Genomic DNA, 55,782 nt, shown 5'->3' with positions numbered 1-55,782 from the left:
GGGCCGTCCCAGACGTCCTCGTCCAGCCGCCTCGCGCGGATGCTCTCCGCACGCGAGGCGAGCTCCGCGTCGGGCGGGTACGAGACACCCTCGAGCACGAGCCCGTGCGCGGGCACGACGCCGCCCGCGGCGTCCCGGCGACGCGAGGCCAGGACCTCGGCGAGCCAGCCGACGGGCCGGCGCCCCTCCCCCACCGCGAGGCTGGCACCGACCAGCGCGCGCACCATGTTGTGGCAGAACGCGTCGGCCCGGACGTGCGCGACCACGAGGCCCGCGTCCGGACCGTCCGTCGGACGCTCCCAGCGCAGCTCCTGCAGCTCGCGGATCGTCGTCGCGCCCGGCCGGGGCTTGCAGAAGGCGGCGAAGTCACGCACGCCGAGCAGCGGCCGCGCGGCGGCGTCCATCGACGCGACGTCCAGCGGTCGCCGGGTCCACAGCACCCAGCCGCGACGCAGCGGGTCGCGCAGCTCCGGCCGGTCCGCGACCCGGTACGTGTAGCTGCGGTGCAGCGCCGAGAACCGCGCGTCGAAGCCCGCCGGCGCTGGCACCGCGCCGCGGACGACGACGTCGTGCGGGAGGATGCCACCGAGCCGGGTGACGAGCGCGTCCCCCGGCTGCCGGTCCGACCGCCCCGGGAGCCCCGCCCACTGGCGCGGGGTCAGGTCGACGTGCGCGACCTGACCGCGCGCGTGCACCCCGGCGTCCGTGCGGCCGGCCACCTGCACGCGCGGCGGGGCCTCGCCGTTCGCCTCCGCGCGCAGGACGGTCGCGAGCCCCTCCTCCAGCGCGCCCTGGACGGTCCGCAGGCCGGGCTGGCGCGCCCACCCGGCGAACCCGGCGCCGTCGTACGCGAGGTCGAGGCGCACCCGGAGGTCGCGGTCGTCGGGGGCAGCAGGGGCCGGCAGCTCGCTCACCCGCCCATTGTCCGTGAGCCCGGCCGCCTGTCAGAATCTCGGCGGGCTCGAGGCTCGCCAGGTTCTGACAAGTCCCGTCGAGAGGCCTACCGTGCTCGCATGCCCGAGCCCCGCACGCCCGAACCCCGGCCCGGCCCGGCCGACGAGGGCACCATCACCCTGTCGGTCGACTGCGGAGGCAGCGGCATCAAGGCCGCCGTCCTCGACGCGGCCGGCACCGCCCACGCCGAGCCCGTCCGGGTGCCCACGCCGTACCCGCTCCCGCCCTCGCGCCTCGTGGACACGATCGCCGAGATCGCCGCCACGCTGCCTCCCGCGCAGCGCGTGACCGTCGGCCTGCCGGGGATGATCCGGCGCGGCGTCGTCGTGCACACGCCGCACTACATCCGCCCCCGCGGCCCCCGGACGCCGGTCTCGGCCGAGCTCGCCGACGCGTGGCGCAGCATGGACGTGCAGGCCGCCGTCGGCGAGCGCCTGGGACTGCCGGCGCTCGTGCTCAACGACGCCGAGGTGCACGGCGCGGGGGTGATCGCCGCGTCCGGCCTCGAGCTCGTCCTCACGCTCGGCACCGGACTCGGCTCCGCCCTGTTCCTGGGCGGCACGCTGTCGCCGCACCTCGAGTGGTCCCACGCGCCGGTCCGCCCCCGCACGACCTATGACGAGTACGTCGGCGAGCCCGAGCGGCGGCGGCTCGGCAACGCCCTGTGGTCGCGCCGCGTCCTGCGGGTCGTCGAGGGCCTGCGCCCGGTCTTCTGGTGGGACCGCCTCTACCTCGGCGGCGGCAACGCGCGACAGATCACGCGCGGCGCGCTCGACCGGCTCGGCGACGACGTCGTCGTGGTCCCCAACTCGGCCGCGCTCGTCGGCGGCGCCCGGGCGTGGTCCCTCCCCCGCTGAACCGGGCCGGCGCGGCTCAGGCCGGCAGCAGCTCGGCCCGGCGCCGGACCACCAGGCCCTGGATGCCCAGCACCACGCCCAGGTAGAGCAGCAGCGACGCGGACCCGAGACCCGACAGGTCGTGCGCCACGCGGTCGATCGCGACGTCGATGCCGAGGTGCGCGGCGATCGCGACGAGCCACAGCAGCACGGTCAGCGGCGTCCCCTGACGCACGAACGTGCCGTCCGCGTCCCGCCACACCCGCACCTGGTAGCCGCGCACCGCGGCCAGCGCTCCCCCGACGACGACGCCGAGCGCGAGCAGCGCGACCACACCCGCCGGGACGCCCGACGCCGGCGCCGCGTCGCGGACGAACGACGTCGCCTCGTAGAGCCCCACGGCCGTCAGGACGAGCGGCATCCGCAGCGACGACCTCGCGGGCCGCTTCTGGACCTGCCGCGACAAGATGCACACGAGGGCCAGGAGGCCGAGGACGACGTGGACGACGATGCTCAGGTCGGAGGAGCTGATCATGGCTCCAGCCTCGGCCGGCGCAGCCGTCCGCGGCAGGGCCGACCGTCACCGAGGCCCGATGACATCCGTCATCTCAGCCCCGCCGACGCTTGAGCGGCCCGCGCCGACCCGCCATGCTGGGGCGATGACCAGCACCATCGCCGTCGTCGGTGGCGGGATCGTGGGCGTGGCGCTCGCGCGCGCTCTCGCGCTGCGCGGCGACGCCGTGACCGTCCTCGAGAAGGAGGACCGCCTCGCCCGCCACCAGACCGGCCACAACTCCGGTGTCGTCCACGCGGGGCTCTACTACGCGCCGGGGTCCCTCAAGGCGACGCTCTGCACAGCCGGTCGCGCCGCCCTGCGCGACTACTGCGCCGAGAAGGCCCTGCCGTACCGCGAGCTCGGCAAGCTGGTCGTCGCCGTCGACGCGTCGGAGCTGCCGGCGCTCGCGGAGATCGAGCGTCGGGCGCGTGCCAACGGCGTCCCCGACCTGCGCCGCCTCGACGACCACGGCGCCCTGAGCGAGCTCGAGCCGCACGTGGCCGGCGTCGCCGCCGTGCACTCGCCCCGCACCGCCGTCGTGGACTACGCCGCGGTGACCGAGGCCATGGCCCAGGACGTTCGTGCCGCCGGCGGCACCGTGCTGCTGGGGCACGAGGTCACGTCGCTCGCCGTCACCGGGCCCGGCGGGCGACGCGCGAGCCTCGTCGCGGGCGAGCTCGCGGGGACGTTCGACCGCGTCGTCGTCTGCGCGGGGCTCCAGTCGGACGTCGTAGCCCGGCTCGTGGGCGCCGACCCGTCCCCCCGGATCCTCCCGTTCCGGGGCGAGTACTGGACCCTGGCCCCGGAGCGGGCGTCGCTCGTCCGCGGGCTGGTCTACCCGGTCCCCGACCCCCGCTTCCCGTTCCTCGGCGTCCACTTCACCCGGGGCGTGTACGACGCCGTGCACGTCGGTCCCAACGCCGTCCCCGCGCTGCGCCGCGAGGGCTACGGGTGGTCGCAGGTCTCGCTGCGCGACACGTGGGGCTCGCTCTCCTGGCCCGGTGCCTGGCCGCTCGCACGCCGCCACTGGCGCATGGGCGTCGACGAGGTCGGCGGCTCGCTGCTCAAGCCCCTCTACTACCGGCGCGCCCGCCGATTCGTTCCCGAGCTGCGACCCTCCGACCTCGCCGAGCGCGCCGCGTCCGGCGTCCGGGCGCAAGCGTGGGCCCGCGACGGCTCGCTCGTCGACGACTTCGCCGTGGACCAGGTCGGCCCGGTCACCCTGCTCCGCAACGCGCCGTCGCCGGCGGCGACGTCGTCGCTCGCGATCGCCGACCACCTGATCCGCGAGCACCTCACCTGACGGCCGCCCCCGCGGCGTGGATCTCCGTGAGCGACGGCGACCAGACGACGAAGGGGCCCGCTCCGCGGCAGCGGAACGGGCCCCTTCGGGAGCGGGAGACGAGGCTCAGGCCTCGGACTTCTCCTCGGCAGCGGCGTCGGCGGCGGGCGCCTCGTCCGTGGCCGTGGCCTCGGCCTCGGCTGCCGGGGTCTCCTCGGCGGCGGGCTTCTCGTCCGCGGCGGCGGGCTTCTTCGCCGCGGGCTTCTTGGCGGCCTTCGAGGCGGCCTTCTCGGCCTCCTTGACGACGGCCTGCTTCGGGCTCACGGGCTCGAGCACGAGCTCGATGACCGCCATGGGGGCGTTGTCGCCCTTGCGGTTGCCGACCTTCGTGATGCGCGTGTAGCCACCCTGGCGCTCGGCCATGGTCGGCGCGATCTCCGTGAAGAGCGTGTGCACGACGCCCTTGTCACGGACGACGGTCAGGACGCGGCGACGCGCGGCGAGGTCGCCACGCTTCGCGAAGGTGATGAGGCGCTCGGCCAGGGGGCGCAGGCGCTTCGCCTTCGTCTCCGTCGTGGTGATGCGACCGTGCTCGAAGAGGCTCGTCGCGAGGTTCGCGAGGATGAGGCGCTCGTGAGCCGGGCCACCGCCGAGCCGCGGGCCCTTGGTGGGGGTAGGCATGGGTTGTGCTCCTTCGTGGGCTGAGGCCTGGCGGGCCAGTCCTCAGTGCGGGATGGTGACCCGCGGCGCCGGGACGCCGCGGGCCAGACTCATCGACTGCTCCGTAGGCAGGTCAGAACGTCTGCTCGTCGTCCGTGTACTCGTCGTCGCCGTAGTACTGCGCGGCGGTCGGGTCGAAGTCCAGCGGCGAGTCCTTGAGCGACAGGCCGAGCTTCCCGAGCTTCTCCGTCACCTCGGTGATCGACTTGGCGCCGAAGTTCCGGATGTCGAGGAGGTCGGCCTCGCTGCGCGCCACGAGCTCACCCACGGTGTGGATGCCCTCGCGCTTGAGGCAGTTGTACGAGCGGATCGAGAGGTTGAGCTCCTCGATCGGCAGCGCCAGGTCGGCGGCGAGCGCCGCGTCCGTGGGCGACGGGCCGATCTCGATGCCCTCGGCCTCGACGTTCAGCTCGCGGGCGAGGCCGAACAGCTCCGTGAGCGTCCGGCCGGCCGAGGCGAGCGCGTCGCGCGGCGAGATGGCCGGCTTCGTCTCGACGTCGACGACGAGCTTGTCGAAGTCGGTGCGCTGCTCGACACGGGTCGCCTCGACCTTGTACGTGACCTTGAGGACGGGCGAGTAGATCGAGTCGACCGGGATGCGGCCGATCTCCGAGTCGTACGCCTTGTTCTGGGCTGCGGACACGTAGCCACGGCCGCGCTCGACCGTGAGCTCGATCTCGAGCTTCGCGGAGTCGTTCAGCGTCGCGATGTGGAGCTCGGGGTTGTGCACCTCGATGCCCGCCGGCGGGACGATGTCGGCCGCCGTGACCGGGCCGCCACCCTGCTTGCGCAGGTACATGACGACCGGCTCGTCGTTGTCCGACGAGACGACCAGACCCTTGACGTTGAGGATGATCTCGGTGACGTCCTCCTTGACCCCGGGGATCGTCGAGAACTCGTGCAGGACGCCCTCGATGCGGATCGAGGTGACGGCTGCGCCGGGGATGGAGGAGAGCAGCGTGCGCCGCAGCGAGTTGCCGAGCGTGTAGCCGAAGCCGGGCTCGAGCGGCTCGATGGAGAAGCGGGAACGGTGCTCCGAGATGACCTCTTCGGTCAGGGTGGGGCGCTGTGCGATGAGCACTGGTGGGTTCCTTTCGGTGTGCGTCCGCCATATGACGCATCACGGTGAGGGTGCAGGTGCGCGACCGGCGCGGAGTGGAGCCCGACGGCTCCGGCTCCGCCGTGTCCGGACGCACGGTGCCGCGGGGCGCGTGAGCGCCCCGCGGCGACGAGCGAGATCAGACGCGGCGGCGCTTCGGCGGGCGGCACCCGTTGTGCGCCTGCGGGGTCACGTCCTGGATCGAGCCGACCTCGAGGCCGGCCGCGGTCAGGGAGCGGATCGCCGTCTCGCGGCCCGAGCCCGGGCCCTTGACGAAGACGTCGACCTTCTTGACGCCGTGCTCGGCGGCCTTGCGGGCCGCGGCCTCGGCGGCCATGCCGGCCGCGTACGGGGTCGACTTGCGCGAGCCCTTGAAGCCGACGTCGCCGCCGGAGGCCCACGCGATCACGGCGCCCGACGGGTCCGTGATCGAGACGATCGTGTTGTTGAAGGTGCTCTTGATGTGCGCCTGGCCGAGCGGGACGTTCTTCTTGTCCTTGCGGCGCGGCTTGCGGCCGGCGGCAGCGCGGGTCTTGGGAGGCATGTCCTGAGGTTCTCCTGGAGTGAGGTGTTCGGACCGGCGGACCGTCGACGTTCGTCAGCCGACGTACGACGTCGGCGCGACGGACGGGTCCGGCACGGACTGCTGGTTAGCGGGCCTTCTTCTTACCGGCCACGGTGCGCTTCGGACCCTTGCGGGTACGCGCGTTGGTCTTGGTGCGCTGACCGCGGACGGGAAGGCCACGACGGTGGCGCAGCCCCTGGTAGGTGCCGATCTCCACCTTGCGGCGGATGTCGGCCGCCACCTCACGGCGGAGGTCACCCTCGAGCTTGTAGCTGCCCTCGAGGTAGTCACGAAGCGCGACGAGCTCGGCGTCGCCGAGGTCCTTCACGCGGAGATCCGGGCTGATGCCGGTCGCAGCCAGCGTCTGCTGGGCGCGGGTACGGCCGACGCCGTAGATGTAGGTGAGCGCAACCTCGAGGCGCTTGTCGCGCGGGAGGTCGACGCCGACGAGACGTGCCATGTGCCTGACGGCTCCTTGTACTTCGGTCGGAGGTCTTCCGCACCGCCCTCCCGCTGCCGTCACTGCTGCGGGCCCCGGCCTCCGACCGGGGGTTCCCCTGCCCGGCGGACCGGGCAAGTTCGTGGTGGTGCGTCGTGAGCGGGTCGCTCACCGGTGGGTCGAGCACGCCTCGTCACCGAGGCGCGGCGCTCAGCCCTGACGCTGCTTGTGACGCGGGTTCTCGCAGATGACCATGACGTTTCCGTGCCGGCGGATCACCTTGCACTTGTCGCAGATCTTCTTGACGCTCGGGTTGACCTTCATCGTGTTCCTCCGCCGCCGTCCGCATCGCGACCTGGGCGCGCCCAGGCCTGCCACGACGGCGTCTCGATCGGACGGGTTACTTGTAGCGGTAGACGATTCGACCGCGGGACAGGTCGTACGGGCTCAGCTCCACCACGACCCGGTCCTCGGGGAGGATCCGGATGTAGTGCTGTCGCATCTTGCCCGAGATGTGCGCGAGCACCTTGTGACCGTTGGCCAGCTCGACGCGGAACATCGCGTTCGGCAAGGCCTCGACCACACTGCCCTCGATCTCGATGACGCCGTCCTTCTTCGCCATGTCCTCCGCTAACTCTCGTGTGACTTGACCCACGCAGGCCGTGGCACGGCGCGCGCGCCGGACGTCGACCCAGTGGACTGTGCATGGAGCATCCCGCCGGACCGCGGACGGCGGCACCGGCCGGACGTCCGAGGTCGTGGCACGACGCCTGCCGACCCATCAAGGCCGACCGGACGCGTCGTCTCCACACCCAGCCAACCATCTTACGGCATCGAGTGGCACGAGGGAAACGCAGGCGAGGCCGCCGGCCTCACCCTGACCTCAGGTGCCCGCGCTCAGGAGAGCGGAGCCACCCGGACGCCGAACGGGGCCAGCGCCGCGGCGCCGCCGTCGGGCGCCGTGAGCACCCAGAGGCCGTCCTCCAGGACGGCCACCGTGTGCTCGCAGTGCGCCGCGCGCGAGCCGTCGTCCGTCACGACGGTCCACTCGTCCTCGCACAGCTGGGTGGACGCGTCCCCGCGCGTCAGCATCGGCTCGATCGCCACGCACAGGCCCGGACGCACCCGCGGGCCACGGCCCCGGGTGCGGTAGTTGGGGACGTCGGGATCCTCGTGCATCCGGGTGCCGATCCCGTGCCCGACGTACTCCTCGACGATGCCGTAGGGGCCCTCCGGGCCGCCCTCCGCGACGTCCTCCACGGCGGCGCCGACGACGTCCAGCCGGGAGGCCCCCGCCAGCGCCGCGATGCCGGCCCACATCGCACGCTCGGTCGTCTCGACGAGCGCCGTGTCCGCCGGATCGGCAACCACGCCGACCGCCCCCGGCAGCACCACGGAGAACGCGGCGTCGCCGTGCCAGCCGTCGACGACCGCCCCCGCGTCCACCGAGACGACGTCCCCGGGACGCAGCACGCGGTCGCCGGGGATGCCGTGGATGACCTCGTCGTTCACGGAGACGCAGATCGTCGCCGGGTAGCCCTCGTAGCCGAGGAACGACGACGTGGCCCCCGCGGCGCGGAGCGCCTCCGCGGCCACCGCGTCCAGCTCGGCCGTCGTCACCCCGGCGACGACGGCCGCCCGGACGGCCGCGTGCACGTCGGCGACCACCAGGCCCGCGCTGCGCATGAGCCGCACCTGGTCGGCGGTCTTGTACTCGATGTGGTCGCGTCCGAACATGTTCGCTCGCCCCGTCGCTCCCCCGTCCCGGCGCACGCCGAGAGGGATCCTCGGGTCAGGAGACCCGGCCGTCCAGGGCTGCGACGAGCCGCTGCGTGACCTCGTCGATCTGCCCGATGCCGTCGACCCGGACGAGCAGCCCACGCTGCGCGTAGGCGTCCGTGAGGGGCGCGGTCTGCTCCGCGTAGATGTCGAGGCGCCGCGCGATCGCGTCCTCGGTGTCGTCCTCGCGGCCCTCGATCTCGGCCCGCTTGCGGAGCCGCGCGAGGAGCTCGTCACGCTCTGCCACCAGCTCGATCACGCCGTCGAGCGCGACGCCGGCGTCCGCCAGGATCTTGTCGAGCTCGACGACCTGTGCCGCGTTGCGCGGGTACCCGTCAAGGATGAAGCCCGCTGCCGCGTCGGCCTGAGCCAGCCGGTCGCGGACCATGCCGTTCGTCACCGAGTCCGGGACGAGCTCGCCCTTCGCGGTGTACGACTGCGCGAGCACGCCGAGCTCGGTGCCGCCCTTGATGTTGGCGCGGAAGATGTCGCCCGTCGAGATCGCCGGGACGCCGAGGTGCTCCGCCAGGCGCGCGGCCTGAGTGCCCTTGCCCGCGCCCTGCGGACCCATGATGACGAGACGTGTGCTCAACGGAGGAACCCTTCATAGTGCCGCTGCTGCAGCTGGCTGTCGATCTGCTTGACGGTCTCGAGGCCCACGCCCACGACGATCAGGATCGAGCTGCCGCCGAACGGGATGTTCGTCGACACGTTCAGCATGATGAACGCGATCGTCGGGATCAACGCCACGATCGCCAGGTACAGCGACCCGGCCGAGGTGATGCGCGTGATGACGTAGTCGAGGTACTCGGCGGTCGGTCGGCCGGCACGGATACCGGGGATGAAGCCGCCGTACGTCTTCATGTTGTCCGCGACCTCGTCCGGGTTGAACGTGATCGCCGTGTAGAAGAAGCAGAAGAACAGGATCAGCACCGTGTAGAGCACGATGTGCAGCGGAGCGTCCTGGCTCGCGAGGTTCCGTGACACCCACTGCACCCAGCCGGCCGACTGGTCCGCGAACTGGGCGATCAGCCCGGGGATCGCGAGCAGCGACGACGCGAAGATGATCGGGATCACGCCGGCCATGTTGATCTTGATCGGGATGTAGGTGGACGAGCCCCCGTACATGCGCCGACCGACCATGCGCTTGGCGTACTGGACCGGGATCCGTCGCTGCGACTGCTCGACGAAGACCACGAGCCCGATCACCACGACGCAGAGCGCGATCACGACGATGAACTTGCCGACCCCGCCGTTGCCGCCGGCGATCGACCACAGCGCGCTGGGGAAGCTCGCGGCGATCGACGTGAAGATCAGGAGCGACATGCCGTTGCCGACGCCGCGCTCCGTGATGAGCTCACCGAGCCACATGATCAGGCCGGTACCGGCCGTCATCGTGATCACCATGATCGCGAGGTTGACCACCGAGTCGTTCGGGATGACCGACTCCGAGCAGCCCTGGAACAGGACGCCCGTGCGCGCGGTCGTGATGATCGTCGTCGACTGGAGGATCGCGAGAGCGATGGTGAGGTAGCGGGTGTACTGCGTGAGCTTCGCGGTCCCCGACTGGCCCTCCTTGTGCAGGGCCTCGAAGCGAGGGATCACCACCCGCAGGAGCTGGATGATGATGCTCGCCGTGATGTACGGCATGATCCCGAGCGCGAACACCGACAGCTTGAGCAGGGCTCCGCCGCTGAACAGGTTGACCAGGCCGAGCAGGTCGTTGTTGCTCGCGGTCTCGTCGATGCACTGCTGGACGTTCGGGTAGCTCACCCCCGGGGTCGGGATGAACGAGCCCAGCCGGAAGATCGCCATGATCGCGATCGTGAACAGCAGCTTGCGCCGCAGATCGGGCGTCCGGAAAGCCCGGCCGAATGCGCTGAGCACCTATCCTCCTGGTCCGCCGTGGGCGGGTTCATCAGCGACCGACGAGGTCGTCGGCCGTCAGGCGGCACGCTGTGGCGTGCGTCGCACCGTCGGCACCTTAGCCGCTCTGCCCCAGGATCCCGCAATCCGTCTCGGAAGCCCAGGGGCCGGTGCGCACGACCGGCGGAACGCCGGTCGTGAGAGACACCAGGGCCGACGGCGCATGTGCACCGCCGGCCCTGGCCGTCACTTCTCAGTCCTCGGAGACCGAACCGCCGGCGGCGAGGATCTTGTCCTTCGCCGAGCCCGACAGCGCGTCCACCGCGACGTCGAGCTTCACCGAGAGCTCGCCGGTGCCGAGCACCTTGACGAGCTGGCCCTTGCGGACCGCGCCCTTCGCGACGAGGTCCTCGACGGTGACGGAGCCACCCTCGGGGTACAGCGACGCGAGCTTGTCCAGGTTCACGACCTGGTACTCGACACGGAACGGGTTCTTGAACCCACGCAGCTTCGGCAGACGCATGTGGAGCGGCATCTGGCCACCCTCGAAGCGCGCCGGAACCTGGTAGCGGGCCTTGGTGCCCTTGGTACCACGACCAGCCGTCTTACCCTTCGACGCCTCACCGCGACCCACACGGGTCTTCGCGGTCTTGGCGCCGGGGGCCGGACGCAGGTGGTGCACCTTCAGGGTGCCGCCGGCGCCGACCTCGGGCTCGGCCTTCGCCGCAGCCTTGGTCGCCTTGGCAGCGGGCTTCTTCGGGGCCTCGGCCTCGGCAGCGGTCTCCGCCTTCTTGGCGGCCGGCTTGCGAGCCGGCGCCTTCTTCGCGGGAGCCGCCTCGGCAGCAGCCTCGGTCGCCTTCTTCGCCGGGGCCTTGCGGGCCGGCTTCTTGGGCTCCTCGGCCGCCTGGGGCGTCACGTCGTCGTTCTTGTTCTCGGCCATGATCACTCGACCTCCTCGACGGCGACGAGGTGCGCCACCGTCTTGACCATGCCGCGGATCTCCGGGCGGTCCTCCTTCACGGCGGTGTCGCCGATCCGCTTGAGGCCCAGGGTCCGCAGCGTGTCACGCTGGTTCTGCTTGCCGCCGATGGCGGACTTGGTCTGGGTCACCTTGAGACGAGCCATCACGCACCCACCTTCGCAGCTGCGTCGGCGCGGCCGGCGGCCTGCGAGCGCAGGAGCGCGGCCGGAGCCACGTCCTCGAGCGGCAGGCCACGACGCGCGGCGACGGCGGCGGGCTCCTCGAGCCCACGCAGCGCCGCGACGGTCGCGTGCACGATGTTGATCGAGTTCGACGAGCCGAGCGACTTGCTCAGGACGTCGTGGATCCCCGCGCACTCCAGCACGGCGCGCACCGGACCACCGGCGATGACACCGGTACCCGGCGCGGCCGGACGCAGGAAGACGACGCCGGCGGCGGCCTCACCCTGGACGGGGTGCGGGATCGTGCCCTGGATGCGAGGGACGCGGAAGAAGCTCTTCTTCGCCTCCTCGACGCCCTTGGCGATCGCCGCGGGCACCTCCTTGGCCTTCCCGTAGCCGACGCCCACGGTGCCGTCGCCGTCGCCCACCACGACGAGCGCGGTGAAGCTGAAGCGGCGGCCGCCCTTGACGACCTTCGAGACGCGGTTGATCGTCACGACGCGCTCGACGAAGGCGTTCTTCTCGGCGTCCTGGCGACGGTTGTCCCGGCGGTCGCCGCCACCGCGGCGGCCACCCCGGTCGTTCGAGCGCTCACCGGCGCCCTCGTTCGCGGCGCCCGGAGCGCCGGTGTTGCGCTGCCCTGCAGCCATCAGAAAATCCTCTGCTTCCGTGCGTACGTGGTCACAGCGACAGACCACCCTCGCGGGCGCCGTCCGCCACCGCAGCGACCCGGCCGTGGTACTTGTTGCCGCCGCGGTCGAACACGACGGCGTCGACGCCGGCGGCCTTCGCGCGCTCGGCGACGAGCTCGCCGACCTTGCGCGCCTTGGCGCTCTTGTCGCCGTCCGAGGCACGCAGGTCAGCCTCGAGCGACGAGGCCGACGCGAGCGTCCGCCCCACGGTGTCGTCGACGACCTGGGCCGTGATGTGACGCGACGAGCGCGTCACCACGAGGCGCGGACGGGCCGGCGTACCGGAGATCTTCTTGCGCAGGCGCAGGTGACGGCGCGTACGGGAGATCTGCTTGCCCTTGCCCTTGACAATGACAGCCATGATCACTTACCAGCCTTTCCGACCTTGCGGCGGACGACCTCGCCGGCGTAGCGCACGCCCTTGCCCTTGTACGGCTCGGGCTTGCGGATCTTGCGGATGTTCGCTGCGACCTCGCCGACCTGCTGCTTGTCGATGCCGCTCACCGAGAACTTGGTGGGGCTCTCGACCGCGAACGTGATGCCCGTGGGGGCCTTGACGACCACGGGGTGCGAGAAGCCGAGCGCGAACTCGAGGTCCGAGCCCTTCGCCGTCACGCGGTAACCGGTGCCGACGATCTCGAGCTTCTTCTCGTAACCGTCGGTCACGCCGGTGACGAGGTTGGCGAGCAGGGTGCGGGTCAGGCCGTGCAGGGCACGCGAGGCGCGCTCGTCGTCCGGACGGGTGACCACGAGGGTGCCGTCCGACTGCTCGACCTTGATGGGGGCGGGGATCGTGTGCTCGAGAGAGCCCTTGGGGCCCTTCACGGTCACGAGCGCGCCGCTGACGGTGACGTCCACGCCGGCCGGGACCGGAACGGGGATCTTGCCGATACGAGACATTGGCGTATCTCCTTTCCGTTACCAGACGAAGGCGAGGACTTCCCCGCCCACGCCCTTCGACTGGGCCTGACGGTCCGTCAGGAGGCCGGAGGACGTGGACAGGATCGCCACGCCGAGGCCGCCGAGGACCTTGGGCAGGTTGGTGGACTTTGCGTACACGCGCAGGCCGGGCTTCGAGACGCGGCGCACGCCCGACAGGGCGCGCTCCCGGCTCTGGCCGTACTTGAGCGTGATGGTCAGGTTCTTGCCCACGGGAGCGTCCTCGACGCTCCAGCCGGTGATGTAGCCCTCGGCCTGAAGGATCTCAGCGATGTGAGACTTCAGCTTCGAGAACGGCATGGTCACCGTGTCGTGGTGTGCCGAGTTCGCGTTTCGCAGACGCGTGAGCATGTCTGCGATCGGGTCGGTCATGGTCATTGGGCTTCAGCCCTTCCTCGTCGGGGTATCCGTCACAGGTGCGGGACGTGCGTCTCGCGGGTCCCGTGCGGACCTACGACGTAGTCGTTACCAGCTGCTCTTGGTGACGCCGGGGAGCTCTCCACGGTGCGCCATCTCGCGAAGGCACACGCGGCAGAGACCGAACTTGCGGTACACCGAGTGCGGACGACCGCACCGCTGGCACCGGGTGTAGGCACGGACCGCGAACTTGGGCTTCGCGGCCGCCTTGTTGATCAGGGCCTTCTTCGCCATGTCAGTTCTCCTTGAACGGGAAGCCGAGACGGCGCAGCAGGGAACGACCCTCGGCATCCGTCGTCGCGGTCGTCACGATCGTGATGTCCATGCCGCGGACGCGGTCGATCTTGTCCTGGTCGATCTCGTGGAACATGGACTGCTCCGTGAGGCCGAACGTGTAGTTCCCGTGTCCGTCGAACTGCTTGTCGGACAGGCCGCGGAAGTCACGGATGCGCGGCAGCGCGAGCGACAGCAGCCGGTCGAGGAACTCCCACATCCGGTCGCCACGCAGCGTGGTGTGCGCGCCGATCGGCATGCCCTCGCGCAGCTTGAACTGCGCGATGGACTTGCGAGCGCGGGTGACCTGCGGCTTCTGACCCGTGATCAGGGCCAGGTCGCGGATCGCGCCCTCGATGAGCTTGGAGTCCTTCGCGGCGTCGCCGACGCCCATGTTCACGACGACCTTGGTCACGCGTGCGACCTGGTTGACGTTCTCGTGGCCGAACTCCTCGCGCAGACCGGCGACGATCTCGCTGCGGTAGCGGTCCTTGAGGCGCGGGACGGTCGTCACCGGGGCCTCGGTGGTCTCAGTCGTCATCAGATGTCCTTACCGGAGCGCTTGGCGACGCGCACGCGAACCGTGCGCTTGCGGCCGTCACGCTCGACCTCTTCGGTGCGGTACCCGACGCGGGTGCCCTTCTTCGTCTCCGGGTCGACGACCATCACGTTCGACACGTGGATCGGCGCCTCGACGGTCTCCAGGCCACCCGTGCGCGTGCCGCGGTCGTTCTGGCCGACCTTGGTGTGCTTGGTGACGCGCTGGACACCCTCGACGATGACGCGGTCGGAGTCCTTGAGGACCTCCAGGACGCGGCCCGTCTTGCCCTTGTCGCGACCGGAGATCACGAGGACCTGGTCGCCCTTCTTGATCTTCGCCATGGTCAGAGCACCTCCGGCGCCAGCGAGATGATCTTCATGAACCGCTTGTCACGGAGCTCACGGCCGACAGGGCCGAAGATGCGCGTACCGCGGGGCTCGCCGTCGTTCTTGAGGATCACGGCGGCGTTCTCGTCGAACTTGATGTAGGAACCGTCGGGACGACGGCGCTCCTTGACGGTGCGGACGACGACGGCCTTGACCACGTCGCCCTTCTTGACGTTGCCGCCCGGGATCGCGTCCTTGACGGTGGCGACGATCGTGTCGCCGATTCCGGCGTAGCGACGGCCGGAACCGCCGAGAACACGGATGCAGAGGATCTCCTTGGCACCCGTGTTGTCGGCGACCCGAAGTCGCGACTCCTGCTGGATCATGTCAGTGAACTCCTGTTGTCGAGCCGGTTCTCGCCTCGCGGCGAGCCTTGCCGAACGGATGGTTGTCTGTGGTGCCGGCGGGCCGGCCGTGCTCGCGCACGGCCGGCCACCGCCGGCGGCGTCCCGCCGCCAGGCGGGTCAGCGACTACTTGGCCTTCTCGAGGATCTCGACCACGCGCCACCGCTTGGTGGCGGACAGCGGCCGGGTCTCCATGATCAGGACGAGGTCACCGACGCCGGCAGAGTTCTGCTCGTCGTGCGCCTTGACCTTGCTCGTGCGGCGCATGACCTTGCCGTACAGGGGGTGCTTGACCCGGTCCTCGACGGCGATCACGACGGTCTTGTCCATCTTGTCGCTGACGACGTAGCCGCGGCGCGTCTTGCGGTTCGCGCGCTGCTCGTCGGCTGCCTGGGCGGCAGCCTCGTCGTTCTGTGTCTTCTCGCTCATCTCAGCCTCACTCACTCGCTCGCGCTCGGGGCCGTACGGATGCCCAGCTCGCGCTCACGCAGGATCGTGTAGATCCGCGCGATGTCGCGGCGAACCGCCTTCAGCCGACCCGTCGAGTCGAGCTGCCCGGTCGCCGACTGGAAGCGGAGGTTGAACAGCTCTTCCTTGGCCTTCTTCAGCTCGGCGACGAGCTTCTCGTCGTCGAACGTGTCGAGCTCGCTCGTCGCGAGCTCCTTGGTACCGATAGCCATCAGCTAGCACCACCCTCGCGCACCACGAAACGGCACTTCATCGGGAGCTTGTGGATCGCGCGGCGCATGGCCTCGCGGGCCAGCTCCTCGTCGACACCGGCGAGCTCGAACACGATGCGTCCGGGCTTGACGTTGGCGACCCACCACTCGGGGGAACCCTTACCGGAGCCCATGCGGGTCTCCGCCGGCTTCTTGGTCAGGGGACGGTCCGGGTAGATGTTGATCCAGACCTTGCCGCCACGCTTGATGTGGCGGGTCATGGCGATACGAGCAGCCTCGATCTGCCGGTTGGTGACGTAGGCCGGCTCGAGAGCCTGGATGCCGAAGTCGCCGAACGAGATCGTCGTGCCACCCTTGGCCGCGCCGGAGCGCTTCGGGTGGTGCTGCTTACGGTGCTTGAGCCTGCGAGGGATCAGCATCGCTCACGCCTCCGTTCCGGACTCAGGGGCCGGCTCCGACGCCTCGGCAGGAGCCGACGACGGGGTCGGAGCCTCGGCCGAGGCCGGGGTGCCGGCCGCGGGACGGTCGTTACGACGGCCGCCGCGCGGACGGTCGCCACGCTCGCCGCGGCCGCCACGGGCCGGACGGCCGGCGGAGGACGCCTGCTGCGCGGCGAACTCCTTCTCGGTCATGTCGCCCTTGTAGATCCACACCTTCACGCCGATGCGGCCGAAGGTGGTGCGGGCCTCGAAGAAGCCGTAGTCGATGTTCGCGCGGAGCGTGTGCAGCGGCACACGACCCTCGCGGTAGAACTCCGACCGGCTCATCTCGGCGCCGCCGAGACGACCCGAGCACTGCACGCGGATGCCCTTCGCGCCGGCGCGCTGCGCGGACTGCATGCCCTTGCGCATCGCACGACGGAAGGACACGCGGCTCGCGAGCTGCTCGGCGATGCCCTGCGCGACGAGCTGGGCGTCGATCTCGGGGTTCTTGACCTCGAGGATGTTGAGCTGGACCTGCTTGCCGGTGAGCTTCTCGAGCTCCCCGCGCAGGCGGTCTGCCTCGGCGCCACGGCGTCCGATGACGATGCCCGGACGCGCCGTGTGGATGTCGACGCGCACGCGGTCACGCGTCCGCTCGATCTCGACCTTGGCGATGCCCGCGCGCTCGAGACCCGTGCTCATGAGCTTCCGGATCTTGACGTCCTCCTGGACGTAGTCGCGGTACCGCTGGCCAGGCTTCGTGCTGTCGGCGAACCAGCGCGACCGGTGGTCGGTGGTGATGCCGAGTCGGTACCCCAGCGGGTGAACCTTCTGTCCCACTATCGGGCCCTTCCCTTCTCGTCGTCACGCGGAGCCACGACCACGGTGATGTGGCTGGTCCGCTTGAGGATCTGGCTCGCACGCCCCTGCGCCCGCGGACGGAACCGCTTGAGCGTCGGCCCCTCGTCGACGAACGCGGCGGTCACGACGAGCTGCTGCTCGTCGAACGCCTGGCTCGCGCGGTCGGCCTTCACCCGGGCGTTCGCGATCGCGGACTCCACGACCTTGCGGATCGGCTCGCTCGCGGCCTGCGGCGCGAACTTGAGCACCGCCACGGCCTCGGAGGCCTGCTTGCCACGGATGAGGTCCACGACGCGCCGGGCCTTCTGGGGCGTGACACGGACGAACCGCGCCTGCGCCTTGGCTTCCATTGCTGTCCTACCTTCTTGTCTCTCGACGACCGTCAGGTCCGTCGCTGCGCTGTCGCTGCGTCGTCGGGCTGGGCCCGGCGCGCTGCGCTCAGCGGCGACGACCCTTCTTGTCGTCCTTCACGTGGCCGCGGAACGTCCGCGTGGGCGCGAACTCGCCGAGCTTGTGGCCGACCATCGCCTCGGTGACGAACACCGGGGTGTGCTTGCGACCGTCGTGCACGGCAAAGGTGTGGCCGAGGAAGTCGGGCGTGATGACCGACCGACGGGACCAGGTCTTGATGACGTTCTTGGTCCCCTTCTCGTTCTGCACGTCCACCTTCTTCTGGAGGTGGTCGTCGACGAAGGGGCCCTTCTTCAGGCTACGAGGCATCTGTCAGGCTCCTATCAGCGCTTCTTGCCGGTGCGGCGACGGCGGACGATCAGCTTGTCGCTCGGCTTGTTCGGGCGGCGGGTGCGGCCCTCCGGCTGGCCCCAGGGGCTCACCGGGTGACGTCCACCGGACGTCTTGCCCTCGCCACCACCGTGCGGGTGGTCGACCGGGTTCATGGCGACACCACGGACGGTCGGGCGCTTGCCCTTCCACCTCATGCGGCCTGCCTTGCCCCAGTTGATGTTCGACTGCTCGGCGTTGCCGACCTCGCCGACCGTGGCGCGGCAGCGCAGGTCGACGTTGCGGATCTCGCCGGACGGCATACGCAGCTGGGCGTAAGGGCCGTCCTTCGCGACGAGCTGCACGCTGGCGCCGGCCGAACGGGCGATCTTCGCACCGCCGCCGGGCCGCAGCTCGATGGCGTGGATGACCGTACCGGTCGGGATGTTGCGCAGCGGCAGGTTGTTGCCGGGCTTGATGTCCGCGCCGGCACCGTTCTCGATGCGGTCGCCCTGACGCAGCTTGTTCGGCGCGATGATGTAGCGCTTCTCGCCGTCCGCGTAGTGCAGCAGCGCGATGCGCGCGGTGCGGTTGGGGTCGTACTCGATGTGCGCGACCGTGGCCGGCACGCCGTCCTTGTCATGGCGACGGAAGTCGATGACGCGGTACTGGCGCTTGTGGCCACCGCCCTTGTGGCGCGTCGTGATACGACCCGAGCTGTTGCGGCCGCCGCTCTTGGAGAGCGGACGGACGAGCGACTTCTCGGGCGTCGAACGCGTGATCTCGGCGAAGTCGGCGACGCTCGAGCCGCGACGGCCCGGGGTTGTCGGCTTGTACTTACGGATTCCCATCGGGGTCTGTCCTCACTTGCCTCTCGTCCGGCTCAGCCGAAGATGTCGATCGTGCCCTCGCGGAGGGTGACGATCGCGCGCTTCGTGTCCTTGCGCTTGCCGATGCCGGACCGCGTGCGACGGGTCTTGCCCTTGCGGTTGATGGTGTTGACCGACGCGACCTTGACCGAGAAGACCTTCTCGACAGCGATCTTGATCTCGGTCTTGTTGGCTCGCGGGTCCACGAGGAACGTGTACTTGCCCTCGTCCAGGAGCCCGTAGCTCTTCTCGGAGACGACCGGCGCGATCAGGATGTCGCGCGGGTCCTTCTGCACGGTGGTCACTTCTCGGTCTCCTCAGCGTTGTCCGCGGCCTCGGAACCCGACGCGACGGCCTTCACCGAGCGGCCCGCGGGCGGGCCGGCGAGGAACGCCTCGAGCGCACCCTGGGTGAACACCACGTCGTCCGAGATCAGGACGTCGTACGTGTTGAGCTGGTCGGCCGGGAGCAGGTGGACCTGCTCCGCGTTCCGCAGCGACTTGACCGCGAGCTCGTCCCCGCGCTCGTGCACGACGAGCACGTGACGGCGAGACGACACGGTCGTCAGCACTGCGACCGCGGCACGCGTGGACGGAGCGTCCTCGATGCCGAAGCCGGTCACGACGTGGACGCGCCCGGCGCGGGCACGGTCCGAGAGCGCACCGCGCAGCGCGGCCGCCTTCATCTTCTTGGGCGTGCGCTGGCTGTAGTCGCGCGGGGTCGGGCCGTGGACGACGCCACCCCCGGCGAACTGCGGCGCGCGGGTCGAGCCCTGACGGGCGCGGCCGGTGCCCTTCTGCTTGTACGGCTTCCTGCCGCCACCCGAGACCTCGCCACGAGACTTCGTGTCGTGGGTGCCCTGGCGCGCCGCAGCGAGCTGCGCGACGACGACCTGGTGGATCAGCGGGATGTTGGTCTGGACGTCGAACACCTCGGCAGGAAGCTCGGCGGAGCCGGCCTTCTTGCCCTGCGGGTCCAGGACGTCGACGGTGAGCGTGGCCATGACGATCAGGCCTCCTTCACGGCGCTCTTGGCCGCGGTGCGGACGAGGACGACGCCGCCCTTGGGGCCGGGCACGGCACCCTTGACGAGCAGCAGGCCCTTGTCGGCGTCGACCGCGTGGACGGTCAGGTTCTGGGTGGTCTGACGGTCGTGGCCCATGCGACCAGCCATGCGCAGGCCCTTGAAGACGCGCGACGGGGTCGAGGCCCCACCGATCGACCCGGGCTTGCGGTGGTTACGGTGCGAACCGTGCGAGGCGCTGACACCGGCGAAGCCGTGACGCTTCATGACGCCGGCGGTGCCCTTGCCCTTCGTGGTGCCCACGACGTCGACCAGCTGGCCGGCCTCGAACACCTCGGCGGTCAGCTCCTGGCCGAGCTCGTACTCGGCGGAGTCGGTCGTGCGGATCTCCGCGACGTGACGGCGCGGCGTGACGCCGGCCTTCTCGAAGTGGCCCTTGAGGGGCTGCGTCACCTTGCGCGGGTCGATCTGGCCGAACGCGAGCTGGACGGCGGTGTAGCCGTCGGCGTCCTGCGTCCGGACCTGGGTCACGACGTTCGAACCGACCTGGACGACGGTCACGGGCACGAGGCGTCCGTTCTCGTCCCAGGTCTGGGTCATGCCGAGCTTGGTGCCGAGGACGGCCTTGACGGCGCGCTCGTTCTGCTGGGTAGTCATTGTCGTCTCCTCCCCAGCCTCAGAGCTTGATCTCGATGTTCACGTCGGCCGGCAGGTCGAGTCGCATCAGCGAGTCGACGGCCTTGGGCGTGGGATCGATGATGTCGATGAGCCGCTTGTGCGTGCGCATCTCGAAGTGCTCGCGGCTGTCCTTGTACTTGTGAGGCGACCGGATCACGACGAACACGTTCTTCTCGGTCGGCAGCGGCACCGGACCCACGACCGTCGCACCAGCGCGGGTCACCGTGTCGACGATCTTGCGCGCCGAACTGTCGATGACCTCGTGGTCGTAGGACTTGAGCCGGATGCGGATCTTCTGTCCCGCCATGGCGTCGTCTGACTCTCTCTCTCGAACCGCTATGTCTGTCCGACCCCCGCGCTCGGGCGTGTCGCTTAGTGCGACGCGCCACAGCGCGTACCACCCGGGTACCGGGGCCGTGGTGTTCGGGTGTCCCGCTCCCCCGGGCTCAGGCCCAGGGCTGCGGTGACGACCCTCAACGTGCGCTCGCCTGTTCGAAACGGTGTTCCGCGGGGCTCGATCTGCATCGTCCAGCAGAGTCGACGCCCGGCCGGCCCCGAAGGACCTGGCACCGCGGTTCAACACAGTGTTCGATACATGAAGGAGCGCACCTGTAACAGGCAACCTGAACAGTTTGCCACACGAACGGGCCTCGACGCCAATCGGCGTCGGCGGGCGCCCGGTGAAACCCTCCAGGATCGGCGCACGAGGGCCCCGGCACCTCGACGGTGCCGGGGCCCTCGTGGAACCGCCGGGACGCGGGCGACGCCCGCGTCCCGGCTGGATCAGGTCAGCTCAGATCACTTGAGGATCTTGGTGACACGACCCGAACCGACGGTGCGGCCACCCTCGCGGATCGCGAAGCCGAGGCCCTCCTCCATGGCGATCGGCTGGATCAGCTCGACCGTCATCTCGGTGTTGTCGCCGGGCATGACCATCTCGGTGCCCTCGGGCAGCGTGATGACGCCGGTGACGTCCGTGGTCCGGAAGTAGAACTGCGGACGGTAGTTCGAGTAGAACGGGTTGTGACGCCCACCCTCGTTCTTGTCCAGGATGTAGACCTGCGCCTCGAAGTTGGTGTGCGGCGTGATCGAGCCCGGCTTGACGACGACCTGGCCGCGCTCGACGTCCTCACGCTTGATGCCACGGAGGAGGAGACCGGTGTTGTCGCCGGCCTGCGCCTCTTCCATCGACTTGTGGAAGGTCTCGATGCCGGTGACCGTGGTCTTCTGCGCGGGGCGGATGCCGACGATCTCGACCTCGGAGTTCAGCGCGAGGCGACCGCGGTCGACCTTGCCGGTGACGACGGTGCCACGACCGGTGATCGTGAAGACGTCCTCGATCGGCATGAGGAACGGCTTGTCGAGGTCACGGACGGGGTCGGGGACGTTCTCGTCCACGGCCTCCATGAGCTCGAGGACCTTCTTGGTCCACTCGGGGTCGCCCTCGAGCGCCTTCAGGCCGGAGACGCGCACGACCGGCGCGTCGTCGCCGTCGAAGCCCTGCGAGGAGAGGAGCTCACGGACCTCCATCTCGACGAGCTCGAGGATCTCCTCGTCGTCGACCATGTCGGACTTGTTGAGCGCCACGAGCAGGTAGGGAACGCCGACCTGGCGGGCGAGCAGGACGTGCTCACGCGTCTGGGCCATCGGACCGTCGGTCGCGGCGACCACCAGGATCGCGCCGTCCATCTGGGCGGCACCGGTGATCATGTTCTTGATGTAGTCGGCGTGACCCGGGGCGTCGACGTGCGCGTAGTGGCGCTTCGGCGTCTCGTACTCGATGTGCGCGATGTTGATCGTGATACCGCGCTGCTTCTCCTCGGGCGCCGCGTCGATCTCGTCGAAGTTGCGCTGCACGTTCGCCGGCAGGTCCGGGTACGTGTCCGCGAGCGTCTTCGAGATGGCCGCCGTCAGCGTGGTCTTGCCGTGGTCGACGTGACCGATCGTGCCGATGTTGACGTGCGGCTTGGTCCGCTCGAACTTGGCCTTAGCCACTGGGGTCCTCCTGGGACTCGGGGTAGGTGCGCCGAAGCGCGTCGCTACAGGTTGATGTGGTGATTCTAGATGGTCGACCTGTGGGGACTCACTCGCCCCGGGTCTTCTTGATGATCTCGTCCGCGACGTTCCGGGGAACCTCGGCGTAGCTGTCGAACTGCATCGAGTACACCGCGCGGCCCTGCGTCTTGGAACGCAGGTCCCCGATGTAGCCGAACATCTCCGAGAGCGGCACCTGGGCACGGACGACCTTGACGCCGGTGGCGTCCTCCATCGACTGGATCATGCCTCGACGGGAGTTGATGTCGCCGATGACGTCGCCCATGTACTCCTCGGGCGTACGCACCTCGACGGCCATGACGGGCTCGAGCAGGACCGGGTCGGCCCGCCGCACGCCCTCCTTGAGCACCATCGAGCCCGCGATCTTGAACGCCATCTCGGAGGAGTCCACCTCGTGGTAGGCCCCGTCGAGCAGCGTCGCCTTGACCCCGACCAGCGGGAAGCCGGCGAGCACGCCCTGCTCCATGGCGGACTGGATGCCGGCGTCGACGGACGGGATGTACTCGCGCGGGATACGACCGCCGGTCACCGCGTTCTTGAACTCGTAGAGCTCGCCCTCCGCCGTGTCCAGAGGCTCGAAGGTCACCTGGACCTTCGCGAACTGGCCGGAGCCGCCGGTCTGCTTCTTGTGCGTGTAGTCGACCTTCTCCGTCTTGCGGCGGATGGTCTCGCGGTACGCGACCTGCGGCTTGCCGACGTTGGCCTCGACCTTGAACTCGCGACGCATGCGGTCGACGAGGATGTCGAGGTGGAGCTCGCCCATGCCGCCGATGACGGTCTGGCCGGTCTCCTGGTCGAGCTTGACCCGGAAGGTCGGGTCTTCCTCGGCGAGCTTCTGGATGGCCGTGGAGAGCTTCTCCTGGTCGGCCTTCGTCTTCGGCTCGATCGCCACGTCGATGACGGGCTCCGGGAAGGTCATGGACTCGAGGACGACGGGGTGCTGGATGTCGCAGAGCGTGTCACCCGTGGTGACGTCCTTGAGGCCGATGAACGCGTAGATGTGACCGGCCGTGGCGTCCTCGACCGGGTTCTCCTTGTTGGAGTGCATCTGGAAGAGCTTCCCGATGCGCTCCTTCTTGTCCTTCGTCGAGTTGAGCACCTGCGCGCCCTGGGCGACGTGGCCCGAGTACACGCGGACGTACGTCAGCTTGCCGAAGAACGGGTGCGTCGCGACCTTGAACGCGAGCGCGGAGAAGGGCTCGTTCGCGTCGGGGTGACGCTCGATGACCTCCTCCGGGTTGCGCACCGAGTGGCCCTCGACCGACGGGACGTCGAGCGGGGTCGGCAGGTAGTCGATCACGGCGTCGAGCATGGGCTGCACGCCCTTGTTCTTGAACGCCGAGCCGCACAGCACGGGGAACGCGTCGCCCGAGATCGTGAGCTTGCGGATGCCGGCCTTGATCTCGGCCACCGAGAGCTCCTCGCCACCGAGGAACTTCTCGAGCAGCTCGTCGTCGGTCTCGGCGACGGCCTCGATGAGTGCCGCGCGGTACTCCTCGACCTTGTCGACGAGGTCCGCGGGGATCTCCTCGACCTCGTAGTGCTCGCCGAGCTTCGTCTCGCCGCGCCACACCAGAGCCTTCTGCTCGATGAGGTCCACGACGCCGATGAAGTCGTTCTCCGAGCCGATCGGGAGCTGGATCACGAGCGGCTTCGCCTTGAGGCGGTTGATGATCGTGTCGACGGTGAAGTAGAAGTCCGCGCCGAGCTTGTCCATCTTGTTGACGAAGCAGATGCGCGGGACGTTGTACTTGTCCGCCTGGCGCCAGACCGTCTCGGACTGGGGCTCCACGCCCTCCTTGCCGTCGAACACCGCGACGGCGCCGTCGAGCACGCGCAGCGACCGCTCGACCTCGACCGTGAAGTCGACGTGGCCGGGCGTGTCGATGATGTTGATCTGGTTGTTCTTCCAGTAGCAGGTCGTCGCGGCCGACGTGATCGTGATGCCGCGCTCCTGCTCCTGCTCCATCCAGTCCATCGTCGACGCGCCGTCGTGCGTCTCGCCGATCTTGTAGTTGACGCCCGTGTAGAACAGGATGCGCTCGGTCGTCGTCGTCTTGCCGGCATCGATGTGCGCCATGATGCCGATGTTGCGGACCTTGTTCAGGTCGGTCAGCACGTCAAGTGCCACGGTGTCTTACCCCTTGGATCGTGGGTGGTTGCGGGGGCGCGGCTGCCGGCATGGTGCGGAGCCTCCCCCGGCCCCGGCGTTGCCGGGGCCGTGGGGCGGACTACCAGCGGTAGTGCGCGAAGGCCTTGTTCGAGTCGGCCATCTTGTGCATGTCCTCGCGGCGCTTGACCGCAGCACCGAGACCGTTGGAGGCGTCGAGGATCTCGTTCGTCAGGCGCTCCGTCATCGTCTTCTCGCGACGGGCGCGCGAGTAGTCGGTGAGCCAGCGCAGCGCGAGCGTCGTGGCGCGCACGGGGCGGACCTCGATCGGCACCTGGTAGGTCGCGCCGCCGACGCGGCGGGACTTGACCTCGAGGGCCGGGCGGACGTTGTCGAGCGCGCGCTTGAGCACGACGACGGGGTCCTGGTCGGTCTTCGCACGGACACCCTCGAGGGCGCCGTAGACGATGGCCTCGGCGGTCGACTTCTTGCCGTCGCGCAGGACCTTGTTGACGAGCTGGGTGACGATGGGCGACCCGTAGACGGGGTCGACGACGAGCGGCCGCTTGGGGGCCGGACCCTTACGAGGCATCAGGCCTTCTCCTTCTTCGCGCCGTAGCGGCTACGCGCCTGCTTGCGGTTCTTGACGCCCTGCGTGTCGAGCGCGCCGCGCACGATCTTGTAGCGGACACCCGGGAGGTCCTTCACTCGGCCGCCGCGGACGAGCACGATGGAGTGTTCCTGCAGGTTGTGGCCGACGCCGGGGATGTACGCCGTGACCTCGATGCCCGAGGACAGCTTGACGCGCGCGACCTTGCGGAGCGCGGAGTTCGGCTTCTTGGGGGTGGTGGTGTACACGCGCGTGCACACGCCGCGGCGCTGGGGCGAACCCTTGAGCGCGGGTGTCTTGGACTTCGACACCTTCGATGTCCGCCCCTTGCGGACGAGCTGCTGGATCGTAGGCACTACGTCTCCGTGTCTTCTCGAGCTGCTCGAGGCGACTGCCTCGACAGTGGTCTGTGTCTGGGGCGCCGGCAGCAAGAGGCGCCAGCAGCACCCGAGGGTGCTGCTACAGCCACTTTCCACCGGCCCGATGGTCCGTCCGCGACGACCTGGGAGGGCCGGCGGAGCGGTTCGCCCGCGCACTCACATCAGGCCCAGATCCGAACGGACACGAGGGGCCACCGACGAGGTCGGCGGACGGTTCGGGACAGACTCGAGGTCGTCACGAACACCCTGGTGCATCAGAGCAGGCCCGACGGCGCGGGCAACAGTCGACAAGTCTACGTGGCGCCGCAAGTCCCGTCAAAGAGCGGGAGACCCTACCCGAGGGCGCCCCTCCGGCGCACCCGCGTCCGGAGCCCGGAAGCCCGGGACGCCCGAGGGGCCCACCGCAGCGCGGCAGGCCCCTCGGGGTCTCGGACGGGACGACGTCAGCGGAAGTCGCCGAAGTCGATGTCGTCGAGCGGGATCGCCTCGCCCGTGCCCATGCCGAGCGGCGAGAAGTCGATCTCGTCGTAGCCGAACGTCGGGAAGAGCTCGGCCCGCGCCTGCTCGGTCGGCTCCACGTCGACCTCGCGGTAGCGCGGGAGACCCGTGCCGGCGGGGATGAGCTTACCGAGGATGACGTTCTCCTTGAGGCCCAGCAGCGGGTCGCGGCGGCCGCTCATCGAGGCCTCCGTGAGCACGCGCGTGGTCTCCTGGAACGACGCCGCGGACAGCCACGAGTCCGTCGCGAGCGACGCCTTCGTGATGCCCATGAGCTCCGGACGACCCGAGGCCGGCTGACCGCCCTCGGCGACCGCCCGGCGGTTCGCGTCCTCGAACCGGCCGCGCTCGGCGAGCTCGCCCGGAAGGAGCTGCGAGTCGCCCGAGTCGAGCACCGTCACGCGGCGCAGCATCTGCCGGACGATGACCTCGATGTGCTTGTCGTGGATGTCCACGCCCTGGGAGCGGTAGACCTCCTGCACCTCGTCGACCAGGTGCTTCTGCGTCGCACGCGGGCCGAGGATGCGCAGCACCTTCTTCGGGTCGACGGCGCCCTGGACGAGCTGGGTGCCGACCTCGACGTGGTCGCCGTCGTTCACCAGCAGGCGCGAGCGCTTGCTGACGGCGTAGGCGATCTCCTCCGAGCCGTCGTCGGGCGTGAGCACGATCCGGCGGGTGCGCTCGGTGTCGTCGATCGCGACGCGACCCGAGAACTCCGCGATCGGGCTCTCGCCCTTCGGGGTCCGGGCCTCGAAGAGCTCGGTGACACGCGGCAGACCCTGGGTGATGTCCTCCGCGGAGGCGACACCACCGGTGTGGAACGTACGCATCGTCAGCTGCGTGCCGGGCTCACCGATCGACTGGGCCGCGATGATGCCGACGGCCTCGCCGATGTCGACGAGCTTGCCGGTCGCGAGCGACCGGCCGTAGCACTTGGCGCAGGTGCCGACGCGGGACTCGCAGGTCAGGACCGAACGGACCTTGACCTCCGTGACGCCGGCCTCGACGAGGCGCTCGATGAGCACGTCGCCCACGTCCTCGCCCGCGTGGCCGACGACGTTGCCGTCGGCGTCCTCGACGTCCGAGGCGAGGCTGCGCGCGTACACGCTGGTCTCCACCTTGGAGTGGCGGACCAGGGTGTCGCCGAGCTTCTCGGCGACGGGCAACGGCAGGCCGCGCTCGGTGCCGCAGTCCTCCTCGCGGATGATGACGTCCTGCGACACGTCGACGAGACGACGGGTCAGGTAGCCGGAGTCCGCGGTACGCAGCGCGGTGTCCGCGAGGCCCTTGCGGGCACCGTGGGTCGCGATGAAGTACTCGAGGACGGACAGGCCCTCGCGGTAGTTGGACTTGATCGGGCGCGGGATGATCTCGCCCTTCGGGTTCGCCACGAGGCCGCGCATACCGGCGATCTGACGGACCTGCATCCAGTTACCACGCGCGCCCGAGCCGACCATCGTGAAGACCGTGTTGCGCTCCGGGAAGCTCTCCCGCATCGCCGTCGCGACCTTGTCGGTGGCCTGGGTCCAGATCTCGATGAGCTCCTGGCGGCGCTCGTCGTCCGTGATCAGACCGCGGTCGTACTGCTGCTGGACCTTGAGCGCACGCTCCTCGTGCTCCGCGAGGATCGCCGGCTTGGCCGACGGCGTCGCGACGTCCGAGATGGCGATGGTGACGCCCGAACGGGTGGCCCAGCGGAAGCCGGCCTCCTTGAGCGCGTCGAGCGACGCGGCGACGTCCACCTTGGGGTAGCGCTCCGCCAGCTCGTTCACGATCGTCGACAGACGCTTCTTGTCGACGATCTCGTTCACGTACGGGTAGTCCACCGGCAGCGTGTCGTTGAAGATCGCGCGGCCGAGCGTCGTCGTGAACAGGAACGGCTCACCGAGCACGTAGCCCTCGGGCGCCGTCGCCGGGTCCAGGACCAGGTCCGGGATCCGCAGCTTGATCTCGGCGTTCAGGTCGAGCGTGCCCTGGTCGAACGCCATGATCGCCTCGGCGACCGAGCTGAACGCGCGACCCTCGCCCTCGGAGCCCTTGTGGTCGTTCGTCAGGTGGAACAGACCGATGATCATGTCCTGGGAGGGCATGGTGACCGGGCGGCCGTCCGACGGCTTCAGGATGTTGTTGCTCGACAGCATGAGGACGCGGGCCTCGGCCTGCGCCTCCGCCGACAGGGGCAGGTGGACCGCCATCTGGTCGCCGTCGAAGTCCGCGTTGAACGCGGCGCACACGAGCGGGTGCAGGTGGATGGCCTTGCCCTCGACGAGCTGCGGCTCGAACGCCTGGATGCCGAGACGGTGCAGCGTGGGTGCACGGTTCAGCAGCACCGGGTGCTCGGTGATGACCTCCTCGAGCACGTCCCACACGACCGGGCGGGCACGCTCGACCATGCGCTTCGCGGACTTGATGTTCTGCGCGTGGTTGAGGTCGACCAGCCGCTTCATGACGAACGGCTTGAACAGCTCGAGCGCCATCTGCTTCGGCAGGCCGCACTGGTGCAGCTTGAGCTGCGGGCCGACGACGATGACCGAACGGCCCGAGTAGTCGACGCGCTTGCCGAGCAGGTTCTGGCGGAACCGGCCCTGCTTGCCCTTGAGCATGTCGGAGATCGACTTCAGCGGACGGTTGCCGGGGCCCGTGACCGGGCGACCACGACGGCCGTTGTCGAAGAGCGAGTCCACGGCCTCCTGGAGCATGCGCTTCTCGTTGTTCACGATGATCTCGGGCGCGCCGAGGTCGAGGAGCCGCTTCAGGCGGTTGTTGCGGTTGATGACCCGGCGGTACAGGTCGTTGAGGTCCGACGTCGCGAACCGGCCACCGTCGAGCTGCACCATCGGGCGCAGGTCCGGGGGGATGACCGGGACGGCGTCGAGCACCATCGCCGTGGGCGAGTTGGTGGTCGTGAGGAACGCGTTGACCACCTTGAGGCGCTTGAGGGCGCGGGTCTTGCGCTGGCCCTTGCCGCTGCGGATGATCTCGCGCAGCGACTCGGCCTCGGCGTCCAGGTCGAAGCTCTCGAGGCGCTTCTGGATCGCCGCGGCGCCCATCGAGCCCTCGAAGTAGCTGCCGTAGCGGTCCTGGAGCTGACGGTAGAGCAGCTCGTCGCCCTCGAGGTCGGCGACCTTGAGGTTCTTGAACCGGTCCCAGACCTGGTCGAGGCGGTCGAGCTCCGCGTCGGAGCGCTTGCGGATCTGCGCCATCTCGCGCTCGGCCGAGTCGCGGACCTTGCGGCGCGCGTCGGCCTTGGCACCCTCGGCCTCGAGCTCGGCCAGGTCGGCCTCGAGCTTCGTGGCGCGGGTGTTGATGTCGTTGTCGCGCCGGTTCTCGATCTCCTTGCGCTCCAGGTCGATCTCGTTCTGGAGGTTGGGGAGGTCTTCCTGGCGGCCCTCGGCGTCGACCCACGTGATCATGTAGGCCGCGAAGTAGATGACCTTCTCGAGGTCCTTCGGGGCGAGGTCCAGCAGGTAGCCGAGGCGGCTCGGCACACCCTTGAAGAACCAGATGTGCGTGACGGGCGCGGCGAGCTCGATGTGGCCCATGCGCTCACGGCGGACCTTCGAGCGCGTCACCTCGACGCCGCAGCGCTCGCAGATGATGCCCTTGAAGCGCACGCGCTTGTACTTGCCGCAGTAGCACTCCCAGTCCCGGGTGGGGCCGAAGATCTTCTCGCAGAAGAGGCCGTCCTTCTCGGGCTTGAGGGTGCGGTAGTTGATGGTCTCGGGCTTCTTGACCTCGCCGTGCGACCAGGCACGGATGTCGTCGGCCGTGGCCAGGCCGATGCGCAGCTCGTCGAAGACGTTGACGTCGAGCAAGGTTTCCTACTTCCTTCGTCTCACCGTGGGGCCGGTGGCCCCGGTGGTGAACAGTGCAGGGAATGTCTGGAGCAGTGGTGGCAGCCCGGCCGGCGTCCGTGCAGGACGGCGCACGGCCGGGTCGCTTTCGTCAGATCTCTTCGACGCTGGAGGCGTTCGGGCGACGCGACAGGTCGATCCCGAGCTCCTCCGCGGCGCGGTACACCTCGTCGTCGGACTCGCGCATCTCGACCGTGGTGCCGTCCGAGGAGAGGACCTCCACGTTCAGGCACAGCGACTGCATCTCCTTGAGGAGCACCTTGAAGGACTCCGGGATGCCCGAGTCGGGGATGTTCTCGCCCTTGACGATGGCCTCGTACACCTTCACGCGGCCGGGGACGTCGTCGGACTTGATGGTGAGGAGCTCCTGCAGCGTGTACGCCGCGCCGTAGGCCTCGAGGGCCCACACCTCCATCTCGCCGAAGCGCTGGCCGCCGAACTGCGCCTTACCACCGAGCGGCTGCTGCGTGATCATCGAGTACGGACCCGTGGACCGCGCGTGGATCTTGTCGTCCACCAGGTGGTGCAGCTTGAGGATGTACATGTAGCCGACCGACACGGGAGCCGGGAACGGCTCGCCGGAGCGGCCGTCGAACAGCTGCGCCTTGCCGTCGCCACCGACGGTGCGGACGCCGTCGCGGTTCGGGAGCGTGGTGGACAGCAGGCCGGTGAGGGCCACCTCCTCCAGGCCGTCGAACACCGGGGTCGCGACGGGCGTGCCCGGCTCGGCCTTCGCGGCGATCTCCGGGACCTTCTTCTGCCAGGACAGGTCGTCGCCCTCGGCCAGCGTGATGTCCCAGCCCTGCTTGGCGACCCACCCGAGGTGGGTCTCGAGCACCTGGCCGACGTTCATGCGGCCGGGCACGCCGAGCGGGTTGAGGATCACGTCGACCGGGGTCCCGTCGGCGAGGAACGGCATGTCCTCGATCGGCAGGATCTTCGAGATGACGCCCTTGTTGCCGTGACGGCCGGCGAGCTTGTCACCGTCCGTGATCTTGCGCCGGTTGGCGATGTACACGCGGACCAGCTGGTTCACGCCGGCGGGCAGCTCGTCGCCGTCCTCGCGGTTGAACTCGCGCACGCCGATGACCGTGCCCGACTCGCCGTGGGGGACCTTGAGCGACGTGTCGCGGACCTCGCGCGCCTTCTCGCCGAAGATCGCGCGGAGCAGACGCTCCTCCGGGGTCAGCTCGGTCTCGCCCTTGGGCGTGACCTTGCCGACCAGGATGTCGCCGGCCGCGACCTCGGCACCGATGCGGATGATGCCCCGCTCGTCCAGGTCGGCCAGCGCCTCCTCGGAGACGTTCGGGATGTCCCGCGTGATCTCCTCCGGGCCGAGCTTGGTGTCGCGGGCGTCGACCTCGTGCTCCTCGATGTGGATCGAGGACAGGACGTCGTCCTGGACGAGCCGCTGGCTGAGGATGATCGCGTCCTCGTAGTTGTGGCCCTCCCACGACATGAACGCGACGAGCAGGTTCCGGCCGAGCGCGAGCTCGCCCTCGTCCGTCGCCGGGCCGTCGCCGAGGACGGAGCCGACCTCGACGCGCTGGCCCTCGTCCACGATCACGCGCTGGTTGTAGCTCGTGCCCTGGTTGGAGCGCTGGAACTTCTGCGCCCGGTACGTCGACGTCGTGCCGTCGTCGTTCACGACGGTCACCAGGTCGGCCGACACCTCGGTGACGACACCCGGCTTGGTCGCGACGATGACGTCGCCGGCGTCGACGGCCGCGCGACGCTCCATGCCGGTGCCCACGAGCGGGAGCTCGGAACGCACGAGCGGCACGGCCTGGCGCTGCATGTTGGCGCCCATGAGGGCGCGGTTCGCGTCGTCGTGCTCGAGGAACGGGATGAGCGCGGTCGCGACCGACACCATCTGGCGCGGCGAGACGTCCATGTAGTCGACGTTCGTCGCGAGGACGTCGTCGGTCTCGCCGCCCTTGATGCGGACGAGGACGCGGTCGGTGACGAAGGTGCCGTCGGGCGCGAGGGGCGTGTTCGCCTGGGCGATCACGTGCCGGTCCTCGTCGTCCGCGGTCAGGTACTCGACGTCGTCGGTGACCCGGCCGTTGATGACCCGGCGGTACGGCGTCTCGATGAAGCCGAACGGGTTGATCCGCCCGTACGACGCGAGCGAGCCGATGAGGCCGATGTTCGGGCCTTCAGGCGTCTCGATCGGGCACATGCGGCCGTAGTGCGACGGGTGGACGTCACGGACCTCCATGCCGGCGCGGTCGCGGGACAGACCGCCCGGGCCGAGGGCCGACAGACGACGCTTGTGCGTCAGGCCCGCGAGCGGGTTGTTCTGGTCCATGAACTGCGACAGCTGGCTCGTCCCGAAGAACTCCTTGATGGAGGCCACGACGGGACGGATGTTGATGAGCGTCTGCGGCGTGATCGCCTCGACGTCCTGCGTCGTCATGCGCTCGCGCACGACGCGCTCCATCCGGGACAGGCCGGTGCGGACCTGGTTCTGGATGAGCTCGCCCACGGCGCGGATGCGGCGGTTGCCGAAGTGGTCGATGTCGTCCGTCTCGACGCGGACCTCGACGGCCTCGCCACCCCGCGTGCCGGGGAGGTTCGTGACGTCGGCGTGCAGCGCGGCCAGGTACTTGATGGTCGCGACGACGTCGGCCTGGGACAGCGTGGAGTCGGCGAGGGGCACGTCGACGCCGAGCTTCTTGTTCAGCTTGTAGCGGCCGACCTTGGCGAGGTCGTAGCGCTTCGAGTTGAAGTAGAAGTTCTCGAGGAGCGCGCGGCCGGCCTCGACCGTCGGCGGCTCGCCCGGGCGGATCTTGCGGTAGAGGTCGAGCAGCGCCTCGTCCTGGGTGTGGACGTGGTCCTTCTCGAGGGTGTCGAGGATCGACGGGAACGCAGCGAACTCCTCGCGGATCTCCGACTCCGTCATCCCGAGGGCCTTGAGCAGCACCGTCACGGACTGCTTGCGCTTGCGGTCGACGCGCACGCCGACGGCGTCGCGCTTGTCGATCTCGAACTCGAGCCACGCGCCGCGCGACGGGATGACCTTGGCGCTGAAGATGTCGCGGTCGCTCGTCTTGTCCGCGACGCGCTCGAAGTACACGCCCGGCGAACGGACGAGCTGCGAGACGACGACGCGCTCGGTCCCGTTGATGATGAAGGTGCCGCGGTCGCTCATGAGCGGGAAGTCGCCCATGAAGACGGTCTGGCTCTTGATCTCACCGGTCGTGTAGTTGACGAACTCGGCGGTGACGAAGAGCGGCGCGGCGTACGTGAAGTCCTTCTCCTTGCACTCGTCGGCCGTGTACTTGGGCGGCTCGAAGCGGTGGTTGGAGAACGACAGGGACATCGTCTGGCCGAAGTCCTCGATCGGCGAGATCTCCTCGAAGATCTCCTCGAGGCCGGAGGTCTCCGGGACGTCCTGGCGGCCGGCCTCGACAGCGGCGGCGACGCGCGCCTGCCACTTCTCGTTGCCGAGGAGCCAGTCGAAGCTCTCGGTCTGAAGACCCAGGAGGTCCGGGACGCCGAGGGGCTCGAAGATCTTGGCGAAGGAGACTCGGGGGGAGGCGGTTCGGTTCGCGATGGCGTCAGCGGACGGAGCAGAAGGGGTGCGCGAGGCAGCCAAGAGGGGTCCTTCCCTGCAGATCGAAAGAACGCTGCACCGCCGGGCCGGGATCGATCACCGCCACCTCCACCGCAGCGCGACGCGCACGTACGTCGCCGGAAGGTCGAGGGGTATCTGAGATCGGGGGCACAGGACAGCGCAAAGCGCTAGCATACCCGGAAGTTGCGTCCAGGTCCAGCCCCTGTCGCCGGGCCGCTCTGCCCGTCGTCTCCCCGACGCTCTCGCGTCGTCTGCTCGGCCACGTGCCCGCCGCATCAACCGCGGCACTCCCCGCGCCCGCGTCTGCCTCCGTCGGCCCGGTCGCACGTCGCTGTCCTGCTGGCGCGCCAGGCCGTCCCGGCCCCGACATCGTGGCACACCCTCCCCCGGTTCGTGAAGTCGGCCACGCCGATCGGTGCACGACGTCGGTCCCGCCCCTCCCGCTCTCGGGACGCGACGAGGCCCCCACCCGGTCGGGTGGGGGCCTCGTGCAGCAGTTCGCGAACCGCCGTCAGACCGGCCCCGCGGACGGGGCCGAGATCACAGGAGAGTGATCACTTGACGGTGACGGTGGCGCCGGCGCCCTCGAGGGCAGCCTTGGCCTTGTCCGCGGCCTCCTTGGTGGCGTTCTCCAGGACGGGCTTCGGGGCGCCGTCCACGAGGTCCTTGGCCTCCTTGAGACCGAGGGACGTGAGGGCGCGCACCTCCTTGATGACCTGGATCTTCTTGTCGCCGGCGGCCTCGAGGATGACGTCGAACTCCGTCTTCTCCTCCTCGGCAGCGGCCTCGGCGCCCGCGGCGGGGGCCGCGACGGCAACGGCGGCCGGGGCGGCCGCGGTGACCTCGAAGGTCTCCTCGAAGACCTTCACGAAGTCGTTGAGCTCGATGAGGGTCAGACCCTTGAACTGCTCGATGAGCTCTTCGGTGCTGAGCTTCGCCATGATGGCGTTCCTTTCGTTCAGTGCTCGTCAGCGGCCCGGTGCCGGGCCCGCCAGAAGCAGGGGGGTTGTGCGTGCGCTGAGCTGATCCGTGCGAGCACGGATCAGGCGGCAGCGCCCTCCGATTCCTGCTTCTGACGCAGGGCATCGATGACGCGAGCGGCCTGGGCGGTGTTCGCGGTGAAGACGTAGGCAGCCTGGAAGAGCTTGGCCTTCATCGCGCCGGCCACCTTGGCCAGCAGGACCTCGCGGGACTCGAGGTCCGCGAGCTTGGTGACCTCGTCGCTCGTCAGGGGGCGCCCGTCGAGGACACCGCCCTTGATGACGAGCGCGGGGTTCGCCTTGGCGAAGTCACGCAGACCCTTGGCCGCCTCGACCGGGTCACCGGTCACGAAGGCGATCGCCGACGGGCCGGCGAGGTCGGTGTCGGCGATGTCGACCCCGGCCTCCTTGGCCGCGATGGCGGTCAGCGTGTTCTTCACCACGGCGTAGGTTGCGTTGCCGCTGAGCGACCGACGCAGCGTCTTGAGCTGCGCGACGGTGAGCCCGCGGTACTCGGTCAGCACGGCAGCGTTCGACTCGCGGAACGCGTCCGTGAGCTCGGCAACTGCGGCTGCCTTGTCCGGCCTCGCCATGGCAATCCTTCCGATGGTGGTGCCGCAGCGCGCCGTGCCGAGCATCCCGCGAAACGAGAAAGAGCCCCGCGCAGGGCGGGGCTCTCAGGAACGATCGGCTTCCGTGAGGACGCCGTTCACGAGGCTCGCACCTGCGCCGGTCTCCGCTCGGGAGCGGAACTTCGGTGACGCTTCCCCGTGCCCCGGCTAACCGGGTTCCGGGCAGGCGTCGACGACCTGCGGTCTTGGGTACAGATCCATGGTAGGCCACGGGGCCGGGACGGCCAAACCCGCCCCGTCCCCACCGCCGTCAGGGGACGGCGCCGACGAGCTCCGGCTGCCCCGCACCGGCGTCGTCGTCGGCGGGACCGGCAGCCCCGCCGTCCGTCGCGGCAGCCACCGCACGCACCACCGGCCGCGCCGTGAGCACCGCCAGGATCGTCGCGAGAACGCCTCCGAGCACCAGGGGCAGCCGGAGATCGACCCGCGCCAGCGCGCCGCCCGCGAGCGTGACGAGGGGCACCAGCACCCAGCAGACCGTCCGCCACGTCCCCGAGACGCGGCCCAGGAGGTCGTCCGGAACCCGGTGCTGCCGCACCGATACCGTGAGCGAGTTCCACACGGCCACGCCGAGCGACATCGTTGCGTAGGCGACGGCGCCCACCACGACGCCGGCCCGCGAACCGGGCACGACGCCGAACACGACCAGCGGTGGACCGCAGACCAGTCCGGCGCCGGCGAGCACCCACGGTCTCCCGATCCGGCGCACGGCGGGCGCGAGCAGGGCCGACGCAGCCACGCTCCCGAGCGCACCGACGGCGAGGAAGACGCCGACCAGCGCGTCCGGCACGTGGAGCGTCCGGACGACGAACACGACCAGCGCCGCCTGGGCGAGCGTCAGGCAGGTCGCCGAACCGGTCGTCACGAGCAGGAGCGTCCGGAGCGGCCGGTCGCGCCAGAGGAACCGGGCGCCGTCGTCGAGCTGGCGGAAGAAGCCCCCACGTGGCGCGCGCGGGACCGCCTCGGTGCGGGCCGCCGTCGTACGCGGGAGGAGCAGCGCCAGGACCGCCGCGGCCGCGAACGCGACGCCCGAGACGACGAACGGCGCCGCCGCCGCGACCGCCACCAGGGCCGCGGCCGCCGACGGCGCGACGAGTCCCTGCGCGACCTGAGTACCCGCCACGACCCGCGAGTTCGCCGCGTCGCGCCCCGACGGCTCGACCACGCGTGGCAGGAGCGCCTGGTTGCCCTCCTCGGCGACCGTCTCGAGCACCCCGGCGACGAAGATTAGGACGACGAGCCCCCAGACCGGCATCCGGCCCGCCGCCGCGAGGGCGGCCGCGCCGAGGACGACGCCCGCGCGGGCGACGTTCGCGACGCCGAGCAGCCGGCGACGGTCGAAGCGGTCGGCTGCGACGCCGGCGGCCACCCCGAAGAGCAGCCACGGCAGGTACGACGCCGCCGAGATCGCCGACACGGCGAAAGGGTCCTGGGTCAGGCGGACCGCCAGCAGCGGCGCCGCGGTCCAGACGAGCGCGTCCGCCAGGTACGCGGACATCATCGACCACCACAGCCGACCGAACGCTCCCCCACGTCGCACGCGCACGGGCCGAGGCTAGCGGACCTTGCCGCGGGCTCGGAAGGCCGCACTAAGCCGGTGACAGGCCCGCGACGGACGAGAAGCAGACGAGCGGGACCGGCTCGTCGACGTCGCTGAGCGCCACGGCGAGCGCGGCCTCCGGGTCGTCGGAGGCGCGCAGCTCGGCGTGGAGGCGCGGCATGACGTCCGCGGCCACGGCGTCGGGCAGCGGCGCGACCGACGCGACGACCGCGCGCGCCCCCAGGCGGAGCAGGACCGAGGTCAGGCCGAGGACCTCGCCGCCGAGCCCCGGTGACGAGCCCCCGACCTCGCAGGCCGACAGCACGACGACCGAGCGAGGCAGGTGCAGGCCGTCCAGCTCGTGCGCGAACAGCGGGCCGTCCGCGAGCTCGATGCACGCGAAGAGCGGGTTGTCCGCGTCGTGCCGCCCGTGCGCGGCGAGGTGGACGACGTCGTGGTCGGCGAGCGCGCGCCGGACGGACTCGGTCGACGCCTCCGCGCCCGTCAGCGCGGCGCCGCGGGCCCAGCCGCGCGCGACCGACTCCGCCTCCCGGTCGGCGTGCGGCACCCCGGGGCCCGCCACCGCGAGCACACGCGGCTCCCGGTCGTCGCCGTCCGACACCCGACCCCGGGCGACGTGCGAGTTCACCGCCGTCCGCAGCCCGCGGCGCGACGGGAACGACGACCACGGGAGGGCGATCAGCGGGTCGCGGGCCGCGACGTACAGGTCGGACTCGGCCCCGAGCGGACGCACGAGCAGGTCGTCGAGCCGGCGCAGGCCCGCCGCCAGCGACGCGACGGCGACATCGTGGAGCGGGTGCGGGATGAGCTCGTTCGACACGATCTGCAGGTCCGCGCGGATGCGGCGGACCCGCTCCGCCACGTGCGCGGCGTCGGCGAGGTCGAGCAGCCGCATGCCGCGCCCGTCCGCACGGACCGCGAGCACCCTCCCGTCGGCGACGATGTAGTCCGCGACCACCGCGCCGTCGCCGCGGCCCCGGAGCAGCCGGACGAGCTCACGGCTCGTCACGGCGTGTGCGACCTCCGCGTCTCCCGTGCGCTGCCACGACCGCTCCCTCAGCCGGTCCTGCAGGACGCGCGCGCGGCGGTGCAGGTCGGCCCGCTCGCGCGCGGCAGCCGGATCCGTGTCGACGGGGAGCTCGCGCGCGCGGGCGAGGAGCGCGCGTGCCGTGGCCAAGAGCTCCGCCGACTCGGGGTCGTCCGGCGGGGTGACCCGGGCCGCCCCGGCGAACGTCGCGCGCCCTCGCTCGACCGCGTCGAACACGGCCGACGCGCGGCCCGTCGCCTGGGCCGCCGCGACGTCCGTCCAGTTGAGGCTCACGCCGTGCACCGCCGCGGCCGCGACGGAGTCGACCGACCCGAGGCGGGCGCGGTGCTCGGCGAGGATCCCGAACCCCCGCTTGACCGCGCGCAGGCCCGCCGGCCGGTCCCCCGCGGCGAACGCGAGCTCGGCCGCGACGGCGCTGCGCTGCACACGGAGCGACACCGGCGCCCCTTGGAGGTTGGCTGGGACCTCCGCGAGGACGCCACGCGCCGCCTCGACGTCCCCCGCCGACACCAGCCACTGCACCGCGATCAGCCGCGCCCCGACCGACGGTTCCCGGCCCAGGACCGCGCCCGTCGCGCTCCCCTGGTCCGCGACGTCCAGCGCCTCCAGCGCCCGACGGCGGCACGCGCGCGCCGACGGGACGCCCTGCGAGCGCGCGCGGGACAGCTCGATCTCGAGCTCCAGCACGCGGGCGACGACCGCCCACGACGCGTGCCCGCCCGCCTGGAAATGACGCCGCGCCAGCGCCGCCCACCGCTTCGCGTCCGGGTATCGCCTCAGCCCGAGCAGCGTGCGCGCACGGAAGTACTCCGCCTCCGCACGGTCGAGCCGCAGGCCCGCGCGCTGGAGCTGCGGGATGGCGTCCGCGAGCGCCGCGTTCGCCTCGGTCCACAGGCCCGCCTCGACGAGGACCTCCGCCTTCCCGAGGAGGGGGATGCCGTCGTCCTGCTCCGGCGCGTGCCGGCGGGCGTCGTCCATGGCGGTGAGCGCACCCGGCAGGTCGCCGAGAAGGTGGGTGGCGGAACCGACGTTATGGAGCGACAACCCGATGAAGTAGTCGTGGCCGAGCGCCGCGGAATGTGCGTAGGCAGTCTGATAGTCCGCAAGAGCAGCTGTGACGTCCCCGAGCTCGGCCGCCGCCGAGCCACGGTTCAGCAGCGCGATCGCTCGAGCCCGGTCGTCGGCGGAAGGAAGCGCGGCCAGCGCCCGGTTGAACGCACGCCGTGCTGAGCGCGGATCTCCTGCACGCAGCAGCAGGTTCCCGCGTTGCGCCTCGACGAGCCCCATGAGGCCGCGCGCACCACTTCGCCGGGCAGCGTCCTCTGCCCTGGCGAGCGCAGCCTCGCTGGCTCCCAGATCCCCATTGACAGCGAAGAGGGAGCCGGCGATCGACACCAACGTGCCCACCAGCAACTCGCTGAGCTCCGCAAACTCGGCCGCTGTCGACTCCCGTGCGACGACGTGCGAGATCTGGTCTGCCAACGGACCCGAGATCCGGAGCGCTTCCCGGTGCCGCGCGCGGACGCTGAGTTCGCGGGCACGATCAAGGCGGCCGGCGTAGTCGGACCACTTCTGGCTCGACACACCGACCGCCTCCGCTCTACGTCAGGACGCGGGCGACACCTCCGCATACAGGTCGCCCACAGCAGCCACAGCATTCCACGCCAGGCTGACTCGCGCCGTGTCGCCGCTCGAGGGCAAGTCGAGCAGCGCCTGGGCAAGTTGTCCAGCCAGTACCGGAGCGGCAAATGAAGTGCCGCTCCAGAGAGCGAAGCCTCCACGGAAGTCGTCCGGGTCGACCGACTCGCGGAGACCGTCCGCCGTCCGAGAGCGCGGCACCTCAGGACCGTCGAAGGTCGTGGGCATCGTGCTCAGCACGCTCGCCCCAGGACGGACTGCGGTGACCCAGGGCCCGTCGTTGGCGAAGTCCGCCAGGGTTCCGTTGGGGTTGGAGGCCGTGACGGTCAGCAACGGGGTATAGGCGGCGACGAGGTCGGACTGCCGTTCCGGAACCACCGGTCCACCTGGGACCCGTCGCACGCGGGGCGCCCAGGCAGCCGGGAACACGGGCCTTCCGGAGCCGTCGTTGCCCGCCGAGACGACCACCAGGATGCCAGCCTCCCGAAGGTCCCGGAGGATGCCCCGGAGGACACCTTCATAGTCGTCCCCTTCGAGCTCCTCCGGGTAGTACCCGAGCGGCAGTACTACGACGTCGACCACGGCACATGCTTCGTCCCCGGCAACACCGCGGAGGTGGAAGTCGAGCAGTCGCTCGAGGCTCCGGGCCACGTCCCACTCTGTCGACTCGCCGGTCGGACCGGTAACCCGCACCGGCAGGATCGCGGCGTCGGGGCAGACCTGGTGGATCACACCCGCGATGAAGGTCCCGTGCCCGGAGTACTCACCGAGCACCCCTTCGGCGGTGCTGCCGGGGCGAGCGTCACCGTCGGGCTCGCGGTCGTCGTAGGTGCCGATCGGCGCCCCGTCGAGGAGCACTCCGCGCGCCACCACCCGGCGAGGCGCATCGAACCACGGGTGCTGTCCCACCCCTGTGTCGGCAATCGCGACGACTGGCCGCCGGGTTCCGTTCTCGGCAAACCAGACCGTGGCGCCATCGACGAGTTCCCGCCGCGGAGCCGCCCCGACAGACTCAGCAACCAGCCGCGCACCCGGTACTCCGAGCCCTGGCTTGTTTCGGTGCCCTAGCAGCACGTGGTCGAGGCCGATCCGCACCGCGTCGTCCGGCGCGCCGACTCCCTCGGCGACCTCGTCCAGCAGGTCCCACGCGTCCGCGCCGTCACCCGCGACATGTACCACCACGCCCTGGCGCGGGGTGGTCTCGCGAGCCTCCGCGACCGGCGCCTCGGTCAGCCGAACGTCCAGACCCCGACGCCCCGCCGCCTCCCGCACGGCGACGACGAGCGCGTCGTCGGCCGCACCGCCCGGGGCGGTCCGCACGATCAGCCGGTCCGCGACGTACCGCGTCGGTGCGACCCGCCGCGGACGCCGGATGCGCGCACGGACGGGGTCGAGGTCACGGACCTCGTGGACGACGCCGTCGTGGTCGCGCAGGGTACGCGGGGCCGGGCCGGCCTGGTCCCCGGTCGCTCCGGGGTCGGGCGGGATCTCGCTCACGGTGGTGCCTCTCGTTCGGGACGGCGCTCACCGCGCCGTCGACTGCGGTTGTGCTGCGTGCTTCGTGGTGCGAGCGCGACGCGCGTCCGCACCCGGCGGCAGGTGCCGCCCTCAGAGCTCGATGACCGGCGTGCTCACGGCAGGCCCGTCGCCGGGGCGGGCGACGAGGCTCGCCGGCCCCGGGGCGACGGCGTCGAACGAGAACCGGCCGTCCTCGTCGGTCCGCGTCGTGAGGACCGCGCCGTCCGGTCGGCGTAGCTCGATGTCGATCTCTCCCGTCGGCGCGATCCACCCGTCGATGCGCACGCCGTCGACCCCGGGCGCGACGGTGATCATGACGGTCCGGGACGTCGAGGTGAACGTGATGGTCCGCGCCTGGGTCGGAGCCGTGTCGGCGGCCCGGACCCCCGCGGACTCGCGGACGCGCTCGAGCGTCATGAGCTCGGTCTCGAGCGCGGCCAGCGTCATGGCGAACAGCGACCGCTCGACCAGGTCGGAGGGCACGGGGTCCGCCAGCAGCGCGACCCGGCCGAGCGCGGCGAGGACCGCCGCATCGGACGCGTCGAACGGCTCGTCGGGCGAGTACGGCGTGCTCATGCGTGCCTCCAGGTGTCGTCGGCGCCGCTCTCGTCGAGAAGCGTGCGCAGCTTGGCGAGGCAGCGGCCTCGCGTCGCTCCGATGCTGCCGACCGGCATGCCGATGGCCTCGGAGATGAACTTGTAGTCGGGGCGGTCCGCGAGCGAGACGAGCCGCAGCAGCTCGCGGCAGCGGGCCGGCAGGTCCAGGAACACGGTCCAGAGCGTGCGGTCGCGGTCGTTGACGGCCGCGACGGCGTCGGGCGCCGGCTCGTTCGAGGCCACCTCGCGGTGGGCGCCGCCCTCCGGGTCCGGTCCGTCGTGGAGCTCGGTGCGGTGCTGCTCGTCCCGCCGCCGACGGCGCACGGCCTCCCACGCGCCCCGCCTCGCCGTCACGAGCAGCCACTTCAGGACCGCGTGCGGCTCCGCGATGGTGTCGATGTGCCGGACGAGCGCGACCCAGGTGTCCTGCACGACGTCGTCCGCGGCCTGGGGCTCGACGCCCTGGGCCCGCACGGTGTGCCAGAGCAGGGGCGTCATCTCGCGGACGACCGCCTCGAGCGCGGCCGGCCGACCCTCGCGGTACTCGAGCACGGCGTGCGCGGCACGGTCGCCGAGCGTGACGTCGTCGGGATCCCGCACGGTCTCGTGCCTGCTGTCCGCCATCGTGCTGCCGACGCCTCCCGGTCCGGTCGGTTCTCCGCCCAGATCGACGCTGACCTGCGGATTCGACGATTCTACGAGCGCCGCGTCCTGACGGCGAGGAACGAGCGGGCGATCTTTGTCCATCCCACGACCGCCTTTCCTTCTCTCCTCGGCGCCGGCGCCGGTCCGTATGAGCCTGCTGGACGGGTGCCCCGCTCCCCTCTGCCGCGGGGCGCCCGTCCCCCACCAAGGCGAGAGCGCCTGCGCGCGCCGGTGATACGGCGCGGCGGAGTGATCTGGGTCACACCACGGCGGCAAACCGGACGTCACCATCGGCGAACGATGCGTCACCATCGGCGAACGGCGCCGGGCACACGGGAACGACGAACGGCGCGGCCCCCGCAGGGGTCGCGCCGTTCGTCGTCGGGCGAGTCAGCCGGCCTGGATCAGGCGGCGTCCTCCTCGAGGAGCTTGGTCGTCCGGCTCTGGTCGAGCGGGATGCCGGGGCCCATCGTCGTCGTGATGGTCGCCTTGGTGATGTAGCGGCCCTTCGAGGACGACGGCTTGAGGCGCAGGACCTCGTCGAGCGCGGCGCCGTAGTTCTCGACGAGCTGCTCGTCAGAGAACGACACCTTGCCGATGATGAAGTGGAGGTTCCCGTGCTTGTCGACGCGGAACTCGATCTTGCCGCCCTTGATCTCCTCGACCGCCTTGGCGACGTCCATGGTCACCGTGCCGGTCTTGGGGTTCGGCATGAGGCCGCGCGGGCCGAGCACGCGGCCGAGGCGGCCGACCTTGCCCATGAGGTCCGGCGTCGCGACGGCGGCGTCGAAGTCCGTGCGGCCCTTCGCGACCTCGTCGATGAGCTCGTCGCCACCGACGATGTCCGCACCGGCGGCGCGGGCCTGCTCGGCCTTCTCGCCGTTCGCGAACACGAGGACGCGGGCCGTCTTGCCGGTGCCGTGCGGGAGGTTCACCGTGCCACGGACCATCTGGTCCGCCTTGCGCGGGTCGACACCGAGCCGGAACGCAACCTCGACGGTCGCGTCGTACTTGGTGCTGGACGTCTCCTTGGCGAGGCGGACGGCCTCGAGGGGCGCGTACAGGCGGTCGCGGTCGATCTTCTCGGCTGCGGTGCGGTACGCCTTGCTGTGCTGAGCCATTGCTGCTTCTCCTTGCAGTCGTGGTCGGTCGGGCCCCGGTCTCCCGGCTGGCCCTCCCACTGTTGTTCTGCGTGCTCCGCGGCCCCGCTCGGCGGGGCCGCGGCGTGTCAGGGCGTCAGCCCTTGACGGTGATGCCCATCGAGCGCGCGGTGCCGGCGATGATCTTCGACGCGGCGTCGACGTCGTTGGCGTTGAGGTCCTCGAGCTTGGTCTGCGCGATCTCGCGGACCTGGTCGGCGGTGATCGTCGCGACCTTGACCGAGTGCGGGGTGCTCGAGCCCTTGTCGACGCCCGCGGCCTTCTTGATGAGCTCCGCGGCCGGCGGGGTCTTGGTGATGAACGTGAACGAGCGGTCCTCGTACACCGTGATCTCGACGGGGATCACGTTGCCACGCTGCGACTCGGTCGCCGCGTTGTAGGCCTTGCAGAACTCCATGATGTTCACGCCGTGCTGACCCAGCGCGGGGCCGATCGGCGGGGCAGGCGTCGCGGCGCCGGCCTGGATCTGGAGCTTGATGAGGCCGGAGACCTTCTTCTTGGGAGGCATGTCGCACTCCTCGCTTTCTGTTCGTGGGCCGACGCCGTGGGCGATGACCCGGTTGCAGCGCTGTCGTCGCGCCCGTCGGCCGCCGGTCGTGGACCGGCCCGACGGGCTGCGGGATCAGATCTTGGCGACCTGGTTGAACGACAGCTCGACCGGGGTCTCCCGGCCGAAGATGGAGACGAGAACCTTGAGCTTCTGGCTCTCGACGTTGATCTCGGAGATCGTGGCGGGCAGCGTGTCGAACGGGCCGTCGGTGACGGTCACGGACTCGCCGACCTCGAAGTCGACCGCGATCGGGGCCGCGGCCTGGGCGCCGCCGCCGGTGGCACGCGTGCCGGCCTCGGGCTTCGGCAGGAGCGACGGGGCCAGCATCGAGAAGACCTCGTCCGACGTCAGCGGGACCGGCTGGTGGGTGTGGCCCACGAAGCCCGTCACGCCGGGCGTGTGGCGCACCGCGCCCCACGACTCGTCGGTGAGGTCCATGCGCACGAGCACGTAGCCCGGGATGCGCACGCGCCGCACCGTCTTCTTCTGCGCGTTCTTGATCTCGGTGACCTCTTCCATGGGCACCTCGATCTGGAAGATGTAGTCCTCCATGTTGAGGCTCTGGATGCGGGTCTCGAGGTTCGTCTTCACCCGGTTCTCGTAGCCGGCGTACGAGTGGATGACGTACCAGTCCCCCAGCTGCGTCCGCAGCTCGCGCTTGAAGGCCTCGACCGGGTCCTCCTCGGCGTCCTCCGCCTCAGGAGCCACGTCGCCCTCGGGCGCGTCCTCGTCCTCCGCCTCGGGCGCGTCGGTCTCGTCGACCGTCTCGGCCTCGGCGGCCGCGTCAGCCTCGGGCGCCTCGTCCGGCGTCTCCTCGGCGGGGACCTCCGGTGCAGCGTCGGGCGTGACGTCGGACGCGGCGTCGGCGAAGGGGGAGAGCTCCTCCGCGTGGTCCTGCGACTCCTGGGACACGAGCGAACCTGCTTTCGTTGGCGTTGCCGGCGACGGCGTAAAGGGCTGGGCTTCAGTTGAGAGGTGCTGGCGTCAGTCGCCGAACACCCACAGCACGAGCTTGCCGATGCCGAAGTCCAGCAGCGTCACGAACGCCATGATCGCCGCCACGAAGACGATGACCACGGCCGTGTACGTGAAGAGCTCCGAGCGAGTCGGCGTGTGGACCTTCTTGAGCTCGGCGACGACCTGTCGCACGAACAGGGCGATCCGGCCGAAGAACCCGCGCTTGTCGGACGACGCCGAACGCTTCTTCGCAGCCGGGGCGCTGTTGGCGCTCACGGACTCCGACGGCGATTCGCTCACTTCGTTCCCAACTGTCAGGTCCAACGACGGACACGCACCTCGTGCGTCGTGCAGGGCAGACAGGACTCGAACCTGCAACCTGCGGTTTTGGAGACCGCTGCGCTACCAATTGCGCCACTGCCCTTCGTGGACTTCCCTCCACCCACCGACCCCGACGCCCTCCCCGGGGCGCACTCCGAGAAGCACCTCCGACGAGGGATTCACGGGGCACGTCCGGATCATGCGTCTCGCACCCTCGGGCACGGCTCAGCATGGCGGAAGTCAACCACCGGGGAACCACTCTACGCGACGCCGCGCGGTGGGTCGAACCCGTCCCCGGTGGCAGCATGCGCACATGTCCTCCGACACCGGGATCCGGGCGCTGCCGCTGCGCGAGCGCCCCGTCGACATCGGCTTCGCGCTCGTGTTCACCGCGTTCACGGTCACGTCGATCATCAGCGACATGCTGCCGACGCTGGGCGTGGACATCTCGCGCCCGTCGTCCAACCCGATCGTCAACAGCAACTACTGGTACGCGCACGACACCGACCCGCTGTTCATGCACCCGCCCACCTGGATGCGGATCTGCACGGGCCTGTCGGCGTTCGTGTACCTGCCGTTCTACGTGCTGCTCGTGATCGCGCTCGTCCGGGGGTGGGAGTGGATCCAGCTCCCCGCCGTGATCTACGCGACCATGATCGTCACGCTGACCGGGATCGTCATCTTCGGCGTCGAGCTCTTCGGGGAAGCCGCCTGGGTCACCCCGCGCCCGGGGAAGTTCCTGGCGTTCAACCTGCCGTACGTCCTCCTGCCCCTGCTGCTCCTGGTCCGGATGCGCAAGCCGGACCCGTTCACCCGGCGCTTCTGAGCAGCGCCTCCTCGCAGTGCGGGTGAAACTGCGACCACGGCCCAACGTTTGCCTGCCTGAAACCCTGCAGTAACGCGGCACGGCCACGCTGGGAGGCACGCACCACCGCTGCGCCAACGGCGTCGAGTCGGCTCACCGTCGAGCATCACCCCGACGGGACCGACGCGAAGAGGACCGCCATGAGCCGTGCGCGCACGCCAATCCTGATCGACCTGTCCGACCGAGCGCTCGCGAGCGCCGCCGCCCGGCGGCTCCGCACGCTCGGCTTCCCAGCGGCCGCACGGGCGGACGACGCGCCCGACGCGCCGCCGCTCCCCCGCCATCCTTCGCTCGTGGTGGCCGACCCCCACACCGCCGTCGACCTGTGGAACGACGACGTCGGGCTCGGCAGGGGCGTGGACGTCGTCGGCGCGACCGCCCTCGAGGATCCCGCGCACGTCGTCGCGCACGTGCTCCGCCGGGCCCCCGAGCTCCCGGCCGCGCCGCACCCGCGGGCCGAGGACGCTGCGAGCCCCACCGAGCTCGTCGCGGCGATCGAGCCGTTCGTCGCGGACGGTGACGGGCCCGGCCAGCTCGGCTCGCGCTGGGTGGTCCTGGTGGTGCGGGCGTTCGAGATGGCGCGCATCGCGCAGCGGTACGGCCCGGCGGTCGCCGACCGGCTCGCCGACCACCTGCTCCGGTGCGTCGACGACGACCTGCCCGGCGTCCACCCGGTCGGCTTCACGCCGTCCCGGGACCTCGTCGTGGTCCTCGACCGGCAGCGCGTCGGCCGGGTGTCGCGGCGCCTCGAAGGGCTCGGCGTCATGCTCGCGCGGCGGCGGTACGGCAGCGACGTCGCGGGCGAGCCGCAGGCGGACGCGCTGTCCCTGACGCCGCTGCTCGGGTACGCGTCGCTGCGTCGCGGGGCCCGTGCGGCGCTCGCCGGCGCACTCGCCGGCGCCGACGCGTCGGCCACACGGCTCGACCTCGAGCCGACCAAGGCCCCCGACGTCCTCACGGACGTCCAGGTCCGCGCGCTCCTCGGCGAGCCGGACCCGCCCGAGGCACCGGCCGGGCCTGCCAGCACGACCCTCGCGGCCGCCGTCGTGCACGTGGTGGGCGAGGCCACCCGACGCGTGCGCGACGACGTCGGCCGCACGCTCGCGTGGACCCGGCGCCCCGGGGTCCGGCTGGCGTGGCAGGCGGTCGGCACGTTCGCCGTCGGGACGGTCGTGCCCTACCTCGCGTACGTCGCGTTCGACCGCGCCGGCCTCGACCTCACCAACCTGACCTACCCGCTCGTGGTAGCGGCGCTCGTGGTGACGACCGTCGCCATCGTGGCCGAGAGCATGCTCGCGGTGCAGGAGGACCCGCTCGCCGGCGTCCCCGAACCCGAGACCTGGCCGCGCGTGAGCGCGGTGATCGCCGCCTATCTGCCGAACGAGTCGGCGACCATCGAGTCGACGATCGCGGCGTTCCGCCGCCTCGACTACCCCGGCGAGCTCCAGGTGGTGCTCGCGTACAACACCCCGCAGGACCTGCCCGTCGAGGACGCCCTCCGCGCCATCGCGGCCGCCGACCCGCGCGTCGAGCTGCTGCGCGTCGAGGGGTCGACGTCGAAGGCGCAGAACGTCAACGCCGCGCTGCAGGTCGTCACGGGCGAGGTCGTGGGCTTGTTCGACGCCGACCACCACCCCGGGCAGGGCGGCTTCCAGCGGGCGGTGCGCTGGATCGGCGCGGGCTACGACGTCGTGCAGGGGCACTGCGTGGTCCGCAACGGCGACGCGTCGGGCCTCGCGAGCGTCGTCGCGGTCGAGTTCGAGTCGATCTACGCGGTCTCGCACCCGGGCCGCGCCCGGCTCCACGGGTTCGGGATCTTCGGCGGCTCGAACGGGTTCTGGCGGACCGACGTGCTCCGGGCCGTCCGGATGCGTCCCCGGATGCTGACCGAGGACATCGACGCGTCGATGCGGGCGCTGGAGTCCGGGGCGAGGCTCGCGTCCGACCCGCGGCTCACGTCCTACGAGCTCGCGACGACGACGGTCCCGCAGCTCACCGCGCAGCGGCTGCGCTGGGCACAGGGCTGGCTCCAGGTGTCCGTCGCCCACCTGCGCACGCTGCTCGCGTCCCCGCGGCTCACGCTGCGGCAGAAGCTCGGCGCGACGTACCTGCTGGGCTGGCGGGAGGTCTACCCGTGGATCTCGCTGCAGGTCCTGCCGATCCTCGTGTTCGCGATCACCCACGGCGTCGGCGGCTCGAAGAGCTGGTTCATCTCGCTGTTCGTCCTCACCTCCCTCGCCACCACGCTCGTCGGGCCGCTGCAGACGCTCATGGCGTACGTGCTCGGGGAACCGTCCGTCCGGGCGCACCGGTCGTGGTTCTGGCGCTACCTGCTCTGGGCGATGGTCTACACCGAGTTCAAGAGCGCCCTGACGCGCATCGCGCACGTCAAGGAGCTCACCCGCGAGCGCGTCTGGCGAGTCACCCCGCGCGACGTGCGCGTCGTCCCGAGCGCGGCCGTCGGCCCGCTCCCCGTCCCGGCGAAGGCGGCCTGACATGACCTCCCCCGACCTGCCCGTCACCCGGCGCCTCGTCCCCGACGAGCCGCAACCCGCGCCGCGCCTGGAGGACAGCGTCCTGCGCGACCCCTCCGCAGCCCTGCCCGTCAGCGACGCCCCGCCGCGCATCGACCGGCAGCGCGCCGTCCCCGGCAACACCGGCACGCGCTTCGAGGACCTCGAGGGCTACCGCGGCCTCGCCGCCGTCGGCATCGTCGTCTTCCACGCGTACCAGTTCTGCCGCGCCGGCACGACCTCGTCGTACGCGTACCAGGACACCTGGGGCTACCACGTGCTCCTCAACCTCGACGGCCTCGTGAGCATGTTCCTCGTGCTGTCGGCGTTCCTGCTGTTCCTGCCGATCGCCCGGAAGGTCCTCGCCGGGCAGGACCCCGGCTCCTGGTCCCTGTTCGCGACCCGGCGCGCCCTGCGGATCCTGCCGCTGTACTGGGTCGCGATCCTCGTCGTGTGGGCCTACCGGAACCCGACCCTGCCCGGGAACTGGCAGGACCTCGTCGAGCACCTCACCTTCACGCAGATCTTCGACCGGAACCGGATCTTCTACACGATCGGGCCCGCGTGGTCGCTCGCCGTCGAGGTGTTCTTCTACGCCTTCCTCGTGGTCCTGCTCGCCGTGTACGGGCGCGTCCGGGCGCACGAGCGCACGCCGCGGGTCCGACGCGCGCTCGTCTGGGCTCCCGTGGTCGCCGTCGGCGTCGCCTCGCTCGCCTACCAGGGCTGGGCGCTCGTCACGCACGTCCCCTCGACGCACTACGAGGTCTGGTACAACCCGCTCGCGAAGGGGTCGATCTTCGTCGGCGGCATGATCCTGGCGCTCGCGATGATCGGGTGGAACGCCGGCCACGCCGCCCAGCCCCTGCCGCCCCGCGCGCTGTGGGCCCTGCGGCTCGGCGCGTTCGCGCTGCTCGCGTGGGGCTGCGTCATCCGGACCGACTCCGCGGAGTCGTCGCTGTGGTGGCAGCAGCTGTCGACCGTCGGGTTCGTGCTGCTGCTGGCGTCGTCGGTCCTGGCCCCGACGACGGCGCGCTGGCGACGCGCGATGTCGTCGTCCGTCCTCGTGTGGTGCGGCCTGATCTCGTACTCGGTCTACCTGTGGCACGAGCCGGTGCTCCTCTACCTCGACGCGCACGGGCGGCTCGACCACGCGCAGTCCGCCTTCCCGTTCGTCGCGCTCGTGCTCCTCCTCGTCGCCGTGCCGGTCGGCTGGCTGAGCTACTGGGCGATCGAGTACCCGGTGGGCCGTCTGCGCCTGCTACGGACGCGCGACGGTGCCAAGCGCAGCTTCTACCCGAGCGCGCGGCTGTTCGCGCCCGAGGAGGAGGGCCGGGGCTGAGAGGCCGCGGGACCGCTCCAGGTGCGAGACTGCCCGGGTGCGCGACCTCGCCGCCCTCCCCAAGGCCCACCTGCACCTGCACTTCACGGGCTCCATGCGGCCGTCGACCCTGCTCGACCTCGCCGAGCGGTACCGCGTGCGGCTGCCGCCCGCGCTGCTCGACGCCGACCCGCTGCGCGTGCCCTCGACCGAGCGCGGCTGGTTCCGCTTCCAGCGCCTCTACGACGCCGCCCGCGCGTGCGTGCGGTCCGGCGACGACATGCGGCGGATCGTCGACGAGGCGGCGCAGGACGACGCCGCAGAGGGGTCGGGGCGGCTCGAGATCCAGGTCGACCCGACGTCGTACGCGCCGTTCCTCGGGGGTATCACGCCCGCCGTCGAGCTGGTCCTCGACGCCGCGCGCGAGGCGTCGGCGCGGCACGGGCTCGAGGTCGCGGTCGTCGTCGCGGCGTCCCGGCTGAAGCACCCGCTCGACGCACGCACGCTCGCCCGCCTCGCCGCCCGGTACGCGGGCGACGGGCCGGGCGAGGTCGTCGGGTTCGGGCTGTCGAACGACGAGCGCCGCGGCGACACGCAGGAGTTCGCGCACGCGTTCCGGATCGCCGCGGACGCCGGCCTCGCGTCCGTCCCGCACGGCGGGGAGCTGCTCGGTCCGGCGCACGTGAGCCAGGTCGTGGACGCGCTGCACCCCGACCGGCTCGGCCACGGCGTGCGGTCCGCCGAGGACCCGCGGCTGCTCGCGGAGCTCGTCGAGGCGGGCGTCGCGCTCGAGGTCTGCCCCGCGTCGAACGTGTCGCTCGGGGTCTACGAGAACCTGGGTGACGTGCCGCTCCCGTCGCTCGTGCGGGCGGGCGCGACGGTGGCGCTCGGCGCCGACGACCCGCTGCTGTTCCGGTCCCGCCTGGTCGACCAGTACGAGACCGCCCGTCGGGTCCACGGCTTCGACGACGAAGCGCTGGCCGAGCTCGCCCGCGCGTCGATCCGCGCGAGCCGCGCGTCGGACGCCACCCGGCGGCGACTGCTGGCGGGGGTGGGCGCGTGGCTCGCCGCAGACCCCGCACCACGAGAGGAGCGCCCGTGAGCGCCTACCAGCAGCGTCTCAGCGTCGACCCGGCGTCGCCGACGCCTGCCTTCGAGCAGCTCAGGCTCCAGGTCCTGGCCGACGTCGAGGAGGGACGCCTCGGTCCGGGCGACAAGCTCCCCCCGATCCGCACGCTCGCCGCCGACCTCGGTCTCGCGGCGGGCACCGTCGCACGCGCCTACCGCGAGCTCGAGTCGGACGGCGTCGTCGTGACCCGCCGGCGCGCCGGCACCGTCGTCGCGGACACGGCGCTGGCGTCGAGCACGCGGGTGCGCCGGGCGGCGGAGGACTTCGTCGCGGTCGCGCGCGGCGCGGGGCTCGACGACGACGCCGCGCTCGACGCGGTGCGCGGCGCACTGCTCGGGCCCGGCACACCGCCCGTGGACGCGCAGGGCGACTGACGCGAACGTTCAGTAACGATTTGGACGCCACATCGCCCCGGGCCGCGCAAACGGCGACGGGTCGGGCACCCCAGCCGCAACAATGGGTGCTCCGGCGCGCTGACGGCGTGCGTCGGCGCTCAGGAGGGGGGCATGGTGCCAGTCACGTCGCACACTCGGTCCGGTCGCGCGTCCGGACGCTCATCTCGACGCACCCGGCTGCTGGCGCTCGGCGCCGCGGGGCTCGCGGTCGCCTTGACGGCGACTGCGTGCGGCACGGGCAGCCCCACGCCGCAGGCGCCCGTCGTCGTGTCCGCCGCCCCGACGACGTCCGACCCCGACGGCACGACGACCGGCTCGCCCACGGGCACGCCGACGAGCTCCCCGACGTCGAGCGGTACCGCCACCCCGGACGCGTCCGCGACGACCGGGAGCACCCCGAGCCCGACGCACGCGGCCGCGTCGCCGACGCCCACGCCGTCGGGCACCCCGACGTCGAAGGCCGCGGACGACGCCAAGGACGGCACGACCGGCAACGCGACGGACTCGGGCGACGACAAGCCCAAGAACGACAAGCCGAAGAGCACCGAGCACACGGAGCTGCGCTCCGGCGACCACGGAGCCCGGGTCAAGGAGCTCCAGCAGCGGCTCGTCTCGCTCGGGTACTGGCTGCCGTCCGTCGACGGCGCGTTCGGGCCCTCCACCCTGCAGGCCGTGTGGGCCGTGCAGAAGGCGGCCGGTCTGCAGCGCGACGGCCTCGTCGGCAAGAACACCCAGAAGGCGATCGACCGAGGCGTCCGTCCGACCGCACGCTCGCACCACGGTCACGTCATCGAGGTCGACCTCGGCAAGCAGCTCGTGCTGATCGTCGACGACGGCCACGTGAGCACGATCCTCAACGCGTCGTCGGGCAGCGGGAAGCCGTTCACGAGCAAGAACGGCCACCAGTACATCGCGCACACGCCGACCGGCACGTACCGGATGGGCCGCCAGTACGACGGCATGTACACGTCGAACCTCGGCCTCGGCACCATGTGGCGGCCGAAGTTCTTCAACGGCGGCATCGCGCTGCACGGGCTCGGCTTCGACGTCCCCCCGTACCCGGCGTCGCACGGCTGCGTGCGCATCTCGAACCCGGCGATGGACTGGGTCTGGTCGACGGGCAAGGCGCCGCAGGGCACCACCGTCACCGTCTACGCCTGAGCACCCCGCCCGAGCGCTGGCTCAGAGGCTGACGCCCACCAGCACGGGCTCCGGCTCGAGCTCGATCCCGAACCGCTGCAGGACGCCGTCCCGCACGGTCCGCGCGAGCGCCACGAGGTCGGCCGCGGTCGCGCCGCCCCGGTTCGTGAGGGCCAGCGTGTGCCGCGTCGACAGGCGCGCGGGGCTCGCGTCGCCCGCGACGCCGAAGCCCTTGCCGAAGCCCGCGTGCTCGATGAGCCACGCGGCCGAGGTCTTGACGAGGGTCGGGTCGACGGCCCCGAGGCTCGGGCCGGTGCTCACCGCGGGAAGCGGGCTGCGCACCTCGAACCGGGGCGCGCCCTCAGGGAGCTCGTCCACCACCGAGGCAGGGACGATCGGATTCGTGAAGAACGACCCCGCGCTCCAGCGGTCGTGGTCCGGGCGGCCGACGATGCGGCCGTCCTGCACCGCGGGGTCGAGCAGCATGCCCTTGCCGCCCCGCAGCTCGAGGACGGCGGCGCGCACGTCGGCTCCCGGGGCCCGGTCCCCCACCGCGACGCCGAGCCGGCGCGCCAGCTCGGCGTAGGCGACGGGCGCGGACAGCGTGCCGAGCCGGAGCTGCATCGACACGTCCAGGACGACGTACCGCGGGGACGGGTACCAGGGCGCGCGCGGGTCCTCCTCGGGGACGCCGAGCCCGCCCGGTCCGGCGTAGCCGGCGAGCCCGAGGTGCATCGAGCGCTTGAGCCTGGAGGTGCGGTAGCCGAAGCCCAGCTCGCCGTTCGCGAACGTCCGGACGCGCGACTCGCCGCGGTCCCAGACGCGGACCGTCGAGATCACGCCCGCGACCTCCTGCCCGTAGGCCCCGACGTTCTGCACGGGCGCGGCGCCGAGGGTCCCGGGGATGCCCGACAGCGCCTCCACGCCCACCCAGCCGGCGTCGATCGCCTGCACGACGACGTCGTCCCAGGAGTGCCCGGCCGGGCCGCTCATGCTGGCGCCGCCGCACGTGTCCTCCGACTCGACGCGCAGGCCGGAGCGCACGTCGCGCACGACGACCCCGCTGAACCCCTCGTCCGCGACGAGGAGGTTCGAGCCGCCCCCGAGCACGAGCAGGGGCTCGCCCGCGTCGTCGGCGGCGCGGACGACGTCGATAAGCTCACGCTCGGACGACACCTCGACGTACGTGTCGACGTCCCCCCCGACGCGGAGCGTCGTCAGGTCGGCGAGCGTCGGCTGGGTCTCGGGCGAGGTGAGGGCGGGTGCCTCTGCGGGCGGGACGGCGGCGGGCGAGTCGGGCACCCGACCAGCCTACGGTGCCGGATTCGGCTCCGTGCCCTGCCCGACGGCGCCGGGCAGGGGGCGCACCGCGTTCATGACCACGAGCCCGAGCGCGATGGGGATGCCGACGAACAGCAGCGCGTGCCGGTAGCCGACGTGGTGCGCGATGAACCCGATCAGCGGCGGGCCGACGAAGAACGCCGAGTAGCCGATCGTCGTCACGACGCTCACGCGGGCCGCGGCGCGGCGCGGGTCGTCGGACGCCGCCGAGATGCCGACGGGGAAGCCCAGCGCCGCCCCCACGCCCCACAGCGCCACGCCGACGAGCGCGCCGACCAGGTGCGGCAGGAGCGCGAACGCGAGCACGCCGAGCAGGGCCGACGCGGCGAGCAGCCGGAGCACCGCGACCCGACCGAACCGGTCCAGCAGGCCCGTGCCGAGCAGACGCATCGCCGTCATCGCGACGAGGAAGACACCGAGCGCGACGGCGCCGATCGAGTCGCTCGTGCCGAAGCCGTCGACGGTCGCGAGCGAGACCCAGTCGTTCGCCGCCCCCTCCGTGAGCGCGGCGCCGAGCACGACGAGACCGATCATGAGCGTGCGCGGCTCGGTCCATGCCTGCAGCGCGCGGCGTCGGCGGGCGCCGGCGTCGGCCGTCCCGGGCTCCCCCGCCGGGAACGAGTCCGCCGGGTCGCCGGTCGTGTCCGCGCGCCGGAGCACGGGCTCGTGCTCGTGGACGGGGTCGGGCAGGAACAGCCTGACCGCGACGAGGACGCCGACGAGAGCGACGACGACGGCGATCGTCAGGTGCAGGGGCACGGGCACGTGCAGCGCGGCGAACACGGCGCCGAAACCCGCACCCGCCACCGTGCCGAAGGAGAAGCCCGCGTGGAACCGCGGCATGATCGCCTTGCCGAGCCGCTGCTCGACGTGCGCGCCCTGCAGGTTCATGGACGCGTCCCAGACGCCGATGCCGACGCCCGAGACGAACAGGCCGACGCGGGCGATGCCCACGCTCTCCTGCGCGACGGCCAGCGCGACCACGAGCAGACCCGCGGCGGCCACCCCCGCGAAGGTCTCGACGGCGCGGCGCGACCCCAGCCGGTCCACGACGAGGCCCGCGAGCGGCAGCGCGCAGATCGACCCGATCGCGGAGAACAGCAGCAGCAGCCCCATCTGGTTGGGCTCGAGGTCGAGGCGGTCGCGCACGGTCGGCAGGCGCGAGGCCCAGCTCGCGAACGCGAAGCCGTTCAGCGTGAACACCAGGAACACCGCCCAGGACGCGCGAGCGATCCGTGCGTCGGTGGGCGCGCCGTCGGCGGCGCTCGTCGGGTCGGGGCGGGGCTGGCTCACGAGAGAACCTCCTCGGGCAGACGTGCGGGTGGCACGAGATCGGGCAGGACGGGGTGGTCCGCGGCGTCCGTGGGCCCGCCGGTCCGCGCCTCGGCCAGGCTAGCGGGGGTCGGGCGGGCGGGCGCCCCACGACGGAGCGGCGCGACCTGGGCTGCCAGGCAGACGCTCAGGACCATCGCGAACGTGATGAGGACGAGTGCGTGTCGCGCGCCGATGCCCTCTGCCGCCAGGCCGAGCAGCGGCGGCGCGGCGATGCTGGCGAGCGAGGAGAACGAGGACACGACCGACACGCGGCCCGCCGCACGGAGCGGGTCGTCCGAGGCGGCGGCGATGCCGATCGGCACGGCGAGCGCGGCTCCCGTCCCCCACGCCACTACGCCGACGACGGCGAGCGGGAACGACGGCGCGAGACCGAACGCGAGCAGGCCCGCGAGCGACACCACGCCCGAGACCCGCAGCACGCGGACCCGACCGTAGCGGTCGATGAGCCGGGTCCCGGCGATGCGCACGACCGTCATCGCGGCGACGAACGTCCCGAAGACCACGCCGCCGACCGCCTCGGTGCGGCCGAAGCCGTCGACGACGGCGAGCGACAGCCAGTCGTTCGCCGAGCCCTCCGAGAGCGCCGCGGCGAGGATCACGAGCCCGACCAGCAGGGTGCGGGGCTCGCGCCAGGCGCCGAGCGAGCCCGCGAGCCGCGCGCGGCGGGTGGGCCGGGCGTCGTCGTCCGGGGGCAGCACGGCCGCCGCAGGGACCGGCGAGGGCGTGCGCGTGTCGTGGACCACGACGGGGAAGGTGAGGAACCGCCACACGGTCGCGAGGACGGCCGTGACGCCGAACTGGGCGAGCAGCGGGACGCCCGCTGCCGCGCACGCGGCACCGAGGAGCGAGCCGGCCACGGCGCCGACGGAGAACGCCGCGTGGAACTGCGGGATGACGGTGCGGCCGAGGCGCCGCTCGACACCGGCGGTCTCGACGTTCTGCGGCACGTTGGCGAGCGCGAACGCCAC

The 55,782-nt window shown here is 71.2% G+C and carries 60 protein-coding genes and 1 tRNA gene (2 of these 61 running past the window's edge); 8 read left to right on the top strand and 53 right to left on the bottom strand.

From position 1 onward, the window contains the following. Positions 1-905, bottom strand: the 5' portion of a protein-coding gene (gene truA, locus ACLQ14_RS13010; protein ID WP_425813975.1) for a tRNA pseudouridine(38-40) synthase TruA. Its footprint begins 7 nt before the window's first position; only the first 905 of its 912 coding nucleotides appear in the window; it begins with the start codon at positions 903-905; the stop codon falls past the left edge of the window. Positions 906-1,013: 108 nt separating this feature from the next. On the opposite strand from truA, the gene ACLQ14_RS13005 reads away from it, so the two are divergent. Then, positions 1,014-1,811 carry an ROK family protein gene (locus tag ACLQ14_RS13005; protein WP_425813614.1) on the top strand — a complete coding sequence of 266 codons (798 nt, stop codon included), beginning with the start codon at positions 1,014-1,016 and terminating at the stop codon, positions 1,809-1,811. Positions 1,812-1,827: 16 nt separating this feature from the next. On the opposite strand, the gene ACLQ14_RS13000 is transcribed toward ACLQ14_RS13005, so the two are convergent. Continuing rightward, a complete protein-coding gene (locus ACLQ14_RS13000) occupies positions 1,828-2,325 on the bottom strand; it encodes a hypothetical protein (protein ID WP_425813612.1) in 498 nt (165 codons plus the stop codon). Positions 2,326-2,449: 124 nt separating this feature from the next. Between ACLQ14_RS13000 and lhgO the strand changes: the two genes are divergently transcribed. Then, a complete protein-coding gene (gene lhgO / locus ACLQ14_RS12995; protein WP_425813610.1) occupies positions 2,450-3,649 on the top strand; it encodes an L-2-hydroxyglutarate oxidase in 1,200 nt (399 codons plus the stop codon). Positions 3,650-3,754: 105 nt separating this feature from the next. On the opposite strand, the gene rplQ is transcribed toward lhgO, so the two are convergent. From rplQ to ACLQ14_RS12755, 48 genes are all read right to left on the bottom strand, one after another. Then, on the bottom strand, positions 3,755-4,309 hold the full coding sequence (rplQ, locus tag ACLQ14_RS12990) for a 50S ribosomal protein L17 (RefSeq protein WP_425813608.1): 555 nt from the start codon (positions 4,307-4,309) through the stop codon (positions 3,755-3,757). A gap of 112 nt (positions 4,310-4,421) precedes the next feature. Next, entirely contained in the window at positions 4,422-5,429 is a 1,008-nt protein-coding gene (locus tag ACLQ14_RS12985) for a DNA-directed RNA polymerase subunit alpha (RefSeq protein WP_425813606.1), read from the bottom strand. A gap of 157 nt (positions 5,430-5,586) precedes the next feature. Continuing rightward, positions 5,587-5,991 carry a 30S ribosomal protein S11 gene (gene rpsK / locus ACLQ14_RS12980; RefSeq protein WP_425813604.1) on the bottom strand — a complete coding sequence of 135 codons (405 nt, stop codon included), beginning with the start codon at positions 5,989-5,991 and terminating at the stop codon, positions 5,587-5,589. A gap of 106 nt (positions 5,992-6,097) precedes the next feature. Next, positions 6,098-6,472 carry a 30S ribosomal protein S13 gene (rpsM, locus tag ACLQ14_RS12975; protein WP_425813602.1) on the bottom strand — a complete coding sequence of 125 codons (375 nt, stop codon included), beginning with the start codon at positions 6,470-6,472 and terminating at the stop codon, positions 6,098-6,100. Between the two features lie 189 nt (positions 6,473-6,661). After that, on the bottom strand, positions 6,662-6,775 hold the full coding sequence (rpmJ, locus tag ACLQ14_RS12970) for a 50S ribosomal protein L36 (RefSeq protein ID WP_007540807.1): 114 nt from the start codon (positions 6,773-6,775) through the stop codon (positions 6,662-6,664). Between the two features lie 76 nt (positions 6,776-6,851). Then, a complete protein-coding gene (infA, locus tag ACLQ14_RS12965; protein ID WP_012867920.1) occupies positions 6,852-7,073 on the bottom strand; it encodes a translation initiation factor IF-1 in 222 nt (73 codons plus the stop codon). A gap of 275 nt (positions 7,074-7,348) precedes the next feature. Beyond that, positions 7,349-8,188 (bottom strand): type I methionyl aminopeptidase, encoded by an 840-nt coding sequence (map, locus tag ACLQ14_RS12960; protein ID WP_425813597.1) that lies wholly within the window; start codon positions 8,186-8,188, stop codon positions 7,349-7,351. 55 nt (positions 8,189-8,243) lie between these two features. Further along, entirely contained in the window at positions 8,244-8,822 is a 579-nt protein-coding gene (locus ACLQ14_RS12955) for an adenylate kinase (protein WP_425813595.1), read from the bottom strand. Further along, positions 8,819-10,117, bottom strand: coding sequence for a preprotein translocase subunit SecY (gene secY, locus ACLQ14_RS12950; protein WP_425813593.1), 1,299 nt, complete (start codon positions 10,115-10,117; stop codon positions 8,819-8,821). Before secY ends, ACLQ14_RS12955 begins: the two co-directional genes overlap by 4 nt. Before the next feature lie 232 nt (positions 10,118-10,349). Continuing rightward, entirely contained in the window at positions 10,350-11,036 is a 687-nt protein-coding gene (gene rplO / locus ACLQ14_RS12945; protein ID WP_425813591.1) for a 50S ribosomal protein L15, read from the bottom strand. 2 nt (positions 11,037-11,038) lie between these two features. Next, positions 11,039-11,221, bottom strand: a complete 183-nt coding sequence (rpmD, locus tag ACLQ14_RS12940; protein WP_036953266.1) for a 50S ribosomal protein L30 — start codon at positions 11,219-11,221, stop codon at positions 11,039-11,041. After that, positions 11,221-11,889: a 30S ribosomal protein S5 gene (gene rpsE / locus ACLQ14_RS12935; protein ID WP_425813588.1), complete on the bottom strand. Its 669-nt coding sequence runs from the start codon at positions 11,887-11,889 to the stop codon at positions 11,221-11,223. The genes rpmD and rpsE overlap by 1 nt, the downstream gene beginning before the upstream one ends. A gap of 31 nt (positions 11,890-11,920) precedes the next feature. After that, on the bottom strand, positions 11,921-12,292 hold the full coding sequence (gene rplR, locus ACLQ14_RS12930) for a 50S ribosomal protein L18 (RefSeq protein ID WP_425813586.1): 372 nt from the start codon (positions 12,290-12,292) through the stop codon (positions 11,921-11,923). Positions 12,293-12,294: 2 nt separating this feature from the next. Then, on the bottom strand, positions 12,295-12,831 hold the full coding sequence (gene rplF, locus ACLQ14_RS12925) for a 50S ribosomal protein L6 (protein ID WP_425813584.1): 537 nt from the start codon (positions 12,829-12,831) through the stop codon (positions 12,295-12,297). A gap of 18 nt (positions 12,832-12,849) precedes the next feature. Next, positions 12,850-13,248: a 30S ribosomal protein S8 gene (gene rpsH, locus ACLQ14_RS12920; RefSeq protein WP_425813582.1), complete on the bottom strand. Its 399-nt coding sequence runs from the start codon at positions 13,246-13,248 to the stop codon at positions 12,850-12,852. A gap of 87 nt (positions 13,249-13,335) precedes the next feature. Continuing rightward, the gene (locus ACLQ14_RS12915; protein ID WP_036953276.1) at positions 13,336-13,521 is read right to left on the bottom strand and encodes a type Z 30S ribosomal protein S14; all 186 of its coding nucleotides are present in this window, start codon (positions 13,519-13,521) and stop codon (positions 13,336-13,338) included. Position 13,522: 1 nt separating this feature from the next. Continuing rightward, a complete protein-coding gene (gene rplE / locus ACLQ14_RS12910) occupies positions 13,523-14,101 on the bottom strand; it encodes a 50S ribosomal protein L5 (RefSeq protein WP_425813579.1) in 579 nt (192 codons plus the stop codon). Further along, complete coding sequence (gene rplX / locus ACLQ14_RS12905; RefSeq protein WP_425813577.1) at positions 14,101-14,442, bottom strand: 50S ribosomal protein L24; 342 nt, start codon at positions 14,440-14,442, stop codon at positions 14,101-14,103. The genes rplE and rplX overlap by 1 nt, the downstream gene beginning before the upstream one ends. A gap of 2 nt (positions 14,443-14,444) precedes the next feature. Further along, on the bottom strand, positions 14,445-14,813 hold the full coding sequence (rplN, locus tag ACLQ14_RS12900; protein ID WP_425813575.1) for a 50S ribosomal protein L14: 369 nt from the start codon (positions 14,811-14,813) through the stop codon (positions 14,445-14,447). 145 nt (positions 14,814-14,958) lie between these two features. After that, on the bottom strand, positions 14,959-15,261 hold the full coding sequence (gene rpsQ, locus ACLQ14_RS12895; protein WP_425813573.1) for a 30S ribosomal protein S17: 303 nt from the start codon (positions 15,259-15,261) through the stop codon (positions 14,959-14,961). 11 nt (positions 15,262-15,272) lie between these two features. Continuing rightward, complete coding sequence (gene rpmC / locus ACLQ14_RS12890; RefSeq protein ID WP_036953284.1) at positions 15,273-15,512, bottom strand: 50S ribosomal protein L29; 240 nt, start codon at positions 15,510-15,512, stop codon at positions 15,273-15,275. Beyond that, positions 15,512-15,931: a 50S ribosomal protein L16 gene (gene rplP, locus ACLQ14_RS12885; protein ID WP_425813570.1), complete on the bottom strand. Its 420-nt coding sequence runs from the start codon at positions 15,929-15,931 to the stop codon at positions 15,512-15,514. Before rplP ends, rpmC begins: the two co-directional genes overlap by 1 nt. A gap of 3 nt (positions 15,932-15,934) precedes the next feature. Beyond that, the gene (gene rpsC / locus ACLQ14_RS12880) at positions 15,935-16,774 is read right to left on the bottom strand and encodes a 30S ribosomal protein S3 (RefSeq protein ID WP_425813568.1); all 840 of its coding nucleotides are present in this window, start codon (positions 16,772-16,774) and stop codon (positions 15,935-15,937) included. Continuing rightward, positions 16,774-17,145 carry a 50S ribosomal protein L22 gene (gene rplV, locus ACLQ14_RS12875; protein ID WP_425813566.1) on the bottom strand — a complete coding sequence of 124 codons (372 nt, stop codon included), beginning with the start codon at positions 17,143-17,145 and terminating at the stop codon, positions 16,774-16,776. The genes rpsC and rplV overlap by 1 nt, the downstream gene beginning before the upstream one ends. An 88-nt stretch (positions 17,146-17,233) precedes the next feature. Then, positions 17,234-17,515: a 30S ribosomal protein S19 gene (gene rpsS / locus ACLQ14_RS12870; RefSeq protein WP_036953289.1), complete on the bottom strand. Its 282-nt coding sequence runs from the start codon at positions 17,513-17,515 to the stop codon at positions 17,234-17,236. Between the two features lie 14 nt (positions 17,516-17,529). Next, positions 17,530-18,366 carry a 50S ribosomal protein L2 gene (gene rplB / locus ACLQ14_RS12865; RefSeq protein ID WP_425813563.1) on the bottom strand — a complete coding sequence of 279 codons (837 nt, stop codon included), beginning with the start codon at positions 18,364-18,366 and terminating at the stop codon, positions 17,530-17,532. Positions 18,367-18,398: 32 nt separating this feature from the next. After that, the gene (gene rplW, locus ACLQ14_RS12860; protein ID WP_425813561.1) at positions 18,399-18,689 is read right to left on the bottom strand and encodes a 50S ribosomal protein L23; all 291 of its coding nucleotides are present in this window, start codon (positions 18,687-18,689) and stop codon (positions 18,399-18,401) included. Further along, positions 18,686-19,387 (bottom strand): 50S ribosomal protein L4, encoded by a 702-nt coding sequence (rplD, locus tag ACLQ14_RS12855; protein WP_425813559.1) that lies wholly within the window; start codon positions 19,385-19,387, stop codon positions 18,686-18,688. The genes rplW and rplD overlap by 4 nt, the downstream gene beginning before the upstream one ends. 5 nt (positions 19,388-19,392) lie before the next feature. Beyond that, positions 19,393-20,064: a 50S ribosomal protein L3 gene (gene rplC / locus ACLQ14_RS12850; protein ID WP_425813557.1), complete on the bottom strand. Its 672-nt coding sequence runs from the start codon at positions 20,062-20,064 to the stop codon at positions 19,393-19,395. Between the two features lie 19 nt (positions 20,065-20,083). Further along, positions 20,084-20,392: a 30S ribosomal protein S10 gene (gene rpsJ / locus ACLQ14_RS12845; RefSeq protein ID WP_019146773.1), complete on the bottom strand. Its 309-nt coding sequence runs from the start codon at positions 20,390-20,392 to the stop codon at positions 20,084-20,086. Positions 20,393-20,883: 491 nt separating this feature from the next. After that, positions 20,884-22,080, bottom strand: coding sequence for an elongation factor Tu (gene tuf / locus ACLQ14_RS12840; protein WP_425813554.1), 1,197 nt, complete (start codon positions 22,078-22,080; stop codon positions 20,884-20,886). Positions 22,081-22,168: 88 nt separating this feature from the next. Beyond that, positions 22,169-24,271, bottom strand: coding sequence for an elongation factor G (gene fusA, locus ACLQ14_RS12835; RefSeq protein ID WP_425813552.1), 2,103 nt, complete (start codon positions 24,269-24,271; stop codon positions 22,169-22,171). A 100-nt stretch (positions 24,272-24,371) separates the two neighbouring features. Next, complete coding sequence (rpsG, locus tag ACLQ14_RS12830; RefSeq protein ID WP_425813550.1) at positions 24,372-24,842, bottom strand: 30S ribosomal protein S7; 471 nt, start codon at positions 24,840-24,842, stop codon at positions 24,372-24,374. Continuing rightward, positions 24,842-25,216: a 30S ribosomal protein S12 gene (gene rpsL, locus ACLQ14_RS12825; RefSeq protein WP_425813548.1), complete on the bottom strand. Its 375-nt coding sequence runs from the start codon at positions 25,214-25,216 to the stop codon at positions 24,842-24,844. The genes rpsG and rpsL overlap by 1 nt, the downstream gene beginning before the upstream one ends. A gap of 467 nt (positions 25,217-25,683) precedes the next feature. Beyond that, the gene (locus ACLQ14_RS12820; protein WP_425813546.1) at positions 25,684-29,553 is read right to left on the bottom strand and encodes a DNA-directed RNA polymerase subunit beta'; all 3,870 of its coding nucleotides are present in this window, start codon (positions 29,551-29,553) and stop codon (positions 25,684-25,686) included. Between the two features lie 130 nt (positions 29,554-29,683). Continuing rightward, positions 29,684-33,193: a DNA-directed RNA polymerase subunit beta gene (rpoB, locus tag ACLQ14_RS12815; protein WP_425813544.1), complete on the bottom strand. Its 3,510-nt coding sequence runs from the start codon at positions 33,191-33,193 to the stop codon at positions 29,684-29,686. Positions 33,194-33,726: 533 nt separating this feature from the next. Beyond that, positions 33,727-34,113: a 50S ribosomal protein L7/L12 gene (gene rplL / locus ACLQ14_RS12810; protein WP_425813542.1), complete on the bottom strand. Its 387-nt coding sequence runs from the start codon at positions 34,111-34,113 to the stop codon at positions 33,727-33,729. Positions 34,114-34,214: 101 nt separating this feature from the next. After that, the gene (gene rplJ / locus ACLQ14_RS12805; RefSeq protein WP_425813540.1) at positions 34,215-34,745 is read right to left on the bottom strand and encodes a 50S ribosomal protein L10; all 531 of its coding nucleotides are present in this window, start codon (positions 34,743-34,745) and stop codon (positions 34,215-34,217) included. 289 nt (positions 34,746-35,034) lie between these two features. Further along, positions 35,035-36,330: an MFS transporter gene (locus tag ACLQ14_RS12800; RefSeq protein WP_425813538.1), complete on the bottom strand. Its 1,296-nt coding sequence runs from the start codon at positions 36,328-36,330 to the stop codon at positions 35,035-35,037. 43 nt (positions 36,331-36,373) lie between these two features. Beyond that, on the bottom strand, positions 36,374-38,371 hold the full coding sequence (locus tag ACLQ14_RS12795; protein ID WP_425813536.1) for a CHAT domain-containing protein: 1,998 nt from the start codon (positions 38,369-38,371) through the stop codon (positions 36,374-36,376). A gap of 627 nt (positions 38,372-38,998) precedes the next feature. After that, positions 38,999-40,351 (bottom strand): S8 family peptidase, encoded by a 1,353-nt coding sequence (locus tag ACLQ14_RS12790; RefSeq protein WP_425813534.1) that lies wholly within the window; start codon positions 40,349-40,351, stop codon positions 38,999-39,001. Positions 40,352-40,639: 288 nt separating this feature from the next. After that, positions 40,640-41,125, bottom strand: coding sequence for a carboxypeptidase-like regulatory domain-containing protein (locus ACLQ14_RS12785; protein ID WP_425813532.1), 486 nt, complete (start codon positions 41,123-41,125; stop codon positions 40,640-40,642). Next, on the bottom strand, positions 41,122-41,769 hold the full coding sequence (locus ACLQ14_RS12780) for an RNA polymerase sigma factor (protein WP_425813530.1): 648 nt from the start codon (positions 41,767-41,769) through the stop codon (positions 41,122-41,124). The genes ACLQ14_RS12785 and ACLQ14_RS12780 overlap by 4 nt, the downstream gene beginning before the upstream one ends. A 425-nt stretch (positions 41,770-42,194) precedes the next feature. Continuing rightward, the gene (rplA, locus tag ACLQ14_RS12775) at positions 42,195-42,911 is read right to left on the bottom strand and encodes a 50S ribosomal protein L1 (protein WP_425813528.1); all 717 of its coding nucleotides are present in this window, start codon (positions 42,909-42,911) and stop codon (positions 42,195-42,197) included. A 115-nt stretch (positions 42,912-43,026) separates the two neighbouring features. Beyond that, positions 43,027-43,458, bottom strand: coding sequence for a 50S ribosomal protein L11 (gene rplK, locus ACLQ14_RS12770; RefSeq protein WP_425813526.1), 432 nt, complete (start codon positions 43,456-43,458; stop codon positions 43,027-43,029). 114 nt (positions 43,459-43,572) lie between these two features. Continuing rightward, positions 43,573-44,412, bottom strand: coding sequence for a transcription termination/antitermination protein NusG (gene nusG / locus ACLQ14_RS12765; RefSeq protein ID WP_425813524.1), 840 nt, complete (start codon positions 44,410-44,412; stop codon positions 43,573-43,575). A gap of 72 nt (positions 44,413-44,484) precedes the next feature. Then, complete coding sequence (secE, locus tag ACLQ14_RS12760) at positions 44,485-44,757, bottom strand: preprotein translocase subunit SecE (RefSeq protein ID WP_425813522.1); 273 nt, start codon at positions 44,755-44,757, stop codon at positions 44,485-44,487. 51 nt (positions 44,758-44,808) lie between these two features. Beyond that, positions 44,809-44,881: transfer RNA gene (locus tag ACLQ14_RS12755), tRNA-Trp, on the bottom strand. Positions 44,882-45,091: 210 nt separating this feature from the next. Between ACLQ14_RS12755 and ACLQ14_RS12750 the strand changes: the two genes are divergently transcribed. The 6 genes from ACLQ14_RS12750 to ACLQ14_RS12725 all read left to right on the top strand — a co-directional run bounded on the left by ACLQ14_RS12750 (position 45,092) and on the right by ACLQ14_RS12725 (position 52,159). Beyond that, complete coding sequence (locus tag ACLQ14_RS12750) at positions 45,092-45,604, top strand: EXPERA domain-containing protein (RefSeq protein WP_425813520.1); 513 nt, start codon at positions 45,092-45,094, stop codon at positions 45,602-45,604. A gap of 179 nt (positions 45,605-45,783) precedes the next feature. Beyond that, the gene (locus tag ACLQ14_RS12745) at positions 45,784-48,138 is read left to right on the top strand and encodes a glycosyltransferase (RefSeq protein ID WP_425813518.1); all 2,355 of its coding nucleotides are present in this window, start codon (positions 45,784-45,786) and stop codon (positions 48,136-48,138) included. 1 nt (position 48,139) lies between these two features. Continuing rightward, the gene (locus tag ACLQ14_RS12740) at positions 48,140-49,495 is read left to right on the top strand and encodes an acyltransferase family protein (protein ID WP_425813516.1); all 1,356 of its coding nucleotides are present in this window, start codon (positions 48,140-48,142) and stop codon (positions 49,493-49,495) included. A 37-nt stretch (positions 49,496-49,532) separates the two neighbouring features. After that, positions 49,533-50,576, top strand: a complete 1,044-nt coding sequence (locus tag ACLQ14_RS12735) for an adenosine deaminase (protein WP_425813514.1) — start codon at positions 49,533-49,535, stop codon at positions 50,574-50,576. Beyond that, positions 50,573-50,977 carry a GntR family transcriptional regulator gene (locus tag ACLQ14_RS12730; RefSeq protein ID WP_425813512.1) on the top strand — a complete coding sequence of 135 codons (405 nt, stop codon included), beginning with the start codon at positions 50,573-50,575 and terminating at the stop codon, positions 50,975-50,977. The genes ACLQ14_RS12735 and ACLQ14_RS12730 overlap by 4 nt, the downstream gene beginning before the upstream one ends. Positions 50,978-51,109: 132 nt before the next feature. After that, entirely contained in the window at positions 51,110-52,159 is a 1,050-nt protein-coding gene (locus ACLQ14_RS12725; RefSeq protein WP_425813510.1) for a L,D-transpeptidase family protein, read from the top strand. A gap of 21 nt (positions 52,160-52,180) precedes the next feature. Here the strand turns inward: ACLQ14_RS12725 and ACLQ14_RS12720 are convergent, their stop codons facing one another. The 3 genes in view from ACLQ14_RS12720 to ACLQ14_RS12710 are tightly spaced (at most 9 nt apart) and all read right to left on the bottom strand, a layout consistent with a single transcriptional unit that may run on beyond the window. Then, on the bottom strand, positions 52,181-53,440 hold the full coding sequence (locus ACLQ14_RS12720; RefSeq protein ID WP_425813508.1) for a UDP-N-acetylmuramate dehydrogenase: 1,260 nt from the start codon (positions 53,438-53,440) through the stop codon (positions 52,181-52,183). Positions 53,441-53,449: 9 nt separating this feature from the next. After that, the gene (locus ACLQ14_RS12715) at positions 53,450-54,772 is read right to left on the bottom strand and encodes an MFS transporter (RefSeq protein ID WP_425813506.1); all 1,323 of its coding nucleotides are present in this window, start codon (positions 54,770-54,772) and stop codon (positions 53,450-53,452) included. Then, positions 54,769-55,782: the 3' portion of an MFS transporter gene (locus ACLQ14_RS12710; protein WP_425813504.1), read on the bottom strand. It continues 393 nt past the right edge of the window; the window shows 1,014 of its 1,407 coding nt (coding positions 394-1,407); its start codon lies beyond the right edge, outside the window; the stop codon is at positions 54,769-54,771. The genes ACLQ14_RS12715 and ACLQ14_RS12710 overlap by 4 nt, the downstream gene beginning before the upstream one ends.

Source organism: Luteimicrobium sp. DT211 (genome assembly GCF_049844995.1).
GTDB lineage: Bacteria > Actinomycetota > Actinomycetes > Actinomycetales > Cellulomonadaceae > Luteimicrobium.
This window is presented reverse-complemented; position numbering and strand designations above follow the sequence as displayed.

Coding starts and splice junctions, on each gene's coding strand:
- ACLQ14_RS13005 (WP_425813614.1), top strand. CDS start 1,014: ATGCCCGAGCCCCGCACGCCCGAACCCCGGCCCGGCCCGGCCGACGAG.
- ACLQ14_RS13000 (WP_425813612.1), bottom strand. CDS start 2,325: ATGATCAGCTCCTCCGACCTGAGCATCGTCGTCCACGTCGTCCTCGGC.
- lhgO (WP_425813610.1), top strand. CDS start 2,450: ATGACCAGCACCATCGCCGTCGTCGGTGGCGGGATCGTGGGCGTGGCG.
- rplQ (WP_425813608.1), bottom strand. CDS start 4,309: ATGCCTACCCCCACCAAGGGCCCGCGGCTCGGCGGTGGCCCGGCTCAC.
- rpsK (WP_425813604.1), bottom strand. CDS start 5,991: ATGCCTCCCAAGACCCGCGCTGCCGCCGGCCGCAAGCCGCGCCGCAAG.
- rpsM (WP_425813602.1), bottom strand. CDS start 6,472: ATGGCACGTCTCGTCGGCGTCGACCTCCCGCGCGACAAGCGCCTCGAG.
- rpmJ (WP_007540807.1), bottom strand. CDS start 6,775: ATGAAGGTCAACCCGAGCGTCAAGAAGATCTGCGACAAGTGCAAGGTG.
- infA (WP_012867920.1), bottom strand. CDS start 7,073: ATGGCGAAGAAGGACGGCGTCATCGAGATCGAGGGCAGTGTGGTCGAG.
- map (WP_425813597.1), bottom strand. CDS start 8,188: ATGTTCGGACGCGACCACATCGAGTACAAGACCGCCGACCAGGTGCGG.
- rplO (WP_425813591.1), bottom strand. CDS start 11,036: ATGGCCGAGAACAAGAACGACGACGTGACGCCCCAGGCGGCCGAGGAG.
- rpmD (WP_036953266.1), bottom strand. CDS start 11,221: ATGGCTCGTCTCAAGGTGACCCAGACCAAGTCCGCCATCGGCGGCAAG.
- rpsE (WP_425813588.1), bottom strand. CDS start 11,889: ATGGCTGCAGGGCAGCGCAACACCGGCGCTCCGGGCGCCGCGAACGAG.
- rplR (WP_425813586.1), bottom strand. CDS start 12,292: ATGGCTGTCATTGTCAAGGGCAAGGGCAAGCAGATCTCCCGTACGCGC.
- rplF (WP_425813584.1), bottom strand. CDS start 12,831: ATGTCTCGTATCGGCAAGATCCCCGTTCCGGTCCCGGCCGGCGTGGAC.
- rpsH (WP_425813582.1), bottom strand. CDS start 13,248: ATGACCATGACCGACCCGATCGCAGACATGCTCACGCGTCTGCGAAAC.
- ACLQ14_RS12915 (WP_036953276.1), bottom strand. CDS start 13,521: ATGGCGAAGAAGGCCCTGATCAACAAGGCGGCCGCGAAGCCCAAGTTC.
- rplE (WP_425813579.1), bottom strand. CDS start 14,101: ATGACGACTGAGACCACCGAGGCCCCGGTGACGACCGTCCCGCGCCTC.
- rplX (WP_425813577.1), bottom strand. CDS start 14,442: ATGGCGAAGATCAAGAAGGGCGACCAGGTCCTCGTGATCTCCGGTCGC.
- rplN (WP_425813575.1), bottom strand. CDS start 14,813: ATGATCCAGCAGGAGTCGCGACTTCGGGTCGCCGACAACACGGGTGCC.
- rpsQ (WP_425813573.1), bottom strand. CDS start 15,261: ATGAGCGAGAAGACACAGAACGACGAGGCTGCCGCCCAGGCAGCCGAC.
- rpmC (WP_036953284.1), bottom strand. CDS start 15,512: ATGGCTATCGGTACCAAGGAGCTCGCGACGAGCGAGCTCGACACGTTC.
- rplP (WP_425813570.1), bottom strand. CDS start 15,931: ATGCTGATCCCTCGCAGGCTCAAGCACCGTAAGCAGCACCACCCGAAG.
- rplV (WP_425813566.1), bottom strand. CDS start 17,145: ATGGAAGCCAAGGCGCAGGCGCGGTTCGTCCGTGTCACGCCCCAGAAG.
- rpsS (WP_036953289.1), bottom strand. CDS start 17,515: ATGCCTCGTAGCCTGAAGAAGGGCCCCTTCGTCGACGACCACCTCCAG.
- rplB (WP_425813563.1), bottom strand. CDS start 18,366: ATGGGAATCCGTAAGTACAAGCCGACAACCCCGGGCCGTCGCGGCTCG.
- rplD (WP_425813559.1), bottom strand. CDS start 19,387: ATGGCCACGCTCACCGTCGACGTCCTGGACCCGCAGGGCAAGAAGGCC.
- rplC (WP_425813557.1), bottom strand. CDS start 20,064: ATGACTACCCAGCAGAACGAGCGCGCCGTCAAGGCCGTCCTCGGCACC.
- rpsJ (WP_019146773.1), bottom strand. CDS start 20,392: ATGGCGGGACAGAAGATCCGCATCCGGCTCAAGTCCTACGACCACGAG.
- rpsG (WP_425813550.1), bottom strand. CDS start 24,842: ATGCCTCGTAAGGGTCCGGCCCCCAAGCGGCCGCTCGTCGTCGACCCC.
- rplL (WP_425813542.1), bottom strand. CDS start 34,113: ATGGCGAAGCTCAGCACCGAAGAGCTCATCGAGCAGTTCAAGGGTCTG.
- rplJ (WP_425813540.1), bottom strand. CDS start 34,745: ATGGCGAGGCCGGACAAGGCAGCCGCAGTTGCCGAGCTCACGGACGCG.
- ACLQ14_RS12795 (WP_425813536.1), bottom strand. CDS start 38,371: ATGGACGACGCCCGCCGGCACGCGCCGGAGCAGGACGACGGCATCCCC.
- ACLQ14_RS12785 (WP_425813532.1), bottom strand. CDS start 41,125: ATGAGCACGCCGTACTCGCCCGACGAGCCGTTCGACGCGTCCGATGCG.
- ACLQ14_RS12780 (WP_425813530.1), bottom strand. CDS start 41,769: ATGGCGGACAGCAGGCACGAGACCGTGCGGGATCCCGACGACGTCACG.
- rplA (WP_425813528.1), bottom strand. CDS start 42,911: ATGGCTCAGCACAGCAAGGCGTACCGCACCGCAGCCGAGAAGATCGAC.
- rplK (WP_425813526.1), bottom strand. CDS start 43,458: ATGCCTCCCAAGAAGAAGGTCTCCGGCCTCATCAAGCTCCAGATCCAG.
- ACLQ14_RS12750 (WP_425813520.1), top strand. CDS start 45,092: ATGTCCTCCGACACCGGGATCCGGGCGCTGCCGCTGCGCGAGCGCCCC.
- ACLQ14_RS12745 (WP_425813518.1), top strand. CDS start 45,784: ATGAGCCGTGCGCGCACGCCAATCCTGATCGACCTGTCCGACCGAGCG.
- ACLQ14_RS12740 (WP_425813516.1), top strand. CDS start 48,140: ATGACCTCCCCCGACCTGCCCGTCACCCGGCGCCTCGTCCCCGACGAG.
- ACLQ14_RS12725 (WP_425813510.1), top strand. CDS start 51,110: ATGGTGCCAGTCACGTCGCACACTCGGTCCGGTCGCGCGTCCGGACGC.